Raw genomic sequence first — 53,443 nt, 5'->3', positions numbered from 1 at the left:
CTCAACTAATTAAAGTTGAGGTTTAAAAGGTGGTGCCTCCAGGAATCGAACCAGGGACACAAGGATTTTCAGTCCTTTGCTCTACCAACTGAGCTAAGGCACCAGTTTTAATGCGGATGCAAATATAAAACCATTATTTAATTCTACAAAACAAAACTTGAAATATTCTTATCACTATCTTTGACTCCAAATTTTGACATGAATTTAGTTATTGACATAGGGAATACACTGGTTAAACTAGCAATATTTGATCAAGATCAACTGCTAGAAAACACGTCATCTTCTTCAGAAAATGTATTAAAACATGTAAATGATCTTATTGAAGCCTATCCTAAACTCAGTAATGGCATTATATCTTCAACAGCTCAAGCTCCGGAAGACTTAAAAAACAAATTGACTTCACAGTTAAATCTTGTTGATTTTACTCATCAAAGTAAAGTTAATTTTAAAAATAATTACACGACCCCTGAAACCCTAGGTTTAGATAGAATAGCTCTTATGGCTGCAGCTTCGGAAATTTATCCTAATGCTGATGTTTTGGTCATAGATGCAGGCACTTGTATTACTTATGATTTTTTGGACAAAAAAAATACTTACCAAGGAGGTGCTATTTCTCCAGGTTTACTAATGCGTTTTAAAGCGATGCATACGTTTACAGAAAAATTACCGTTGATAACGAAGTCTTGGCAAAACACATGTTTTATCGGTAAATCTACTCATGAAGCTATGCAAATTGGAGTTTTCAAGTCAGTTTGCTATGAAATCGATGGTTATATTGAAGATTATCTTGCTGATTATGAAGATTTAACAGTTGTTTTAACAGGAGGGGATTATTATTTGTTGTCAGCATCTATAAAAAATAGCATATTTGCCACTTCGAATTTTTTATTAAAAGGTTTAAATAAAATTTTACAACTCAATTCAAATTAATGCTCATTAGATTTATTCTTTTTACTTCGGCACTACTTTTAACGACTTCTTCTGCTTTAGCACAAGAAAATTCATCCTCACCTTATTCTTTTCTTGGAATTGGGACTAAAGCCTTTAGAGGAACTGTAGAAAACAGATCTATGGGTGGATTAGGAATGTTGGGGGATAGTATTCATTTGAATTTAAAAAATCCAGCAGCCTACTCAGATCTGAAGTTAACAACTTTTACCGCTGGAGCTACAACCAATTCAGTCGAATTGGAGTCTGCTTCTGGTTCTGATGACTTAGATTATTTGACTTTGGATTACATTGCTATTGGGCTTCCTTTTAATAATCTTGGTGTAGGTTTTGGAGTCAAACCTAGAAGTGCCGTGGGTTATGAGTTAGAAGAAAGGACCACGACAACTGTATCACGTCTAAACGGAAGAGGTGGGTTAAATACGGTTCACTTTTCTGTAGGATTCGAGCCCTTTAAAAATTTTAGATTAGGAGGAACTATCAATTATAATTTTGGAGATATTGAGAATAAAAGTCTTATTTTTAGAGACCAGATTCAGTTTGCTTCGAGAGAACTTAATTTTGTCGACATCAATGGATTGTCTTACAATGTTGGTGCTCTCTATAAGTTTAATTTAAATGAAAAATTGACTATTGATACGTCTTTGAGGTACGAAACAGGTTCAAGCTTAAGTGTAAATAGTAGAAGAGAACTCGCTACTATTCAAATTGGCCAAAACGACACTGAAATTGTTGTAGATGAATTTGATGTCGAGCCTAGAGATTCTGAAATAAAATTACCAGAAATGTTAGCTTTTGGAGCTGGAATAGGGGAAGATAAAAAATGGTTTGTAGGTTTGGAGTACGAACATTACCAAGCTGGAGATTTTTCTTCACTTTCCTACAATTTTGGTCCTGAGGTAGCTCAAATTGACGCAGATGTTTTCCGTCTTGGAGGATATTTTATTCCTAGGTACAACGATCCCGTAAGTTACTTTAAACGAGTGGTTTATAGGGCAGGTCTTAGAATGGAGCAAACAGGTCTAGAATATCGAGGTGAAGGTATTGATGAGTTTGGCATATCATTTGGACTAGGTTTACCTGCAGGTCGGGTGTTTACCAATACTAATTTGGGAGTAGAGTATTTTGAAAGAGGAACAACTAATAATAATTTAATACAAGAAAAATTCATTAGTGTATTTTTGAGTTTCTCTTTCAACGATAAATGGTTCATTAAATCTAAATATAATTAAACACTTTAAAATTATGAAGTTTAAAATCGCTTTTACACTTTTTGGAGCATTCTTCGCTTTAAGTATAGCAAATGCTCAAGATTGTAATGTCACACTTAGCTTATTTAATGAGAGCGCAAAAGTCAAAAATTTTGACGATGCCTATCCTAAATATAAGGATCTCTTAGAAAATTGTGCTGATTTAAACATTCTTATCTATCAACGTGGAGGAAAAATGCTTGAAGATATGATAGATCTAGCAGAAACTGATGATGAGAAAACGCAGTTTATTCAGGAATACATTGCTAATCAAAAAATGCGATTAGAGAAATTCCCTAATGGTACCAAAGAAGGAGATATGCTAGCTGATATAGCAATGATCCAGTATAAAAATGAAATTGGGACTTTAGAGGAAAGACTTGAAGCTTTTGAAGATGTTGTTGAAATCGATAAGGACAATTTTTCTTCACCAGTAGCAATCTATGCCTACTTTAGAATCGCCAATGACTTAAACGATACTGGAGAAAGAGATATCCAATTTTTATTTGATAAGTACGACGAGGTCATTGACTTGATTGAAACTCAAGAAAATGACAAAGCAACTGAAGCAAAACCCTTAATAGAGAAACAAGAAGCGCAAGAAGAATTGACATCTAGAGAATCTAGGATTTTAAAAAATTCTGAAATCTATTTAAGAAATTACACTAAAATTAAAGGAAGTGTAAACTCTTTGTTAGGGTCTAAAGCAGATTGCGATAACCTAATCCCACTTTACAAGAAAGACTTTGAAGAAAAGAAAAACGATGTAGATTGGTTAAAAAATGCCAATGCGAGACTTTCCGCAAAAGACTGTACAGAAGATCCTTTATTTTTCAAAGTTTCAGAAGCTCTTCATCAAAAAGAGCCATCAGCAAATTCTGCTTATTCTTTGGGACAACTTGCAGAAGCCGATGGAAATAGATCAAAAGCACTAGAATATTTGAATGAAGCTGCCGAATTAGCTACAGATAAATTTAGAAAATCTAGAATTTACTATAGAATTGCCAATAATTATAAAGCACAAGGAAGTTTTTCTCAAGCTAGGAGTTATTACAGAAAAGCTTTAGACAACAAGCCTTCAATGGGGATCGCCTATTTAAAGATAGCGGATATGTATGCTAAAAGTGCAAATAACTGTGGTGAATCTGTTTTTGACAAAAGATCAGTTTACTGGTTGGCTGCAGATTATGCTTCAAGAGCTGGTCGTGTAGATCCATCTTTAAGTTCTACAGCTACTGCCACTGCAGCAAGCTATAAGGGAAGAGCTCCACAAAAATCAGACATCTTCCAAGAAGATGCAGCAGGTAAGAAAATATCTTTTTCTAACTGTTGGATACGTGAAAGTGTGGTTGTACCAACCCTCTAAAATGGCAAAAAAAGAATCACTCATTTACAAAAGCATTGCTGTATGTATTTTTACAGCAATGCTTTTTGCGTGTGAGGGAAACCTTAGAGATGTAAAGGAGATGGAAAAAGATTTTCTAGAACCTCAATCCAAGGTATATGACCTTAACCTTTTCTATACAGACAGTGGCTTTGTAAAAGCTAATTTGAGAAGTCCAGAAATGCTAGACTTCTCTAATAGGGAATTCCCTTTTAGAGAATTTCCTCAAGGTATTGAGCTCGATTTTTTTGAAGAAGACTCTAGTAAAAATACGGTAACTTCAGACTATGCTATTCAATATTTGGAAACTGGACTTATCGACTTAAGACAAAACGTAAGTATTGTGACCTCCGATAGTACAATTATGAGAAGCCCTCAACTTTATTGGGATCAAAAACGAGAATGGCTTTTCACAGATTACAATTACGAATTGCAACTTTCCAATGGAGCTAGAAACCAAGGAGAAGGCTTTGATTCCGATCAGAAATTTAATACCTTCAACTCAAGAACTAACACAGGTATCCAATATATCCAAGACCAATGAAATTTTTCAAATATTTTGAATTTGCCTATATCGCTTTCGCCATTTTTTTTATCATAGAAGCCATAAGGACTTGGGCAGATAGCGAAGGTAGAGCTTATCTATATCTATTTTTTTCTGCCCTTGCGGTGTTTATGTTTTTTTTCAAAAGACGTTTTAGAAATAAAATTGAACAAAAAAATAAACGATAATGAGTACAGAAGTCCTCATTATCGTTTTATGCTTGTTACTTTCGGCCTTTTTTTCTGGTATGGAAATCGCTTTTGTGTCTGCCAATAAGGTGCATATCGAACTTCAAAAGAACCAAAGCAACCTCATTGCCAGTGTGCTTAAAACCTTAACGAAAAAACCTTCCAAATTTATCGCTACAATGCTGGTAGGCAACAATATCGCTTTAGTGGTATATGGTTTTTTTATGGGCGATCTCATTATGAATTGGTTTGAAACTCTCCGGCCTTTACAAAATGAATTTTTTAGTTATCTTATTGTTGAAGCCAGTTTGTTTACGCAAACCTTAATTTCTACACTCGTCATTCTCTTTACAGCAGAATTTTTACCGAAGGTCTTTTTTCAGATTTATGCCAATGTATTACTCAAGGTATTCAGCGTTCCTGCATTTATTTTTTATTACTTATTCAGTTTTATTTCCAGTTTTGTGATCTGGGTATCTGATTTTATTCTAAAGAAAATTTTCAAAATTGAAGGGGATAAAGTGCAGCTCAACTTCAGTAAAGTAGAACTTGGTGATTACATCAACGAACAAATGGAAACCGTTGAGTTCAATCAGGATATAGATTCTGAAATACAAATATTTCAAAATGCTTTACAATTCTCCGAAGTTAAAGCTCGCGAAGTCATGATTCCACGTAATGAGATTGTGGCTGTCGATATTTCGGATGGCATTCAAGACTTAGTCCAAATTTTCACAAAAACCGGTTTGTCTAAATTACTAGTCTATAAAGAAAGCAACGACGACATTGTAGGCTATATCCATTCTTTTGAAATGTTTAGGAATCCACAAGACATCAAAAGTATCCTGATGCCAGTTGTTTTTGTGCCTGAAACGATGTTGGTTAAAGAAATCCTTAATATCCTTATTAAAAAACGAAAGAGTATTGCTGTGGTTGTTGATGAATATGGAGGAACAAGTGGTATGATGACAGTAGAAGATATTGTAGAAGAGCTGTTTGGTGAGATTGAAGACGAGCACGATTCTGTGGTTTTGGTAGAAGAGAAAATAAGAGGCAATTTTTATAAATTCTCAGCACGGTTAGATGTTGATTACATCAATGAAAAATATAAAGTAAATCTTCCAGAAAGTGAAAATTATGAAACTTTGGGTGGAATGATCGTAAATACGACTGAAGAAATCCCAGAGGTAGGTGAAGAAGTAGAGATAGATCAATTTAAAATAAAAATTCTGGAAGCTTCTAGCAAAAAGATAGAGTTGGTTTCTATTAAGCTTGACACCTCAGAATAGACCTATAGCTAGGTTATACTCTATGGTTTTATTTCAATTTTAATTCAAATTTATCACTTAAAAGAGTTTCAAATATTTTAAACGACAAAATTCTATATATGGGCTAATTATCTTATTTTCGCTCACTAGATTTCTTAAAATATCTTAAAATGGCAATACTCAGTAAAATTAGAGAACGAACAGTTTTTCTTATTGTAATTATAGCTTTAGCTTTATTTGCTTTTGTACTTACAGATTTATTCAAAAATGGAGGATTTTCTTCAGACAAAGCAACTAGCAGTGTTGGTGTAATTGGTGATGAAGAAATAGGTAGAGAAGAATTTGCTGCTGAAGTAGAAAATATCGTGCAACAAAGCCAAGGGCGAGTAAGCACATTGCAAGCGGCAAACCAAGCTTGGGAAAACAACTTACGCAGAACGTTGTTAGAACAAGAGTTTGAAAGCTTAGGTCTAGAAGTAGGTGCAGACCAGATCACAGATGCTATGTCTCAACAATTAGCTGGAGACCCAAGGTTTTCTAACGATGCTGGGTTTTTTGATGAAGCAAAATTAAAGCAGTTCATAGCTGAGTTGAAGATAACGTCTCCACAACAATATCAACAATGGGTTAACTTCGAGCAATCTATGGAAGTGAATGCTAAGTCACAACTTTATTTTAATATGGTGAAGGCAGGAGTACAAATTACCTTATTGGAAGGCAAACAAATTTATCACCAAGAAAATGACAACCTTACTTTTGAATTCGTAAAAGTTCCTTTTGATAAGGGTGAAGAAGTTGAAGTCACAAAAACTGATATTCAAAATTATATCAACGTCCACAAAGAAAGATTTCAGCAAGATGCTAAGCGTAATTTGGAGTATGTGTATTTTGAAGAAACACCTTCAGAAGAAGATAACTCTTTCGTTTTAGACGAGGTCACAAAACTTACGACTGACGAGAAGGTAGAAGAAGCGGAAGGCTTATCTAATTTTAATACTACAGATGATCTTCAAGAGTTTATTGCTGTTCATTCAGAGACGCCATACACTGATAACTATACCTTCGAGTATAACATGAAAGGTGAATTTGCCCAAGCTATTTTAGAGTTGGAGGTGAACGATGTTTATGGCCCTTATTATGAAAATGAAAGCTATAAAATCTCAAAACTCGTAGAGCGTACTCAAAAAGCAGATTCTGTAAAAACGAGCCATATTTTAGTTACTTATAATGGTTCTCGAGTAGATGCTTCAGTAACTAGAACAAAAGAGGAAGCCAAATTTCTAGCAGATAGTTTAACGGCTGTGGTGAGTAAAAGCTCCAGCAAGTTTGCTGAGTTGGCTGGTGAATTTTCTTCAGATCGCCAAAGTGCAGAAAATGGAGGTCAACTTAATTGGATCATTTACGGAGCTCTTGTTCCAGAATTCAATGATTATGTATTCGATGAAGCTAAAGTCAATAGTTATGGACTTGTAGAAACCGATTTTGGATTTCACGTTATTTATCTTGAAGACAGGACCTCTCTTAAAGATGCTTTAAAAGTAGCTACAGTCACTAAAAGAGTCGAGCCTTCAGAAAAAACACTAAACGAACTATACCGATCGTCTAGCAAATTTGAATTATCAGCAAAAGATAATGACTTTAGAAAAGAGGCTGATAGTACCGGTCTTACTGTAAAGCCTGTTAATGGAATTAATAAATTGGATGAAAGTATTCCAGGTGTAGGTCGTCAACGCTCTATCGTAAAGTGGGCTTTTGAGGGAGAAACTAAGACAGGAGATATTAAGAGTTTTGATACAGGAAGCGGATACATTGTGGCAAGAGTGACTAAAACTTCTAAGAAAGGCTTACAGTCAACAGAAGAAGCCTCTGCCATTGTTACCCCGATTTTAAGAAAACAAAAACAAGCTGAACAAATTAAATCCCAAATAGAAGGGAAAGACTTGAATGCTGTTGCTATATCATTTGGTGTAATCAAACAAAAAGCATCTTCGGTTAACATCAGCAATCCATTTATTCCTGGAGGTGGGACAGAGCCCAAAATAGTAGGTGCTGCTTTTGCTATGAGCGTCAATGATATTTCTAAACCTTTACAGGGAAAAACGGGGGTATATGTTATAAAACTTCTGGAGAAGAATGGTGCACAAGCTCTACCATCTTATAGAGCTGTTGCTAAAGAAGAAACAGAGAAAAGAACACGCTCTTTATTAAACCCTAGAACAAGCCCTATTATCGAAGCTTTAAAGAACAGTAAAGAGATAGAGGATAATCGTCATTTGGTGTACTAATCACTAGGTATTTACTACTAACTTACAAAACCCCTTTTAGTCCTTACTAAAAGGGGTTTTGTTTATAAAGCCATATCTGAATAGTTCAAAATAGTAGGATAGCCTTTAGATTTAAAATAGGATTTCGGATTGCTTTTACTTACGGCCATAACGAAATCTCCTCCCCAAGCTCCAAGACTTTTTATGCTACCCCGAAAATCAGCAAATAAGCGGTTTTGAACAGGCTCTAATTGAAGAATTTCAGATAGGAGAGATTCGTGACGGTCTATTAGGCTTTGAAAATGCTCTAAAGATTTAACCGCCAACATTTCTGAGGTGATCTCATCAGTTTTTGAAATGTAATCCGCGAGTTGTAATGGTTTGCTTTTCCTATAATTAAAGATAGCACTTCGGCTATTTTGTTTTTGACCTAAATGCACAAAATACACATGAGATTTTATCGCTTCTGGGATTTTTGCAAAGTCTACTGTTGGTAGATGGTTTTCGAGCTGGTATATTAAAGCTGAACCAGACTCAGCACAAGCAACATCATAACCGCTACCTCCAAAAGTTTTAGCTAATAATTTATAGGGATTTACATTCGTCCACTTTGCAATATTAGCTATTAAAGTAGACGATGTTCCCAAGCCCCAATCTCTAGGAAACTCAAGATGAGTTTCGAACCGATAGTTTTGAGTAAAGACTTTAGGATTCAATTGAAAAGCTTCATATAAGATCTGAAAAAGCCGAGTCTCTATATCAGATTCAGATGTTTTGTTTTGTTTTGTTATGGATAAAAGATCAAATTCAATATCTAGCCAAACTTCGTTTTGTTGAGTGTAGCTTATCCATCGTGAAAATTGGCTTGACGAAGGAGAGACTTTTAAGTGTTGCCCAAATTTGCAAGGTATCGCCAAGGCTTTAGCTCCATCGAGTACTAAATATTCTCCTGTAATAAGAAGCTTGCCGTGGCTGTAAAACGTTTGTGTGTCCATTAGGAACGTAGTCTTTCTAGTAAGGAAATCACTTCAGAATGTGTCACTGTATGTGTTTTGAAATACTCCACAGCTTGCATTCGCTCACCTTTGTTAGCTTCAAATTGATTTAAAATATTCATCAAGTGCATTTTCATATGCCCTTTTTGTATACCAGTAGTCACTAAAGAATCGATGGCGGCAAAGTTTTGAGCAAGACCTGCAACTGCTGTAATTCGCATCAGTTTTTCCGCGCTTGGATTTCCCAACATGGCTAAGGAAAGCTTAACTAAAGGGTGTAAGCTGGTAAGGCCTCCAATGGTCCCTAAAGCAAGAGGAATTTCTATCCAAAATTTAAAAACACCATGCTTAGCTTCTATATGGGTTAAGCTCGAGTAACTCCCTTCTTTAGCTGCATATGCATGAACGCCTGCCTCCACAGCTCTAAAGTCATTTCCCGTAGCTAAAACCAAGGCATCAACACCGTTCATAATTCCTTTATTATGAGTGACTGCCCGGTAAGGTTCTATTTTGGCGATTTTAATAGCTTGTGAGAATTTTTTAACAAAATGATTAGCTTTTTCTTGTGTTTCGCCAAGGTCTGAAATCAGGCAAGAGACTTCAGCTCTTACTAAACATTCTGGAACATAATTAGACAGAATGCACATAATCACCTCTGGAAACTCGTTTTGAGTTTTAAAAGCTTCATAAGTCGAGGCTTCTGTTTCAAGAGTTTGTCCAAATTGCTCTAAACAAGAATTAATAAAGTTGGCTCCCATAGCATCCTTAGTTTCGAAGGTGCAATACAGCTGAAAGTAATTATCTAGCTGTTGAGTTTTGTCTATAAGTTGAATGTCTTTGATACCACCCCCGCGTTTCACCATGTTTTTGGTAATGCCAGTTGTTGCCGAGAAAAATAAAGGCTTTATCTGTGTAAAAAAATGCTTAAGTTCTTCCGTGTCTCCTTTGAAATCAAAATGAACATGGCCTACCTTAGTTGTGCCAAGTACTTCAGTTTTGAATCCGCCTTTGTCTTGCCAAAACTTTGCAGCTTTACTAGCAGCTGCGATTACAGAGCTTTCTTCTATAGCCATTGGGAGAGCGTAAAGCTCACCATCAATATCAAAATTAGGAGCAATGCCAAGTGGTAAATAGTAATTTGAAATGGTGTTTTCGGTAAATTCGTCATGTAATCTCTGTAACAATTTGTCAGAATTCCAATACTGTTGAATCACTGTTTTAGCCTTTGGGTAATTTGATAAGTAATGATCTGTAACCCATTTCACTTTTTCTCCTTTGGTCAACTTGGAAAAGCCAGATATCTTAGACATTTTTATACTTTAGAATTGATTGACAAAGATACACATCATAAAATATAAGTGGCTTTAAGCCCGCAAAAAACTGATTCTAAAAAGAGCCAAAGTCATCATTAGTTTAGCAGTGACATATAATAACTTATAGTATTTAGAGTTTAATTGAAAAAGTAATCGATTTTAAATGTTTTTTTAGTAAAATTGATCTCCAAAATATAGTCTATGAAAAGTCCACGTGCTTTTATTTATTTTCTCTACGTCTTTCTCACCTATTCTTCAACTCTTTTATACGCCCAAAATAAAGAAATAACTTTAGAGGAGATCTGGGGTGGCGAGTTTAGCCAAGAAAGAATGCAGTCTCTTCAGTCTCTTAAGGATGGTAAATCGTATATAGTTCAAGATTACGATGGAGCTAGTCAAGATATGAAAGTCGAGATATATAGTTATAAGACTGGTGAAAAAACAGGAACTCTCGTAAGTAGTAAATCTATTCCAGAGTTGGATATGTTCCAGACTTTTCAATTAAGTACCGATGAAACTCAGCTTATCTTAGGAACTGAGGTGGAATCTATTTTTAGGAGATCATCACAAGGTATTTATTATGTCTACGACTTGTCTTCAAAATCATTATCCAAAATTGATGAAGTCAAAATTCAGTCTCCTACTTTTTCTCCAAAAGGAGGTAAAGTCGCCTATGTGAAAAACAACAATATTTATTCTTACTTCATTTCTACTGGAGAAACCACTCAAATCACCTCCGATGGAAAGAAAAATGAAGTGATCAACGGGGTTACAGATTGGGTTTATGAAGAAGAATTTGCTTTTGTACGGGCTTTTGAGTGGAGTCCAAACGGAAATCAAATGGCATTCCTAAGATTCGATGAGAGTGACGTTGCAGAATTTTCTATGGATCTATACGGAACTTATGGACAGAGTTTATACCCATCTCAAGACGTATTTAAATATCCAAAAGCGGGGGAAGACAACGCAAAAGTGAGTTTACATCTTTTTGATTTTGAAGAAAACTCTATTTCTAAAATTGATTTAGGAGAGTATGAATACTTACCAAGGTTGAAATGGACAGCCGACGAAAATCTTTTTAGTGTACAAAGTCTTAATAGATACCAAAATGAGTTGAAGGTCTACCTCGTTGACACTAAAACTAATGAAGCCAAGTTAACCCTCACCGAAAAAGATCCTGCTTATGTGGATGTTACCGATGATTTAACTTTTTTGAATAACAACAGTTTTATCTGGACGACTGAAAAAGATGGATGGAAGCATATTTACCATTACGCACAGGATGGAAGTTTAATTAATCAAGTGACCAGCGGAGCTTGGGAAGTGACAAATTTTTATGGTTTCGATGATAGATCTGGTAGAATTTATTTCCAAAGTACTGAAAATGGTAGTGTCAATCGGGATGTTTACTCCGTACTGGCCAACGGTAAAAATAAATTGAGATTAACGACTAAGACAGGAACCAATAGCGCTGACTTTAGTGCAGACTTCGCTTACTACGTGAATACGTTTACAAATACTGCAACTCCCGCTGTTTATACCTTACACAAAGCTAGTAACGGAGAGCTGTCAAGAGAGATAAAAGACAATAAAGCTTTATTGAATACAATAGAGGCTTACAACTTATCTGATAAAGAATTATCTACGATTGAAGTCAATGGAAATGAACTTAATATGTGGATGATTAAGCCTCCTAATTTCAACTCAGAAAATGAATATCCCATATTGATGTTTCAATATTCTGGACCTGGCTCACAATCTGTATCTAACAGCTTTTTTGGCACCAATGATTACTGGTATCAAATGCTTGCTCAGCAAGGGTATATAGTTGCTTGTGTTGATGGGAGAGGTACAGGTTATAAAGGGAGAGATTTCAAAAAAGTAACACAAAAAGAACTTGGTAAATATGAACTTGAAGACCAAATTTCTGCTGCAAAATTACTTGGTGAAAAACCATTTATAAATAAAGACAGGATTGGCATCTGGGGCTGGAGTTATGGAGGATTCATGTCTTCTAATGCCATCTTCCAAGCGAACGACGTTTTTAAAGCCGCTATCGCCGTAGCACCCGTAACTAGCTGGAGGTTTTATGATACGGTCTATACAGAACGCTATATGACAACACCTCAGGAAAACGCTGCTGGATATGATGAGAATTCGCCAATTACTCATGTGGATGAATTCAATTCTGGCAATTACTTATTAGTTCACGGTAGTGCAGATGATAATGTACATGTGCAAAATACCATGCAACTGATTGAGGCATTAGTACAAGCAAATAAACAGTTTGAATGGAGAATATACCCAGACAAAAATCATGGGATTTACGGAGGTAATACACGTCTTCACCTTTATACCTTAATGACAAATTTTATTAAAGAAAAGCTCTAACCTATATGGAAACCACAATTAAACCAGCTTATCAAAAAGAATTATTTGGACACCCAGCAGGTCTTTATATTTTATTTTTTACAGAACTATGGGAACGCTTTTCCTACTATGGAATGCGTGCCATACTTACTCTTTATATGCTAGCGAAAGTCAGTTCAGATAATCCTGGTTTAGGTTGGGAAGAAGGCAAAGCTTTGGCCACTTATGGCTGGTATACAATGCTCGTTTATGTGGTGTCTATTCCTGGAGGAATTATCGCTGATAAAATTTTAGGTCAAAAAATGTCGGTGATGATTGGAGGATGGTTACTCGTCGCAGGCCATGGAGTCTTATCTATTGAACAAGATTGGGCGTTTTTCAGTGGCTTACTCCTTATTGTGCTTGGTGTGGGTATGCTAAAACCCAATATATCTACTATGGTAGGTGGTCTCTATAAAGAAGGAGATGCTAGAAGAGACAAAGGCTTTTCCATTTTCTATATAGGTATAAACGTCGGGGCTGCTATTGCTGCTATTTTAGTAGGATTGGTTGCTAAAGAATATGGATGGCATTATGGTTTCGGCCTAGCCGCTATCGGTATGGTGATAGGCCAGTTGGTTTATATTTATGGACAAAAATATTTGACTCATGTTGGAAATAAACCTGACCCAAATTCTACCGAAGAAGCTTCCGTCTCTATTAAAGAGATTTTTCAAAGAATGCTGTCTACTAAAAAATCCTTAGTTGTTTTAATTTTGCTATTGGCTATTTCTTTTGTAATCCCTCTCCAATTTATGGAAAGCGAAGTGACGGCTTATATCGTTTTCTTTATTTTTCTATCTGTTGTAGTTGGGTTTATGATGACCGTTTATGAAGATCTTAATGGTAATGTAGAGAAAGATAGGTTCATTGTCTTACTTCTATCTTTTTTGATCGTCATTGTTTTCTGGGGAGCTTTTGAACAAGCAGGGGGCTTATTAAATATTTATGCTCAACAAAAAACAGATAGATTTTTACCTGTTTTTGACTACACAGTTCCTGCTGCGTTTTTTCAATCTTTAAATCCTACTTACATCATTTTATTTGGTATTCCAGTTGCTGTATTCTGGGCTTGGATGAAAAGGCGTGGAAAGGAAGCCTCTTCTATATTTAAGATGGCTATTGGTGTTATTATTATGGGACTCGGCTTCGTCTTTATGGTATTTGCTACCTTAGATTATGAAGCCAATGGTGAAGCGGCAATCTATTGGCTTATTTTTGCGTATTTACTTCACACTATTGGAGAGCTTTCTGCCTCTCCAGTAGCGCTTTCTTTTATCACAAAGTTAGCTCCGTTACGTTATGGAGCGCTTATGATGGGGTTATACTTTGCTGCAACTGGTTTAGGAAACAAAGTTGCTGGAATTATAGGTGAATCCTCTCAAGCTGAAAGCATAACTGTTGTACTTAAAGCAGATCAAGATCAGCTGATGCGTTTTGTTCCGAATCATGAAACAGATAGCATTTTTCAAAAAAACAAAGCGTTTACACTAGAAACCCAACTTTATAAAAATGCCTCTGATGAAGTTATTTTTGAAGAAGTAAATACAGATGAAAACATAAATTCACTATTTGCTTTTAAAGAAGAAGGATCAAAATTAGAGTTAATGGATAGGATAGAGCCTTATGAAGCCTCTGTAGATGATAAGTTATTGACTTACTTAAAATTTGACTATAAAGAGGGTCGTTATTTAGGTAGAGTGGATGTGGATCAATTCCAAACAGACCTTGAGTTTAAAACTTTTATGGGGATTATTATCTTTACAGTAGCCTTTGGGGTTTTAGTTATTTTACTATTAAAACCATTAAAACGTTTAACCCATGGTGCTGAAGAAAAAGAAGTGGAAGGTCTAGAAGGCGAAGGCTTTGAAATAGCAGATGATGAAATTAAATAAAAAGTTATGAAGTACTGGTCCACAACTATAATGCTCTTTTTTATTACCTCGCTCTCCGCCCAAGTGGAGTGGATGAGTATGAACGAGGCTTTACAAGCTCAAAAGGATGAGCCTAAGAAGATTTTTGCAGACTTTTATACAGACTGGTGCGGGCCTTGTAAAGCCATGGATAAAAATACGTTTGCTCATCCAGAGGTCGCAAAGTATATCAATATGCATTACTATCCTGTAAAATTTAATGCTGAAGGCACCGAGAAAGTCTTTTATAAAGATTTTGAATATACCAATCCTAACTTTAAACCCAACCTTAAAGGAAGGCGTAATGCACAGCATTTTTTCGCTAATGCGCTAAAGGTGTCTGCTTATCCAACGGTGGTCTTTTTCGATGAGGAAGCCAATGTAATCTCACCAGTTGTAGGCTACAAAACCCCTGAGCAATTAGAGCTTTATCTGAAAATGATAGCAACTGGCGCTTACAAAGAGTTAACCACTCAGGAAGCTTGGAAAAATTACCAATCAAAATTCGAAAGTACATTTTAACACTAATCTTTAGGAAATATATAAGCTCCATCTTCCCAAGTGGAATGAAAGTGAATACCCACTAGTTGCGCAGAATTTCTCCAACGTTCAATATCAGTCTTATAGTTACTTCCATCTGCAATCACTTGTTTAGGCCTTAAATCTTGCAGTAATCTATCAAAATTGAGATCTGGCGAATCTTTCAAAAGGATATAGGTGGGTTCAAAATTTTCTTTGGGATATGCAGGAATACTGTCTAAAATGAATAAAATTTCAGAAGGATTTATTTTATAACTAGATTTAAATTCTGAAAAACCAATGTGTTTGATACCTTTCAAAGTTTTGTAATTCTTAAGGTGATAAGTCAATTCGAGGGACTCTATGTCTTGAGGCTGATCAGAAAATAAGGTCAAATGCGACCCTATCAAAATCCCTAGTTGAGAGTCTCTATAGGTTTGAAATATAACGATTTCTTTCTGCTGAATTTGATCTCGGTTTTCCATATAAATAAAGAGAAGCAAAACCACTAGTGATAAATTCAGAATAAAATAGCTTCTTAACTTTTGCTTTGAATCCCATAGAATTAAGCTAAAAAACAACACTAAGCTGGATATCAAGATAGCCTTTGTAAAGTAGATGTCATTAATAATTAAGCTTTCTTGGGAAGCTATCCAGTCGACTACCCAAAGGAGTGCATCTAGTGAGCTAGCGTATAGGGTTACAAGAGTTTCTGGTAGTAAGTTGAAGAGGCTTAAAGCGATAATAATGATACCTCCGCCTAAGAGTATGCCTAATCCTGGAAGGATAATGAGATTACTCACTAAAAATAACCCAGGGAATTGATGAAAGTAATATAAACTGAGGGGAAGTACGCCAAGTTGAGCAGTAATAGTCACACAGGAGATATCCCAAACTTTTCGGTCCAAATAATAACGAGGGCTGTAAAGTTTAGATAGTCTTGGTTGAAGAATAACAATGCTGATAACAGCCATGTAACTTAATTGAAAACCAACCTGAAAGAGGAGATAAGGATTAATCATAATCAAGAAAACAGCCGACAAAGCCAAGGTGTTAATGGCACTTGTTTTCCGTCTATAGTTGAGGGCTATGCTTAAAAAAGAAAACATGACCGCTGCTCTCAACACCGAAGGTGTATAGCCGGCAAGTGTGGCAAAACCCCAAATACCAATAAGAACCAGACTATTTCTTAATACTCTACCGTAGCGAAAACTTAAAAGACCTTTGGTGACAAATTGTAAAATGATAAGGATAATACCCACATGTAATCCAGAGACAGCTAAGATATGAACCACACCAGCTTTAGAAAATTGGTCATAGGTTTCTGGATCTATATCTTGTTTTTGGCCAAGCAAAAGAGCCTGTATGATATCCAATTGAGCTTTGCTGAAGTCATGCTTCTGGAGCGAAATTTGAATGGTTGATCTTATTTTTTCACCAAAAGCTAAAAAGCTAAATCCTACTTCTTTTTCGATAAGTAAGGAATTGTATTTTGCAGATATAAAATGACTCATCTGCTGTGTAGCCATGTAGTTTTTATAATTAAATTGTTGAGGATTTTGAGGATTCTTAAAGAGTTGCATTTGTCCAAAACCTGAAACCACAGCGTTTGCAGGTAAATTTGAACCAAGACGCTTAAAAATTTGTAATAAGACTTTCCCCTCATAGGGCTTAGAATTAATGGACTGTATCTGGAGCTCAAACGTGTCCTTAAAAGCATTGGATTTTAAAGCTTTAATTATACGACCTTGGAATATAACAGGATTTTGTAAAGTAGAGTCAATAGTTATAAATCTACTATAATGAGAATCTTGATGCTTAGGAAGGTGTATTTTGGTATTAAGAAACCCGATTGACATTAAAAACAAAAGAGAAAAAGCAGTGAACATCAATTTTGTTCCAGGAAATCGTTTTACCACAAAAAAACTTATCAAAAAGAGAAGAAATATGACTAGGTTGAGAGTGATATAAAGAGAAAAATCTTGTCCAATTTCAAAAAATCCAATCCAACTTCCCAACAAGAAAACCGTGCATATCTGCAAAACTGGAAGATTGGAGTACTTCATCTTTTAAAATTCTGAACTTAATTCATCACTCGCATGCTTTTTACATAATTTTTTTTCCAGAACGGATTGTTGATAGAGGAAATCATAACTCCTCTGGAGCTAGAGGAATGAATAAAATCAATCGTTTGTGGTGTTTTTTTGACTACTAATCCTACATGGTTAATTCTCCTCCTGTTTTTGGAAATTTTAAAAAAAACGAGGTCTCCAACGTCTACCTGCCTTAGCTTTAATTTTTTTCCCGTCTTGGACATGTCCCTAGAAGTTCTTGGTAACTCTACTCCATATTGCATAAACGAGAGCTGTATTAATCCTGAGCAGTCCATTCCAGAAGAAGTTGTTCCTCCATATTTATAGGGAGTCCCGAGGTATCTTTTAGAATAATCAACAACGTTTTGGATAGTACTAGACCTTTTAAGTTCAGCTTGTTGAGCTCGTTTTGAACTACCACAAGAACTTAAGACCGCTATAAAAATTAAAGATGATAAAAGATTGTATTTAATTTTTATAAAAGCAGAACTACCAGAATTTCCAAAACTTCTTTTTTGAAGGTGTTTCGCCATAAGCGTAACCATAACCATAGGCATAACCATAAGTATAACCATATTTATAAGCACTAATTCCTGATTCAGGCAAACCATTTATTATAAGGCCAATGTTTATTAATTTTTTATCTTTATAAAATTCATTAATATGAGGCATCAACCTAATATCGGTAAGGCCTGCTCTTGTTACGTATAAGGTAGAATTAGCAAATTTGGAAATCAAAGCGGTATCGGTTACCAAAATAGTTGGAGCAGTGTCTATAATTACATAATTATATTCCGCTTTTGCAGCATTAATCATTTCTTCGAAGCGCTCGCTCATGAGTAACTCAGCTGGGTTGGGTGGGATTTGGCCAGAGAGTACTATATCCAATTTGGAATCTTTCATTTTATTCTTAAAAATCAAATCTTTAAATTTTACAGAATCATCATGCAAGAAATTTGTAACACCAATATGATCTTTTTTAAGGTCTAAATAAGTGTGTAATTGTGGATTTCTTAAGTCACATCCTATCAACAGAACTTTTTTACTAGTGAAGTCCAAGGCATTTGCTAAATTGATAGAAACGAAAGTTTTGCCCTCGGCTTTAGTTGTTGATGTTACCATAATCACTTGGCCTTCGGGAAGTTTTTTATGATCGCTTTTCTTAGGGTTAAGGTAGTTTAAATTAGTCCTTAAAATTCTGAAAGATTCTGCAACAGCGCTTCTTTCGTTAGATTCGATAATAGTATTTTCTTCTTTTTTTCGCATTGGGATTTCTGCCACAATAGGAATGTTGGGTAGATAAAATTTTATCTGATCTTTAGATTTTAACTTGGTATCCAGCAAGAATGCTAAAAACAGAATACCAAACGGAATTAAAAAACCAATAACTCCACCAGCTAGCAAAATCACTCTTGATTTAGGGCTTATTGGCGAATCAGAGGTATAGGCAAAATCTACAACCTTAATCACTGGCGCAGTAATAGCATTAGACAAAGCAGCTTCTTCTCTTTTCTGAAGCAGAAATAAATATAGTTTTTCTTTAATAGCCTGTTGGCGTCGAATAATCCTAAACTGCTTTTCTTGCTCTGGTAGTTGTCCAAAATTCCTGTCAAAAACCTGCTCTCTATTTTGAATATTATCTAAAGTAATATTCAGGCTTTTGATATACCCATCTATCGTATTAAGTATGTTGTCTCGCAAACGTTTCATTATGCGATTAGCTTCAATAATCAGGGGATTGTTTTTTGTTGAAGACACCATAAGCTTTTGCCTTTCAATAATTTTTTGGTTGTAGGATTCTGTAAAGGTATTGAGGTTTGAGTTGTCTATTCCAATATTCGCAGGTAACAATTCAAATTCATCCTGATTAAGAATGACTTCCTTAAAACTTTCGGTTAACTCAATTTGGGTTAAAACTTCGTAACGTTTAAGCTCGGCCTGATTGCTTTTAGTTATAATTTCCCCTGCGCTAGTCTCTAGGGTTATTAAGTCGTTTACTTTCTTAAAATCTACCAAACCACTTTCTACGGTGTCTAATTCATTTACTAAGAAAGCAAGTCTTTCAATAACAAACTCCTCAGTCCTCTTAGCAACCAAACGTTTGTCTGAAACACCATCTTCGTTAAATTCGCTAACTAAAGTATTAAGCACATCTTCGTTCTTTTGTGGATTTTGACCCGATATCGAAATATCCAGAATTTCACTGCCTTCTCCTAGCATTTCAATCTTGAGACTTCCCGCAAAACTGGCTTCTAGACTTTCCTTGCTTCTTCTAGAGAAACTAAAAGGAGAATCTATAATTGATTTAAGATCTCCATCAAAATTGGGATTAAAATCAATCACAAACCTTTTGTCTTCTACATCAACAGTTTCCCCTGGATTGAAGGTTTTTTTGAAATTAGTTTCCGGATTATAAAGCTCAAATTTTGTTAGACTTGTGAAGGTCACTTCATAACTCCCAGGCATATTCTTGAAGTCTTCCTCATTTGACCATTCCACTAGAAAAGGGACCTCATTTTTCCAAATCTCTGACGCTTTTAGGTTTCCAGACTGAAAATAAGTAATTTCTAAGTTTAAATTATTAATGACCTTTTGAGCTATTCTTCTCGACTTAATAAGTTCCATTTCGTTCTCAAGGTTTATTCTACTCCAGTCAAAAAGTGGTGCACTACCTTGTAGCCCTGATAAATCCAAGCCTCCTTCATCTTTTAAAATTTTTATTTGGGTAGCCGTTTTATAAATTCTAGTTGTATACCTTAAATAAATAAAGGAAACACTCAAACAAATAAATACCGACACCACGAACCAAGGCCAATATTTTAAATATTGGAATACGATTTGTTTAATATCTACTTCACTTTTTAGTTCTTCTTGGACTGAAGTTGATTGATTTGAATTTATATTTTCAGACATAGTTATCAACGAGTAATTAATAGGGTTAGAGTAGTAAGAAATGAAATCACAGAAATCACTGTGCCAATATTACTTATGAAACCAGCAGAAGCGATTTGTGGCTTATTAGGTTCAACATAAATAATGTCGTTTGGTTTTACATAGGCATATTCTGTATTCATCCAATCAGTTTTGGTCATATCTATACGTTTTACAACTCGTTCTCCTTCAAGTTGCCTTATGATTAAAATATTTTCACGTTTTCCTCGTATAGTAAGACCCCCAGCTATACCAATCGCCTGTTGTAAAGTAATATTTTCTTCAGTTGTTTCGTATGTTCCTGGACTTTTTACTTCTCCTTCAAACGTGAATTTAAAGTTAATTATTCTTACCCGGACAGTTGGATTTGTAATAAACTCCTTTAACAATTTTTCTAGATATAATTCTAATTCTTGAGTATTTTTCCCTTTTACTTCAATTTTGCCTAATTGGGGAAAGTTTATTTTACCATCGCTATTTACCAAATACCCCATCAATTTTAGCATTTCAACGTTTTGGACTGCCTGTCCGCTATTTCCTCCAGTGTTAAATTTATAGGGCGCTACACTTTCAGTATTTAATGCGGCAACTTCAATATTTAAAATATCGTTTATCTGGACATCTGTATGTGAATAGACATCAGAAACTGGTTCTAGTTCTTGACGATCAATATCTTGATAATAGACAATTTCTTTAGGCGAAGTACAGCCGATGATTAAAAAAGGAATAAAAAAGGTGGTTAATTTTTTCATTTTGAAATGTTAGCAAATTTTTACAAATTACACTCTTTTTTTTAACATAAAACTCAAGTATGGTTTAAAATAGAAAATATTATATCATTAACTTTTATGCTCCAATTTGTTGTTTGATGATTTTAATGATTAAATTTGTTTAGAAAACTTTAACTAACTTTCTAAAATAACATTCATCAATTTATGAATATCTTAAAACTATTAAAGCAAAGAGCCTTAGTTATACTTAAAGGTCTCGTGAAGAATTACGTACCGAGAAGTATCATCTTCTCTATCGATACCATAATAGTCTTTCTTGCTGCCCAATCAACTTTCTTCCTTATTTCTACCATTTCAAAACCTGAACCGCAATATTTCAACTTTAGCCTTAATCTTTGGGCTATCTTCGGCATACAGATCATTATTTTTCTATTACTAAAATCTTATGCTGGTATTATAAGATATACAGGATTCAGGGATGCCATTAAGCAATTGCAAACTACTATTTTGGCTGTTATATGTATTATTGTTATTAATCAAATATGTTTCCAAACCTTAGGAAAAAAAATTATAATAGAAGCAGGTGCAATCGTATATGGTTTTATAGCCTTTTCAACCTTGTTTTTTTTCAGGGTATTAGTTAAACGCCTTTATCAACTTATTCATTCAGATTCAACATCTTCTCGTGCTTTGATTTTAGGGACAAGTCTTACCGATGTTGCTATTGCTGAAAGTATTATTGCAGACACTCAAAAGAAATTTAATGTAGTAGGTTTTATGAACGAATCTGGTGAACTCAAACGAACCAGGATTTTAACCTTACCAATAGTCACAATTAATCAACTACAGCATAAGAACATAAGGGGCGCAACTTGTATTATTATTTCTAGTCAGAAATTAAGGGAATTATCCACAAATCAGCCAGAATTTCTAGATAAATTACTTGTACTTAACTTCAAGATTTTTAAACTTCCAGAACTTCAAGATTGGGACGGTGAAAACATCTCGGCTGAAATCAAAAAAATAAATTTGGAAGATTTACTCCAGAGGACACCCATTAAACTTCAAAAGAAGAAACTTAACTCTATTTATAGGGATAAAACCATCTTGGTTACGGGTGCAGCGGGGTCTATAGGGAGTGATATTGTAAAGCAGCTCATTCCTTTTAAGCCTAAAAAGATCTTGATGCTAGATCAAGCTGAAACTCCGCTTCACTTGATGAGTTTATTTATGGATAAAAAATTTCCAGAAATTCACTATGAAAAATTGATTGCCAATGTTCGTAATAAAAAACGCTTAGAATTTATTTTCGACCAGCACCAACCTGATGTGGTTTTTCACGGTGCAGCCTATAAGCATGTACCAATGATGGAGGCCAATCCTATTGAAGCACTTGATGTTAATTTCGTTGGTACTAAAAATCTAGTCGACTTAGCTTTAAAAAATAGAGTTGACAGATTCGTTTTTGTTTCTACAGATAAAGCGGTGAATCCCACAAATATTATGGGTGCTTCTAAGCGTAGTGCGGAAATTTATGTACAATCCGTTGCAAGATTAGAGACCACTGAGACTAGATTTATTACCACAAGATTTGGTAATGTACTAGGTTCCAATGGATCAGTAATTCCCCATTTTAAAAAACAAATAGAAGAATTTGGTCCTATTACGGTGACACATCCAGACATTACACGCTATTTTATGACGATAGATGAAGCGTGTCAACTAGTTCTAGAAGCAGGTGCCATGGGGTACGGAGGTGAAATTTATGTTTTCGATATGGGTAAGCCCGTCAAAATTGTAGACCTAGCTAAACAGATGATAAGACTTTCTGGTTTTATACCAGATGAAGACATCAAAATTGTTTACACAGGCTTAAGACCAGGTGAGAAGCTTTACGAAGAATTACTTGCGGATAAAGAAAATACTAAAGCTACGCATCACCAAAAAATATTGATTGCAAAGACAAGTTTTGCATTTGATAAATCCAAATTAATTTTATTAGAGAATCTTGTGAATCAAATTGCCAATAATGATGAATTCAAGTCTATTGAAATTCTCAAAAAATTGGTTCCAGAATTTATACCCTTAACAGAGGAACAGCGTCAAAAAAATGCTGTACAATTAAATTTCTAAAACATAACTGACTTCCGTATTTACCCAAGTCAAAAAATCTTCATCTTCTTTTGAAAAGGCATTTTTGGTGTGAGAATCGATATCGATTTGACCAATATTTTGTCCGCTAACAAAAAGAGGGATCACCACTTCAGATTTTACATAGATACTACAAGCGATATAATTATCTTGAGCAGTAACATCGTCTACCACAAATTTTTGGTTGGATTCTGCAACTTGGCCACAGATTCCTTTTCCGAAAGGAATTATAATATGGTCTGTAGGTTCTCCAGCATAAGCTTTTAAAATAAGCTCTCTTTTATCCCCATTTTTGAAATAAAATCCAACCCAATCGTAAGTTGTAACGTCTTTTTGGAGAATGCTGCAAACCTCCATCAATCTTTGATCGATGCCTAGGTTGTTTTGTTTTAAAATATCTTTTATACGGGGTTTTAAGCTTTCAAGGGTCATGAACTATATTTTAAGCAAAAGTATTTAATAATAGAGCAACACAGAAGAACGCTTTTCTATAAATTTGTTAAATATTAGCGAATGATTCTTTCTCAATTAAGTTTCAATAAGGGGTTTTGCTACAAATACAATAATTTGGAAATTTTTAGAAAAAATAAAGCTGTTATTAAGTTCCTAGGCGTTTTTTTTGGTACCTATATCCTTCTTACTATAGCCTATCAATTGTATCTAGATCACGCTCCAGATCAACCTTATTTTCCTGAAATTATCACCCATATGGTCGCTTTACAAACCGAAAGTTTGATTAGCTTATTTGGATATGAAACCAAAAGTATTCCCAGTCATTACGATCCTTCTATGCGTATTGGTATAAACGGAGGTTACTTGGTTAGAGTTGTAGAAGGTTGTAATGCTGTGAGTGTTATCATCCTTTTCTTAGCCTTCATTTTAGCATTTAAAAAGGACTTCAGGTCTACAGTTCTATTTATTTTTGCTGGGAGTGTTATTATTTATTCGCTTAATGTCCTTCGTATAGCCTTGCTTACAATTGGAATTTATGAGATACCAGAATATCAAGAATTTATGCACGGGACTTTATTTCCAGCTTTTATCTATGGATTGGTATTCTTGCTTTGGATCGTATGGATTAAAAATTACAAACCTAAAGTAAAACCTGTAAATGAATAAAGTCTTAAAAATTGGCTTGATTGGTTTTTTGCTTTTAGGGCTTGTGCTAATTCGTTTCTATGAGCATGAGCTCTTTTTAGATCCCTTATTGGAATTTTACAGCTCAGAGTCTAGTTACGCTCAAGCGCCAGAATTTGATGTCATGCAAGTACTTGGCTCAACAAGCTGGAGGTATTTACTCAATTCTATGATCTCTATAGCAATTATTGGGTTTGTTTTTCCTTATAGAAAAACTATACTATTTTCAATTGCATTTTATGTCTTGGCTTATTTGATTTTGACGTTCTTGTTTTGGTTATTAGTAAGTGATATGGAAAGAGAAAACTTTCTTACTATTTTTTACATCAGGCGTTTTTTAATTCAACCTATATTTGTACTAGTTTTGTTACCAGCCTTTTACTATCAAAAGTATACTGTTAAAGAAAAAGATTAATTCATAAAAATAACTACTTTTGAAGTGTGATATCATTTATCTCTAAAATAGGATCAATTTCTTTAGCCCTTATGGTGCTGGTCTCCACGATTTCATTTACCGTCGATGCTCATTACTGTGGTAATATTTTAGTAGATAAAGCTATTTTATCCAAAGCAAAAACCTGCGAAATGCACCAACAAATGCCTTCGGAAGACGAGGATAGTTGTTGCGATAACGAGGTTGAAACTATAGAGGGACAAGACATCCTCCAATTTTCTAAAGCTGAATTTGATTTGGATATTCCTTTAGAATTTACTGTTTTCAGTCTAATTTACTTCTGTGATTTAGATATTTTTGAAAAGCAAATTGATAAATTTCAATTTTACACCCCCCCCCAACATTCGTTAGACCTTCAGTTGCTTAAGCAGGTTTTTCTTATTTGATTATTAAAACTTATTGCATTTACTTTAACTGAATCAACTTCAGAAAAAAGTAAAACATGTTGTACTTGTTTTAATATCAAATTCTTATGCTGAATACCATTATAAAATTCTTTTTGAATCAACGGCTATTGTCGTTTATTCTACTTTCCATGATTGTCCTAGGAGGATTAATAGTCTCTCCCTTTCAATGGAATCTTTCTTTTTTACCAAAAAATCCTATCCCTGTAGATGCGATCCCCAACACGGGTGCAAATCAACAGATTGTCTTTACAGAATGGCCAGGGCGATCTCCTCAAGATATTGAAGATCAAATTGGTTATCCTCTTACCACATATCTACTTGGTCTGCCAGGCGTAGAGACGGTGAGAAGCTCTTCTATGTTTGGATTTTCTAGTATCTATATCATCTTCGAAGAGGATACTGAATTCTATTGGTCTAGATCTAGAATTGTAGAAAAACTAAGTGCCGTCCCAAAAGATTTACTTCCTCCAGATGTCAAACCCACTTTAGGTCCAGATGCTACTGCTTTAGGGCAAGTGTATTGGTATACTATTGAGGGGCGAGATAAAGATAATAATCCAACAGGAGGGTGGAGTTTACAAGAGCTCAGGAGTATTCAAGATTATTTTGTAAAATACAGCCTGAGTAGTGCCAAAGGAATTTCTGAAGTTGCTTCCATAGGGGGGTATGTAAAAGAGTACCAAATCAATGTGAATCCGGGGGCTTTAAGATCTTACGGTATTTCACTCATGCAAGTCGCTAATGCTGTAAAGTCTAGCAATCAAGATGTAGGAGCCAAAACTTTAGAGATCAATCAGGTTGAATATATCATCCGAAGCCTAGGAGATCTCGAAAGCTTAAAAGATATTGAAAATACGATGGTGGATGAGGTAAATAATGTTCCTGTCTACATAAAAGATATTGCGAACGTTAACCTTGGACCAGCCCAGCGAAGAGGGATTCTGGACAAAGCGGGAGCTGAGGTTGTTGGAGGTGTGGTTGTTGCTAGAGATGGGTACAACCCCATGGAAGCCATTCAAAACATCAAAGATAAAATTGATGAAGTCTCCCCTGGCTTGCCAACTAAAATCTTGAAAGACGGTACAGAAAGCAAACTCAAAATCATTCCGTTTTACGATCGTTCAGAATTAATCAACGAAACCATTGGCACTTTAGAGGAAGCCATCAGTTTACAGTTGATTATCGCCATATTGGTAATTATTATTATAATCTTCAATCTGAGGGCGTCTTTGGTGATCTCATCCGTCTTACCCATATCAGTCTTGCTGGTTTTTATAGCGATGAAGATTTTTGATATACAAGCCAATATAGTCGCCCTTTCGGGAATTGCTATTGCCATAGGAACCATGATCGATCTTGCTGTAATCCTAACAGAAAATGTGATCAAAAAATTTGAAGACCATCCAAGTCGTGATCTGCTTAAAAACATCTTCGATGGTTCTTCGGAAGTGAGTTCTGCCATTTTAACTGCTGTGCTGACTACCATTGTGAGTTTTGTTCCTGTGTTTAGTCTAGAAGCCGCAGAAGGAAAACTCTTTATCCCTTTGGCTTACACTAAAACTTTTGCCCTTACTTCGGCTTTTTTGGTGACTGTATTGATTTTACCGAGTTTGATGTATTTTATTTTTAAAATAAAATTGAACAGATCAAAACTGTCTTGGTCTTTAAACATCCTTCTTGTTTTATTGGGAGTCTGGGCTTTTTTTTACTCGTTTTGGTTAGGGATTTTTATCAGTGTCTATGCCCTGAGTTTTTGGGTGTCCAAACATGCTCATCGTGATTTGAAAGCGCTGAAATACATGCATTATTTTGTCATCATCTTTGGATTTTTGACAGGCTTAGCTAAGCTTTGGTCTCCACTAGGTCCAGCAAACTCTGTAGTTAGTAATTTTCTTTTTGTAGGGGTTTTACTAGGAATCATTTTAGGCTTTTATCTCATTTTACAAAAATACTACTTAGAGATTTTGAATTTTTTTATGGCCAGAATGAAAGGCTTCCTAGCTTTAGTAGCTCTGTTCTTGCTGGTAGCCGTTTTAATGTGGCAAGGATTTACAAGTGTATTTGGATGGTCTCAACACCTTTCCAATTCCATTGGGTTTTCTGTTGAAAAAACCCAAGTTTGGAGAGGCTTAGAGAGAACCTTTCCTGGCATTGGAAAAGAGTTTATGCCCAGTCTCGACGAAGGAAGTTTTATCCTGATGCCGACCAGCATGGCACATTCTGGAATTTCTTTTAACACAGAAAAACTTCAACAAATGGATGTGTTGGTAAGTCGGATTCCAGAGGTAAAAACCGTTGTTGGTAAGTTAGGTCGAGTCGAGTCGGCCATAGATCCTGCTCCTATTTCTATGTTCGAAAATCTCATCACCTATAAGTCAGAGTTTGCATTGAATGAAAATGGTAAACGAGTTGCTTATCGTGTGAATGAAAATGGGCACTATAAAATTTCTGAAACCCTATACACATTGAAGTTTCCAGAATTAACTTCATTGTATTTTGATACTGAAACTTATAGATTCTTAGATCCAGATGGCGAACTTTTGCCAGACAAGGTAAACGATGATTTATTCTACGAGATTGATACTCATTTTCAACGGTACTTAATTCAAGATGAAGAGGGACGTTATTTTAGGAACTGGAGAAAGCACATTCAATCTAAAGATGATATTTGGGATGAAATTTCGAAAGTGACTAAAATCCCTGGTGTGACTTCTGCTCCTCAACTCCAGCCTATAGAAACAAGGCAAATTATGTTACAAACGGGGATGCGGGCTCCCATGGGAATAAAGGTGTCTGGACCAGATTTGAAAACGATTGAAGCTTTTGGACTTCGATTAGAAGAGATCTTAAAACAAGTTGAAACCGTCAAAACGGAAGCCGTTTTTGCCGATAGAATTGTTGGTAAACCTTACTTAAACATCGTCCTAAAGCGTCAAAACCTGGCAAAATATGGACTGAGTGTAGATGAGGTTCAAAACTTTATTTCCGTAGCTGTTGGAGGGATGCCACTTATAGAATTGATTGATGGCAGAGAGCGCTATGGAGTGAGGGTAAGATATCCACGGGAATTGAGAAATTCACCAGAGACCCTCAAAACAATGTTGATTTCTACATCCAATGGGACTCAAATCCCGATGGGGGAGATTGTAGATATTGAGTATGCTAGAGGTCCTCAAAATATAAAAAGTGAAAATACATTTTTAACGGGCTATGTTCTTTTTGATAAAGCTGAGGGAATTGCAGAAGTCACTGCAGTTGAGGATTCTAAGGCTCTTATCACTTCTGAAATAGAAAATGGAAACTTGATTGTCCCTTCTGGAATCAGTTATCGCTTTGCAGGAAATTTTGAAAATCAAGTGCGGTCAGAAAAACGTTTATCCATTATTTTACCACTGGTGCTGCTGGTCATTTTCTTAATCCTTTATTTCCAGTTCAAATCAGTGAGTATAAGTGCTATGATATTTTCTTCCATAGCGCTAGCCTTCAGTGGAGGTTTTATTTTAATCTGGTGCTATGGGCAAGGCTGGTTTTTGAATTTCAGTGTCTTTGGAGAAAACTTAAGGGATGTTTTTCAGTTGAAGACTATCAACTCGAGCGTTGCCGTATGGGTGGGATTCATTGCTCTCTTCGGTATTGCCACAGATGATGCCGTATTGATGGCCACATATTTAAAACAATCACTAAAAGATAATCCAACGAAAACAATTTCAGAATTGAAAACCGCCGTTATGGAAGGTGGACAAAAGCGAATTCGTCCAGCCGTCATGACTTCCATTACGACTATTATCGCTCTGCTACCTGTGTTATCTTCTACAGGAAAAGGATCGGATATCATGGTACCTATGGCGATTCCTGCTTTTGGCGGAATGTTGATGGCAAGTTTAACCTACTTTTTGTTGCCTATTTTATTCTACCTTTTTTATAAGAAAACGATGATCACCACTCAATCTTAAACTCATGAAATCTATTTTACACCCCTTTAATCACCATTTTAAGAGCACTCATAGGAGGACTGCAGTCTGTTTTTTTATAAGTATTTTGATGTTCAGCTGGTCGTCTTTTAGTCAAAGTCTCAAAGATTTACAACACCGAGCGGCTGAAAACAATTTGGAATTGAAATCACAATTCAAACGTTTTGAAGCACAGCTTGAAGGTATCACACAAGCCAAATCTTGGCAAGACCCCAACTTGAGTTTTGGGTATTTTATAAGTCCAATAGAAACTCGAGCTGGCCCTCAGATTGCAAGATTTTCGTTGACTCAAAAGTTGCCTTGGTTTGGAACCTATAAAGCGAAAGGCGACATTGCTGCCTTTAGAGCTGAAGCTGAATTTGAAAAGTTTCAAGATCAAAAATTGAAATTATTTCTAAATATTGCTCAGAAGTATTATGATCTTTTGGCCTTAAGGTATATCATAGAACTTGAAACGAAACAACTTGAGATTTTAGAAAATCTGAAAGCTATAGTAGAATCTAACTATAAAAATGATAAAGCCATGTTGGTTGATATTTTGAGAGTAGATCTGGAAATGGATAAGCAGTTGAGTACAATTCAAGTTTTAAAAGACCAAGACCAAGCTTTTGTCACCCAACTCAATCAACTGATGGATAGGCAGTTGAAAACTCCTGTCCAAATTTTAAATCCAAAGCAGATTCTGGAACAAAATGAATGGATTGAAATAGATTCTATGCTTAGAAATCACCCTCGACTTGAAGCGATTCGCAAATTGAAAGCCTCCAATGAGGCAGAAAGCGAGTTAGCTAAAAAAGAAGCGATGCCACAGTTTGGTTTAGGATTGGATTATGCTATTATCCAAGACCGAAATGTTCAAAATGCAGAGGCTGGTCAGGATGCGATTATGCCTATGTTATCAGTGAGCTTACCTATTTTTGGCAAGAAGAACAAATCTAGAAAAAAGGCAGTTTCTCTTCAAGGAGAATCTATTGAATTCCAATTGAAAAACGAAGAGTCTCGTTTGAAAACTGAAATACAAGTTGCTCTATATAAGCAAGATGAACTTTTTAGTTTACTTAGCTTATACGATAAGCAGCTATTGAGCTTAAAAGATATTCTTCAACTTTCTGAAACCGCATTAGCCAATGCCAGCATGGGAATAGAAGACGTTTTGCGCTTGCAAGAAGAGCGTTTACTCTATGAGAAACAACGAGCCAAAACTCTCGCTGATCTTCAAAAAACAGATGAAACTTTAATCTACTTAACCTCAAACTCAGGTTTATGAGCAGCGATGGCTTTTTAGAAAATTGTGGTAATGCCTCCAAAACACTGCTTTGGGCGTTTGTTTTTGTTGGCCTCCATAAACTTGGTTTTACAACTCGGAATTGTCATCTCTCTATTTTTAGGCTGGCATCTTGTTGCGGGTGAATAGGGTGGTGGAATTTTGTTTTTAGGAAAAGCTTTAAAATATTCGCTTTTATAAGCCTTCTATGGCTGTTGGTAGGAATCCAAGTCAAATGCATATTTAATTATTAACGAACATATTTCAATAATGAACACAAAATTTAAAATGTACGCAATCGCCGGACTGGTTTTAGTTCTTGGTATTTTCATTGGGTCTAGCCTATTTTCTTCTGAAGAGAATACGCAGGATCATAATCATACCGCAGAAACAGAATCTTCAGTTTGGACTTGCTCTATGCACCCACAAATCCGTAACGGTGAACCAGGCGATTGCCCTATCTGTGGTATGGACTTGATTCCTGCCAATACCTTGGAGGAAACGGTAGATCCAGATGCTATCCGAATGACTAAGTCTGCAAGGGCTCTGGCTCAAATAGAAACGACTCTAGTTAGCGATGGAAAAAAGACCTCTTCAACCTTAGACCTTTCTGGGCAGCTAGACATTAATGAAAAAAGCAAAACGAGTTTAATCGCAAATTTCGACGGTCGAATTGAGCAACTAAATATTAATTTTGAAGGGGAAACTGTTCAAAACAACCAAATTGTTGCAAAATTGTATTCTTCTACTATTCAAGTTTTAAAAGATGAATACGCTTTAGCGAAACGCACAGATAACGGAAGCTTAATGCAAAGTGTAGTTCAAAAAATTGAGAATCTAGAACTGAGTTTGCAAGATATTCAAAACAAGTCTAAGTCCGCAACAATACCATTAAGAGCTCAACAAACAGGAAATGTTACACAACTAATGGTAGCTCAGGGCGACCAAGTGAAAGCTGGACAAGCACTAATGGAAATCACAGATTTGTCCACGCTTTGGGCGATGTTTGATGTTTATGAGCAAGACTTAAATCTCATCAAAGTTGGTGATGAAATGAGCATGAATATAGGAGGAGCAACTGTAACTGGTAAAGTGGATTTTATTTCACCTATTTTCAATACAGAAGAGCGATCTGCCAAAGTAAGGGTTGTGGTACAAAACCCTAATTTGAGATGGAAGCCAGGCGTTTTTGTCACAGGAGTAGTCAGTACTAATGTTATAAACATAAAAAACGAAACTCCTTTATATGTTCCCAAATCTTCAGTGCTTTGGACAGGTAAACGCTCTATAGTTTACAAGCAATTGGAAAACGAAAACGGTATTTACTTTAAACTAACGACAGTTGAAATAGGAAAAACCTCAGAAGACACTATTGAAATTTTATCAGGATTGCAAGCAGGCGATGAGGTGGTTACTCAAGGGGCTTTTAGTATTGATTCTGAAGCACAGCTTGCCGGTAAGACGAGCATGATGGATCCAAAAACAGAAGAGTCACAGTCAAAGTCTTCTGTTGATGAAGAGAAAAACCTAAATCCGAAAGCGATTGCTCAGCTTCTAACCGATTATAGACAACTTAAAATTGCCTTATCTTCAGATAATTTTGAAGATGCTAAAACCAATTATAAAAAATTGGTGGCTTCCTTTTCTAAACTGAAGCTGAGAAAGCTTCAGAATATTGATAAAATTAAATCGATAGACGAACTAAGAGAGAAGTTCCTAGCTCTTTCAGAAGATATCATTGCGATAGCAAAAACTTTAAACCCAACGGATCAGTTGCTTTATGTACAGCGTTGCCCTATGGCTAATAATAATGAAGGAGCGTCTTGGCTAAGCTTTACCAAAGAGATAAAAAACCCCTATTATGGAGCTTCTATGTTGACCTGTGGAAGCACGATAGATTCGATACAATAAATTGGTATAACTTTGTATCAAAATTTAAAGATAGCATAATGACACACACCTATAAAGTGACTGGCATGACCTGCCAACATTGTAAAGCAAGCGTAAAAGAAGGGCTAGAACATCTAGAGCACGTTAAGTCCGCTTCTGTAAATCTAGAAGCTGAGGAAGCTGAAATTGACATGGAACAGCATATAGAAGTATCTACCCTTCAAGAAGCTATTTCAAAGAAATACCAGATCTCTAAAAAATCTGATTTCAAAGACACTTCGGATGCAAACCTTCAAGAACAGTCTAAGTTTCAACAACTTTTCCCCTTGTTTCTGATCTTTGGATATATCACAGCGGCTTCAGTACTATTGAATTTCTCTTCTTGGGAATTGGATTCGTTTATGTTTGATTTTATGGGCCTGTTTTACATTGTTTTTAGTTTTTTCAAGTTCTTGGATTATACAGGTTTTCCTGCTTCTTTTCAGATGTACGATCCTTTGGCCAAAGTTCTGCCAGCCTATGGTTGGATATATCCGTTTTTAGAAACGGCCTTAGGCTTGATGTTCTTGTTAAGATTCGAGATGGATATAGCTTTAGTAACAACAATTATCATTTTAGGAATAACAACCATAGGGGTAACCAAATCTCTGTTTTCTAAGAAAACTATTAAATGTGCGTGTTTGGGAACAGCACTCAACTTGCCAATGACAGAAGCCACCTTTATAGAAAACACCATTATGCTCGTAATGGCTGTATGGATGTTGGCGATTTAAAACGGTAGTTTCAATTGTTCTTCTTTCAATTTTGGGGTGACCTTTAGTGTTTTATCTGTGTTGAGGTTAGAAAGAGAAATACCCAGTAAACGGATAGAGTCTTTAACAGGCTCTTGAAAGAGTAAAGCCTTAGTTTCTTCCATGATCAAGGCTTTGGAGGAAATGAAAATTTTTAAGGTTTTACTTCGAGTTTGAATATTGAAATCGCTAGTTTTTAGTTTTAGGGTAATGGTTTTCCCAGCAACTCTGCTTCCCTTTAACCGTCTTTCAACTTCTTCAGCTATATCTTCGAGCTTTTCTAGCATATAAATCTCAGAAGAAATATTTTTTGAAAATGTTCTTTCGGCCCCTAAAGATTTTCGAATTCGAGTAGGCTTCACGTCACTTAAATGAACTCCACGAACTACATTAAAATAATGTAAACCACTTTTTCCAAAGTGGTCTTGTAAGTACTCCAAGGTTTTGAGTTTTAAATCGACTCCTGTAAAAATGCCTAAGCCATACATTTTTTCTTGAGTCACTTTTCCTACGCCGTGAAATTTTCTTATGTCTAGCGTCTCCAGGAAATCGATGACATCTTCTGGCGGAATAGTTTTTTGGCCATTTGGTTTATTGATGTCACTTGCGATTTTTGCGATAAATTTATTGATAGAAATGCCTGCCGAAGCATTAAGCCCAGTACTATCTTTTATCTTCTTTCGTATTTCCCTTGCTAAAATAGTGGCGCTGGGATAGTCAAATTTATTGACGGTTACATCCAAATAAGCTTCATCGAGAGACAGGGGCTCCACCAAATCGGTGTATTCAAAAAAGACTTTACGGATAATTTGTGAAATTTCTTTGTAGCGCTCAAACCGTGGTTTTACAAAAATAAGATGGGGACATAATCTAGTTGCTAGCCTGCCACTCATCGCGCTTTTCACCCCATATTTTCTAGCTTCGTAACTAGCAGCGGCTACAACCCCACGTTTGGAACTTCCCCCAACGGCAAGCGCTTTCCCAGATAAAGAGGGATCATCTAGCTGCTCTACAGAGGCATAAAAAGCATCCATGTCTACGTGTATAATCTTGCGAAGATGTTCCATAAAATCCATGGTCAAAAATACATAAAGCGAGGGAAAAGAATTCTTAATAAATGATCATAAAATTTTATTGATATTTGAGTTTTCTTGGTCACTAAACTCTGGAGATGTCAGGGCTCTGCCTCTCAAACCTTATCATCATTTATACTGTGGATATTGCAAGCTCAACGTTCTTTTTAACTCTGATTATCTTTCTATTGTTTATAATATTAGGAGGCAGCGCTCACACATCTCACTAACCATAGCAGAAAGAGTTTATAGAGGGGTGTTAGCCCTGAAATCTGTCAATTTAAATATTAAGGAGATCGCAGTGCTAACGCCCCTTTTTTAATTCTGATTATTTTTTTATTGTTTATAATATTAGGGGCATCGCCCACACATCTGAATAACATATAACAGAAATAGTCTGTAAAGGGGCGTTAGCCCTGAAATCTACCAATGTAAATTAAAATAGTCCTAATAAAGACTAATTATAGTTTTGCCGACAAAATGGACAGATTTAAAAGAAACCCTAAACAGTAGCTAATTTTAAAATTGGATTAAATTCCCTTAGGAATGGCATTAATGAGATGTTTGGTATAGTCCTTTTGAGGGTTTGCATAGACGGTATCTGCGTCGCCTTGCTCCACAATTTTGCCTTGGTGCATGACCAAAAGTTGATCTGCCATGTACTTGACCACCGCCAAATCATGAGAAATGAAAATATAGGTAAATCCAAAATCGGTTTTTAATTCATTGAGGAGGTTTAATACCTGCGCTTGGACAGAAATGTCTAAAGCAGAGACCGACTCATCGCAAATGATGAGTTTAGGTTGCACGGCAATGGTCCTGGCAATTCCAATCCGTTGTCGCTGCCCGCCGCTAAATTCATGCGGATACCTGTTAAATTGAGCTTCAGACAAGCCCACACGTTCCAGAAGTTCAATTGTTTTTTGTTTTCTACATTCAGCATTACCATATAATCCGTGGACTTTCATAGGTTCCATGATGGCTTTGCCAACCGAAAGTCTTGGGTTTAAGCTAGAAAATGGATCTTGAAAAATAAGTTGAATATCTTTTCTCAGTTGCCTTAAGGCTTCGCCTTTTAGGTGTGTAATAGGTTGACCTTGGTATAAAATTTCACCTTCGGTAGGATCATCAAGCCTAAGAATAGCATTGCCTAAAGTTGATTTTCCACAACCAGATTCACCAACAAGCCCCAAGGTTTCTCCCTGATAAATTCTAAAACTTACCCTATCGACAGCCTGTATTTTTTCGGTTTTTGAAAACCAACCTGAGTTGGAAAAAAAGATCTTGCTCACCTTCTTAACTTCTAGTAATGGTGGTTTTGAATAGATCCTTTCATGCCTTTGTTGTCTCTCTTCCGAAGTTTCTATTTTAGAATTTGGAATATCCTGCATATAGTCCTTAACTGTTGGTAAAGACTTGAGCCGTTCACGGGTAGATGGTTTCGAGGCCAAAAGCGCCTTGGTATATAAATGCTGAGGATTTTTGAAAATAGAAATCACATCGTTCTGCTCTACGATTTCTCCTTGATACATCACTGCAACCCGATCTGCTAGTTCTGAAACTAAAGCTAAATCATGAGAAATAAAGAGAATACCCATTTGAGTTTCTTGCTGGAGAGATTTCAACAAGGTTAAAATCTCCTTTTGGACAGTAACGTCTAGAGCTGTTGTAGGCTCGTCTGCGATTAATAGTATTGGTTTGCAGGCAATGGCCATAGCAATCATTACTCTTTGCTTTTGACCTCCACTTATTTGGTGAGGATAACTCTCAAAAATATCATTGATTCGGGGTAGTTTTACCTTTTCAAAGAGGCTTAAAACCTCTCGTTTTGCCTTGGATTTAGACAGCCTTTTATGCCGAATTAAAACTTCCGCTACTTGTTTCCCACACGTCATCGAAGGATTCAAAGAACTCATAGGTTCCTGGAAAATCATTGAAATATCATTTCCTCGAATACTCTGGAATTGCTGCTCTGTACATTTTGTTAAGTCCCTGTCTTGAAATAGAATCTCACCCTCAACCTGAGCTTTGGGTCCTAATAAACCTAAAATAGACAAGGTAGAAACTGATTTCCCAGAGCCGGATTCGCCTACAATACCTAAAATCTCATTGGGTTGTAATTGAAAGTTGATGTTTTTGATCACTCTTTCGTCACCAAAATTGACTTGAAGGTTTTTTACATTTAGCATTACACAGAAATCAGTTCATGATCTTCCAAGAGCTCTTCCTGGCGAAGCTTCAAAATTAATTGTGCTACGGCAATAACGTCTTTTTCACAATAAGTCACAATCCTATCCAAGTCTTTTTCTTTATAAAACACATCTCTAACTTGGCTGCCATCAATATCATCTTTTGGAGAAGGGATATTAAAAAGTTCGGTGAGTAATTTTAAGGAGGTATAGTGTTTATAATCTCCAAATTTCCATAACTCTAAAGTATCTAAATGAGGAATTTCCCAAGGTTTTTTTCCAAAAAGCTGAAGTTGACTTGGTAAAGCAATGCCGCGGATAAGCATTCTTCTAGCGATATAAGGAAAATCAAATTCCTTAGCATTATGCCCACACATCAGGTGATGAGGAAGGCTGAAATAGTTTTCAACAATTAGTTTGAAACGCTTTAATAAATCTGCCTCTTCACCATAAAAACTCGTGGTTCTGAATTTGCGCTCATTTCCTTTAAAATTAAAATAGCCAACAGAAATACATACGATCTTACCAAACTCAGCCCAGATGCCAGCTCGCTCGTAATACTCTTTGGGAGAATAATCCTCCTTTCTTTGGTAGTCCGTTTTGTCTGCAAAAAGCTTCTGCTTAGTTGGAGATAAGTCTTCGAAATCTGCGTGTTCTGGAACAGTTTCAATATCCAAAAACAAAATATGTTCTAAGTTGAGTTTGTCTAACATAATAAGGATTTGTTTTCTTTGTTAATTGAACTAATTTACTGAAATTTAAAAGAATACATTTTCAGGATAAAATGAAGTGGTAAAGACTTCCAAAGGCATTGTAATTATCTTAAAGTCAAAGTTATGTAATTCAAAAAATAAACTTACTTTTGCACTTTATTATTAATAACGGGAGTCGAGAACTCCAAAATTTAATTTATTATGCCAGTTAAAATAAGATTACAAAGACACGGAAAAAAAGGAAAACCTTTTTTCTGGATCGTCGCTGCAGATGCTCGTGCTAAAAGAGATGGTAAATACCTAGAGAAATTAGGGATTTATAATCCTGTCACTCAACCTGCAACTATTGAGCTTAATGTAGATTCATCTGTAAAATGGTTACGAAATGGTGCACAACCAACAGATACCGCAAAGCGTATTTTATCTTATAAAGGCGCTATGATGAAAAAGCACCTGTTAGCAGGTGTTGATAAAGGAGCGTTAACAGAGGAAGAAGCAGAGAAAAAATTTCAAGATTGGTTGTCTGAAAAAGGAGATAAAATTCTTACTGCTGAAGAAAAAGTAGCGAAAACTAAAGAAGCTGAAAGAGAAATAGCATTGGAAGCTGAAAGAGAAGTAAATGCTAAGCGTGAAGCTGAAGCAAAAGCTATTCAAGACGAGGAAGACGCTAAAGTTAAAGCAGAAGCTGAGGCTAAGGCCGCAGCAGAATCTGAAAAAGAAACTCCTGCTTCTGAAGATTCTAAAGAAGCTTAACATTTTTGAGATGACTAAAGATGAATGTTTTTATTTAGGTCAGATCGTAAGTAAATTTAGTTTTAAAGGTGAATTGCAAATCAAGTTAGATACCGATGAACCTGAACTTTATAAAAATTTGGAATCAATTTTTGTGGATTACCGCAATAAATTGATTCCTTTTTTTGTGGAAAAATCCAATCTTCAAAAGAGTAGTTTATTACGCGTAAAACTAGAGGAAGTCAACGAAGAAGCAGATGCTGATGACTTGCTGAAAAGAAACGTTTACTTGCCATTAACTAAGTTACCGAAACTTGGAGGTAATAAATTTTACTATCATGAAGTCATCGGTTATAAAGCGGTAGATGCCACTCATGGTGAGATTGGGACTATAAAGTTTATTAATGATCAAACCATGCAAGCCCTTTTCTTTATTGACTTTAATGATAAAGAAATTATTATTCCTGTGAATGACAGGTTTATTCAAAAAGTGGACAAGGATGAACATATCATTTACTTTCAAACTCCAGAGGGTTTAATAGATATGTATTTAGAAGATTAGTTTTTAATCTAAACTCTTTCGTTTAGCATCTAATTTTAAGAATACCAGTACCAAAATTAAAAACCCCCATAATCCAGATCCTCCATAACTAAAAAATGGAAGCGGTATACCAACTGTTGGAAATAGACCTATCACCATCGCAATGTTCACAAAAAAGTGAACAAAAATAACGGATAATACAGAATAGCCGTACACTCTGCTAAATTGACTTTTTTGGCGTTCTGCTAAATGAAATAGCCTAAGAATAAGTATAGTAAATAATATTACCACAGCACTTGTTCCTAAAAATCCCCACTCTTCACCTACTGTGCTGAAGATGTAATCTGTATGTTGTTCCGGTACAAAACGACCTTGGGTTTGTGATCCTTTTAGCCATCCTTTCCCCAGCCATCCTCCACTGCCTATGGCTACTTCGCTTTGGTAAAGATTAAAAGCAGAGCCTCGAATATCATTGGTTTCTCCTATAATAACATCGAACCTATCTTTTTGATGAGGAAGCAGTACAGAATTCAATATGAAATTGACAGAATATGAAAACCCCAAACTAAAGAGAAGAGTTAAGAAATAAATCCAAAACCTTGGTTTTCGTTTTCTGTTAAATAAGTAAATCATGATAAGAATCGCCACAAAAACGGGGGCAAAAATTCCAAATCCAAACTTGAGAGTAATCATGAAAATGGCCACAGATAGAAATCCCACACTCAAGTATGCTTGTGGAAGTCCCTCTCTATATAAAGGGATGATAAATGCCAAATAAATAAGTGCGCTACCAGCATCTGGCTGAAGCATGATGAGCGCTAGTGGGATTCCAATAATGGCGAAAGCTTTAAGTTGTGAAACAAACTTTGAAAGGTCATTATTGATTTCACTTATATACTTTGACAAAGCTAGCGCTACTGCTGTTTTTACAAACTCGGCTGGTTGTATACTAAAAGGTCCAAAGGAATACCAAGCCGTTTGGCCAGCAATAGTTTTACCAAAAATGAAGAGCCCTATGAGAGACAATGTGGCTACTATATAAATAATGCTTGCAAACCTTTCAAAAAATTTACTTTCTAGTGCTAGAACAATTATGGCTATCACTACCCCCAAAATAATCCATAGTAGCTGCTTTCCATAAATTTTAGAAATATCAAAAATGCTTTCATCTGGATTAACAAATGTAGTAGAGTATATATTTACCCATCCAAAGCTTATTAATATAATTACAATTAAAATGGTGAGCCAGTCAATCTGCAATAGAGTTTTAGGCATGCTTACTGGTTAATTTTAAAAAGTTCACCAGAATATGGTTTAGCGTACTCGTCTTCCAAAGTATGGTTGAGAATCCAGTTTTCAAGGTCTTTTCGTTCAATATTATCTTTCAGATATTTCTCTATCATTAAAGTAGATATTCTACCAGCATATCTAGATCCCCAATATCCATTTTCTACAAAAACAGCCAAGGCTATCTTGGGGTTATCTTTTGGAGCAAAGGCAATAAAAATCGAATGGTCCGTCAGTTGCATCCTTTTCCCATCGATTTTTACGTAATTTTCTGATGTTCCTGTTTTGCCACAAACTTCTATGCCGGGTACTCTAAGAAAGGTAGCTGTCCCGTAATTAAAAACATCATGCATCCCTTGAATAATCGGCTCAAAATGCTCTTTATCTATGGTGGTTACTTGTTTTGTAGTATACTTCTTATTGTCTACTGGCTTATCGTCTATTGATTTTATAATATGGGGTCTGTAGAACCAACCTTTATTAGCAATCGCTGCTGTTGCATTAGCAAGTTGAATAGGAGTAGTAAGCACTTCCCCTTGACCAATGGCGTTGGATAAAGTAGCGCTGGCGTACCAATTATAAGTAGGATATCTATAAACTTTGTTATAATAATCAGAGTCTGGTAGTAATCCTGCTCTTCCTACGGGTAAATCATAACCTAAATAATCGCCAAGGCCAAAACTAGCCATATGCCCTCGCCAGACGTCGATCCCTTTTTGAGGAGTGTCATATTTTTCGATAGTCCTTCTATAGATTTGTGCAAAATAGGCATTACAAGAATGTGCAATTCCAGTAACCATTTCTACTGGACTCGGGTGATGGTGACAGCCCATTCTTGCACCTCTTGCATAGGTATATCCTCCGTTGCACCTAAAACTTTCTTCTAGCCCAACAACATCTTCCTGTAAGGCTACGAGTCCTGTTAAAGCTTTAAATGGAGAGCCTGGCGCATAAATAGCCTGTAAGGCTCTATTATATAAGGGTTTATTAATGGTGTCGTAATAAAGTTTCGTGAAATTTTTCGATCGCTTTCTTCCTACCAAAATATCGGGATCATAAGAAGGGGCTGTAATTAAACTTAAAATTTCTCCAGTACTTGGTTCTATGGCTACAATACCACCTCGTTTACCTTTCATCAGTTTTTCTCCATAGGCTTGCAATTCAGCATCTATAGTAAGGTGGAGATCGCTTCCTTTTTTAGATAAAGTGTCAAATTTACCTTCCTTAAAGGGTTTGATGTTTTTATTGTGAATATCTCTTAGATAATGCTTAACGCCACGCTCACCTCTTAAAGCCTCTTCATACTGTTCTTCAACTCCTTGTTTTCCCTTTAGATCTCCCGATTGATAGTAGGAATTTTGTGAAATCTCTCTATCTCCAACCTCAGCGATATATCCTAAAATATTAGCACTGTGGTTAATAGTATAATCTCTTAACGACCTTTTCTGAATGTAAAACCCTTGGTATTTATGCATGCGTTCTTGGAGAACAGCATATTCTTTTTTGGTAAGCTGAGGTGTAATCACAGAAGACAATCTTGGTGAGTATCGCCACGCTTTTTCCAGCTGAATTTTGAGTCGCTGTGGAGTCAATTTTAATAAACTGGCAAGCTCTAAAGTGTCAAAGTTTTTTACTTCCTGTGGAACAGCAATGACATCATAAGCAGGTTGGTTACCTACCATCAGTTTTCCATTTCGGTCATAGATATATCCTCGTTGAGGATAATCGTATATTTTGCGTACGGAAATATTGGTCGACACCTCATCAAAACTCTCGTCTAAAACTTGCAAATAAAATAAACGGATTAAAAAAAGGAATGCGGCAAAACTAACTAAAATAATGGGGAGCAACTTTCTCATTTACTGTTCTTTCGGATTAAATTTAAGGTGATCATTATTAATAGTATACTGAAAATAGAAGAATAAATTGTTTTCTTTACAAAAAATAATAGATGATCCACACTAAAAATTTCTAAGCTGAAAAGTACAGTATGATGGACCAAAACCATAAGGCTTACATAACTGAACCTTTCTCTAAATGGGGCGTCATAAAATTTAAGGGTTTGGTAATCGTAACTCAATCCGAAGGCATTTCTCAAAAATAAAGGTCTTAAGTAAGCAATTGTGAGTGTTGCAGCTGCATGAATTCCACCGCTATCTTCAAAAATATCCATACTAATCCCTAAAACAAATGCAAGAAAGAGCTTTTGTACAGAATTGATATTGAAAGGAAGTAAGATGATAAGTAACTGGTAGATAATGGGATTGATGTAACCAAAAACATTAAATTCATCCAAGATTAAAACTTGAATTAATATAAGAAGGACAAATCTGATACTATTTATAAAATAGGTTTTCATCTATCGTGAATCTGGATTTAGTAGTTCTAGGGCTTCTGTTTTTCGACTGTTTTCTATAATATAGATATGCTTTAAGTTAGTCATATCATTAAAAAGTTTGACATCAATAAAATAATATCCTATGTTTTCGTCCAATTGAAAATTACTTATGATCCCGATAGGAACGTTTTCAGGAAAAACCAAAGAACGCCCTCCTGTGGTGATCGTATCTCCTAGCCTTACAGGTGCAGACCTTGGTACATCAATAAGACTTAAAATATTTGGATATTTTCCATCCCAAGTAAGTGTCCCAAAATGATAGGTTTTTTTAAGCTTTGCGTTAATAGACGTATTGGTATTCAGAATAGAAATAACCCTTGAGTATTTTGGACTTACATCTTGGATGATTCCTACGATACCTTGACTGGAAATAACACCTAAGTCTTCAGAGATACTATCCTTGGAGCCGCCTTCAATCAATAAAAAGTTATCGATTTTATCGTAATGGTTAGAGATCACTCTAGATCTGGTTATCTTATATAAACTATCCTCTATAAATTTAAGCTTAATTGGTAAGCTATCTTTTGCTGATGGGATGTTCAATAATTTTCGTCTCAAGTTTTCATTCTCCTCTTGAAGAATTTCGTTTTGAGCTTTCAAATCAAAATATTGATGAATATTTTCTGAAGAGCTCAAGACTGTTCCTGATATAAAATTAGCCGATGAAACCAGCTTGCTGTTATGGTAGGTATGGGATTTAAAGGTTAGCCCTAAAGCTATAGTCATAAGAATGATAAACACCAAACCCGTCTTATTTTTAATAAGAAAAATAATGATTTGCTGCATAACACGTTTTTATTTTAGAAGTACAGGCTTGTAGCGTTCTAAATCTTTTAAAGTGATACCTGTTCCTCTTACAATAGCCCTTAGTGGGTCTTCTGCTATGTAAACAGGTAAGTCTGTTTTTTGAGATAGGCGTTTATCCAAGCCTCTTAGCATAGACCCTCCACCAGCAAGGTATATACCAGTGTTATAAATATCTGCAGCTAATTCTGGAGGAGTCTGAGATAAGGTTTCCATCACAGCATCTTCTATTCTTAGTATAGATTTATCTAAGGCTTTTGCAATTTCTCTAAAAGAAATTTCCACTTGTTTTGGTTTACCGGTTAGTAAGTCCCGGCCTTGGACACTCATATCGTCAGGTGCAGTTTCGAGATCTTCGGTAGCAGAACCAATCTGGATCTTGATCTTTTCAGCAGTACGTTCTCCAATAAACAAGTTATGCTGTGTTCTCATAAAGTAAATGATATCATTAGTAAACACATCACCAGCAATTTTTACAGATTTATCACAAACAATACCGCCAAGCGCAATAACTGCTATTTCGGTAGTACCTCCACCTATATCAACAATCATATTTCCTTTGGGTTGCATAATGTCTACACCAATACCAATAGCTGCTGCCATAGGTTCGTGGATAAGATAAACTTCTTTGCCGTTTACTCGTTCTGCAGAATCTTTAACCGCTCTCATTTCTACCTCTGTAATTCCACTAGGAATACAAATGACCATACGTAGGGAAGGCGTGAATAAGCGTTTTTTGAGTGCAGGAATTTCTTTTATGAACATACTGATCATTTGCTCACTTGCATTAAAATCTGCAATAACCCCATCTTTAAGAGGACGAATGGTCTTGATGTTTTCGTGAGTTTTTCCCTGCATCATTGCGGCCTCTTTCCCAACCGCTATAATCTTTCCAGTAATCCGATTTATAGCTACGATAGAAGGGCTGTCGACAACGACTTTATCTTTGTGAATTATTAATGTGTTGGCAGTACCTAAGTCGATAGCAATATCTTCAGTTAGAAAGTCAAAAAATCCCATGTTATAATAAAATTAGAGGAGGATGAAGTTAGTGAATTAATGCTTAAAGTGACGCGTTCCTGTCATTACCATAGAAATATTATTTTCGTCACAATATGCTATGCTAAGTTTGTCTTTGATAGATCCTCCAGGTTGGATTACAGAAGTAATACCCACCTTGCCTGCTATCTCTACACAATCTGGAAAGGGAAAAAAAGCATCGCTTGCCATAACAGAATCTTTTAAGTCAAACTTAAAATTTAAAGCTTTTTCAATAGCGTGGTTAAGCGCATCTACTCGAGAGGTTTGGCCAGTCCCACTTGCTAGCAATTGCTTGTCTTTTGCCAATACAATAGTGTTGGACTTGGTATGCTTACAAATCTTTGAAGCAAACAACAGATCGTCAACTTGAGAGTCTGTTGGGGATGTTTTTGTTACTGTTTTTATTTCTTCTTCGTTATCTGTTTTGAGGTCCCTGTCTTGAACTAAAACACCATTAAGACAAGTTCTCACAATCTCATCTTCAAATTGGAATACTTTTTGGACAAGTATAATTCTGTTTTTCTTTTTGGTAAGTATTTTCAAAGCTTCATCACTATAACTTGGAGCAATGACAACTTCACAAAATAGGCTGTTAATTTCTTCTGATGTTGCTTTATCAATTTCTGTATTTGAAATTAAAACTCCTCCAAAAGCAGAGACTGGATCTCCAGCTAATGCGTCTACATAGGCTTTATAAATACTATCGCGTTGAGCAAGGCCACAAGCATTATTATGCTTTAAAATAGCGAAAGTTGGAGCATCATTAGTGAACTCTGCCATCAAATTGACCGCAGCGTCTACATCTAACAAGTTGTTGTAAGATAATTCCTTGCCGTGAAGTTTATTAAATGCCTCATCAAAGTCACCAAAGAAAAACCCTTGTTGGTGAGGGTTTTCTCCATATCGTAATTCTACTCCTTTCTCAAAACTTTGTTTATGAGAAGGAAGTTGTTCTGTAGTGTTAAAGTAATTAAAAATGGCGGTATCGTAATGAGAAGAAATCTGGAAAGCCTTTGCCGCAAAATTCTTTCGTTCTTTAAGGCTTACTTTTCCTTTCGAGTTTTTAAGAACTCCCAGAAGGCTTTCATAATCTGATTTTGAAGAGACACAAAGCACATCTTTAAAATTTTTGGCAGCAGCTCTTATTAAAGAGATGCCTCCTATATCAATTTTTTCAATACTATCTTGTTCATTCGCCCCAGAAGCTACGGTATCCTCAAAAGGATATAAATCAACAATAACCAAGTCAATTTGTGGAATATCATAAGATTTTAATTCCTCTTGGTCTTGCTCGTTATCACTTCGATTTAGGATTCCTCCAAAAACTTTTGGGTGTAGGGTTTTAACTCGACCTCCTAAGATTGAGGGGTAGGATGTAATATCTTCTACGGGAGTAACCTCTATATCTAAATCTTTGATGAATTTTTCAGTCCCTCCAGTAGAGTAAATTTGTACTCCTAGATCATTTAAGGTTTGTACAATAGGCCCTAAGCCTTCTTTGTGAAACACTGAGATTAAAGCGGATTTTATTTCTTTTTCTTGGGCCATTTAAGATACGTTTTGTTAACGTTCCAAATGTAGAACATTGCCAATGAATATTTAAACGATGAACACCAAATAATCAGGAAATATAAAGCCCAGCTTTTGCTGGGCTTTATATTTCCTGATTTTGGACACTATTATTTTAAACGATCATCCCCGCAGCGACAGTTTCCTTGGTAGACTCATCCACTAGTATTATGCTTCCTGTGCTTCGGTTATCTCTATAACTATCAATCATCAATCGATGAGAAGTTTTAAGTTTTACTCTAGCAATATCATTCATTGTTAAATCCTTATCCTCTTCATTTCGTTTGAATGTATTGACATCCACTTTGTAAACTACCTCTTTAATGACAGCTTTTTGTTCGTTGGAGGTATGCATGATAGTGTATTTGGTTCTAGATTTTAAAGGAGCGTTATTTAGCCAACATAACATCACATCAAATTCTTGTAAAAGTTTTGGTTGATTGTTCTTTTTCACAATCATATTTCCTCTGCTTATATCAACATCATCTTCCAAGGTCATTGCTACAGACATAGGAGCAAAAGCTTCTTCAACTTCAGTTTCTCCGACGTTTATGGTTTTAATTTTAGACGTAAAACCAGAAGGTAATATAGTTACTTCTTCGTTCACTCTATAAATCCCACTAGCTATTCTTCCTGCATATCCTCTGTAATCCTCGAAGCCTTTGCGTTGAGGTCTAAGAACGGTTTGCACTGGAAATCTAGCATCAATTTTATTGATATCACTACTAATGTGTAGGGTTTCTAGCTCATGCAACATTGGCGAACCTTGAAACCAAGCCATATTTTCTGAGCGGTTGACCACATTATCACCATCTAATGCACTTATGGGTATGTAACGCACGTCTTTGATAAGTAGTTTTGAAGAGAACTCTTCAAATTCCTCCACAATGGAGTTGAAGGTCTCTTCAGAATAAGACACCAAGTCCATTTTATTTACACACACTATAATGTGAGGAATATTCAATAAAGAGGCTATAAAGGTGTGTCTTTTAGTTTGTTCAATAACTCCGTGTCTTGCATCAATAAGGACAACAGCAGCATTGGCAGTAGATGCGCCAGTCACCATGTTTCTTGTGTACTGGATGTGACCAGGTGTGTCTGCGATAATAAATTTACGCTTTGGTGTTGTAAAATATCTATAAGCAACATCAATAGTAATTCCCTGTTCCCGTTCATCTTTAAGTCCGTCGGTGAACATAGCAAGGTCTACACCTTCTATTCCTTTTTGTTTACTTGAATTTTTTACAGCGGCTAGTTGGTCTTCAAAAATGGATTTGGAATCGTAAAGCAGTCTTCCAATAAGTGTGCTTTTACCATCATCTACACTTCCAGCAGTAGTAAATCTTAGCAATTGGTTTTTATCTATTTTCATGATATGCATCAGTTTTTGTAATCAGAATTTTGGGTGTGTTAGAGAAATTATAGTCTAGAAATAGCCGTCTTTTTTTCGATCTTCCATCGCAGTTTCGGATCTTTTATCATCACTTCTATTTCCTCTTTCGGTTTCTCTCATCGTAGAAACCTCTTCGACGATTTTTTCCATAGTGTCTGCGTCAGACTCAATTCCCCCTGTAATGGTGATATCTCCTAGGGTTCTAAATCTTATTCTTTTAGATACTATTTCCTCATTGGGCTCTAGTTTTAAAAATTCAGAATTTGGAATCCAAGACCCATTTCTTTTCACTACGTCTCTCTGGTGAGCTAAATATAAAGAAGGGATTTCTATTTTTTCTTTGGTGAGGTAGTTCCAAACATCCATTTCTGTCCAGTTACTGATAGGAAAGGCTCTGAAGTGTTCTCCTTCAAAATATTTCCCATTGAGTAAATTCCACAGTTCAGGACGCTGATTTTTAGGATCCCACTGCCCAAACTCATCTCTGTGCGAGAAAAAACGCTCTTTTGCTCTTGCTTTCTCTTCATCTCTTCGGCCACCGCCAATAGCACAATCCACTTTATGCTCTTCTAGACTATCCAAGAGAGTTGTGATTTGTAAAGCATTTCTAGTTGCATTTTTACCTTTTTCTTCGGCAACACGTCCTTTATCTATAGATTCTTGGACAGAACCTACAATAAGATTGACACCTAGTTGTTTGGCAAGATCATCTCTAAATTGAATAGCTTCTGGGAAATTATGCCCAGTGTCTACATGCATTAAAGCAAAAGGAATCTTTGCAGGATGGAAGGCTTTTTTGGCCAAATGCGTTATAAGAATGGAATCCTTCCCTCCAGAAAATAAAATAACTGGATTTTGAAATTGGCCCCAAACTTCTCTTAAAATAAAGATGGCTTCTGATTCCAACTCTTCTAAATAATTTAAATAATAGGTGCTCATAGTTTTATATTCTTCGTGTTTCTTCTAAATAATCTATAATTTGCTTCACGCTCATTTCTACATTAATTTCTTCTGTAGAAATCTGAAGATCTGGGTTTTTAGGAGCTTCGTAGGGTGCGTCTATCCCCGTAAAGTTTTTTATTTCTCCAGCCCTTGCTTTTTTGTATAAGCCTTTTACGTCTCTATTCTCACATTCTTTTAAGGAGGTGTCTACATATATTTCAATAAGATTTTCCTGGCCCACAATTTCTTTAACTTGATCCCTGTCTGAAATCAATGGAGACACAAATGCAGCGATAGTTACCACTCCAGAGTCAACGAAGAGTTTTGCAACTTCAGCGATTCGCCTTAAATTTTCGTAGCGATCCTCTTTAGTAAATCCAAGCCCTTTATTAATTCCACTTCTTATGTTATCCCCATCTAAAGCATAGGTGTGGATTCCTTTATAAAATAATTCTTCTTCGACTTTATTTGCTATAGTCGATTTTCCAGAACCCGAAAGCCCGGTAAACCATAGCACAAAAGAATCGTGACCATTGACTTTATTTCTATGCGATCTTGTTATATCGTAGTCATGTATGACAATGTTTTTACTCATAATGTTGTTTTGACATGAAAATAACCGTTCAAAAGATTTTCTCTATTGTAAAGCATTTCTTCATTTGTATCTAGGCTTATAACTCGAAGGCCAACAGCTTTACAAATAGCTTGTCCTGCAGCGGTATCCCACTCCATTGTGGGTGCATATCGAGGATATACGTCTGCCTCTCCTTCTGCGACTAGGCAAAATTTAAGAGAACTTCCTTTGGAAACAATTTCTACTGGTTTGTGATGTGTGTCTTTCAGTTTCTCTACATAGTCCAAGGTGTCTTGATTCATGTGAGATCGGCTTCCAACCACTCTGATGGGGTTAGAACTCTGGCTCGGCTTCAAAGAGTTTGCTTTTTTCAGTAAAATATCTACATCAAACTCTCCTTGCGGAACTTCAACTTTATAGGAAGTTTGGGTTTCAACATCTCCTACATATAAAATGCGCTGCGCAGGAACATAAATAACTCCAAAAATTGATTTTTGTTCATCAATCAGAGCAATATTGACGGTAAATTCACCATTCTTTTTTACAAATTCCTTAGTCCCATCCAGTGGGTCCACAATCCAACAAGTTTTCCAAGACTTTCGGTTACTATAATCTATAGTTTTGTTTTCTTCACTAATAATTGGGATAGAAGTCGTCTCCAAATAAGACATGATCACTTTATTGGCTTCTTGATCTGCCAAAGTTAGCGGAGAATTATCTTCTTTATATTCTACTGCAAAATCGTGCTTGTAGATGTTCATAATAGCTTCACCTGCTTTTATAGAAGCCTCAATTGCCTTTAATTTATTTTTATGCATATAAGTAATTATTTTAACTTAAGTCTTGATATTCATTTGTTTATGCTTGTGCTAAAACATGAATTTCAAACAGTTATCTTTATTTTTTATAATAAATGACAAAAGTATACAATTTCTACCAATTTAGTAGACTATTCAAATTTGAATACAGAATTTTTTTTGTTAATTATTTTTATAAAGTAAAACTGTAATTATTAACTCTTTTTTTCGACACTTAAACTTGAAACTTTGATTCTTAAATTTATGCCTTTAAACAAAAAATTATGAAAACCCTCAATATCTTTTTTTTCGGTCTTTTTTTCTCTATTGTAGGAGTGGGGACTACTTTGAGTCAAAATATCCATCAGCATCAGCAATGGCAGGATTTACTTGAAACTTACGTGAATACTCAAGGAGATGTTGATTATAAGAATTTGAAACAAAATGAAAAGAAACTCGACGCTTACTTAGATCTTATTTCTAAAAACCCTCCTAAAGACTCTTGGACCAAAAATAAAAAGAAAGCTTACCTTATCAATGCGTATAATGCGTTTGCTGTAAAGTTGATTTTAGATCACTATCCCATAGAGAGCATTAAAAATATTGGAGGTTTTTTTAGCAGTCCTTTTACTACAGAATTTGCAAAAATCGGTGGTAAATTATATTCCCTAGATGATATTGAAAAAGGGATGCTTTTGGAAATGGGAGATCCCCGCGTTCATTTTGCGGTGAACTGCGCTTCAGAATCTTGTCCCAAATTGTTGAATGAAGCCTATGTAGCTGAAAAACTCGAAAAGCAACTCGATGCTTCAGCAAAAACCTTCGTAAATTCTGATAAAAATAAATTATCAAAAACTAAAGTAGAACTCTCTAAAATTTTTAAATGGTATGCTTCAGATTTTGAATCTGAATTTGGGTCAGTTATAAGATTTATAAATATCTATGCAGATGAAACTATCGACGAAGAAGCATTTATAAATTTTTTGTCATATTCTTGGGAACTGAATGAAAACTAGCTGGCATGATTAGTATCATTATTCCTGTTTATAATGAAGCTGAAGAGGTTATAAGCAACCTTATACAAATTCAGAATAGAATAAGTCCTTTTGGGTATGTTACGGAAATTCTCGTTGTGGACGGCGGAAGTAATGACGGAACTTTAGCTTTAATTAATCAGTTTGACGGTATCAAATGCTTGGAAAGTAAAAGAGGAAGATCAAGGCAAATGAACCATGGTGCTAAACAAGCTACTGCAGAAATCCTATATTTTCTGCATATCGATTCTTTTCCACCACAAGATTTTGATAGGTTAATTGAAGAATCTGTTCGAAATGGACACCAAGCTGGATGTTTTAAAATGAAATTTAGGAGTCGACATTCCTGGCTTCAATTTATAAGCTGGTTTACAAAATTCAATGCCAGGTTTTGTAGAGGTGGTGATCAGAGTTTGTTCGTTACAAAATCTCTTTTTGAAAAGGTAGGAGGCTACAATGAAGAGTTTCTAATATATGAAGATCATGAAATTTTAAAACCGATTTATGACTCCTCTGGTTTTGAGGTGATTCAACATTCGATTTCAACATCTGCAAGACGTTTTGAAGATAAGGGCATTTTGAAATTACAGATTCTCTTTTGGATAATTTATTTAAAAAAATGGAGTGGGGCTTCATCAGATGCGCTTTATAGCTTCTATATGAAGCACATTAACAACTAAAGTTGTTTATCTTAAGGATCCTGAATTATTTGATAAACTAGTTTTACATTTAAAACGTTGATAGTTTGGTGCAAAAATATATTCTACCGATTAAAGACTGGAAACTAATCTGGAAAAAATCAGTGTTGATGAAACAGTTAGAGTTGAGGCTCCAAAAACACGAGAGACTTTTAATTTTGCTATTCAATTGCAAACATTTTACGTAGAAAGCGTAATTTTTTGATTGGCTATTTATCAGTTGTTTTTACAAAAAACAATCAAGGTTAATAACTACTCTAACAGTATTATTTGACATTTTGAGAAGAACATTATTTTGAATATAAATCCTTTTACTCCTTCAAATAAGCATTAGGAATCGTGTTTTGTTTGCGTATTGGTTATTTTTTTGTGACATACTTGAAAGCTCAAGACAAATTAGTTTTTTTTTACAGGCTTAAATTCTGGTTTCTGTTTCAGAAGTTTAAGGTACCGAGGACATTAATCCTTTCAGTGCGTTGATATTTAGTGGTGTGCAGACGGAATATAAATTTATAAAAAGGTGGTAGTCAATCTGAGTTAATTTATACTAGTTAAGGTATTGTAAAAGAGGCAACCCCAATAGAACTCAATTTGATCCTGCTTTGAGACTAGATCATCTAAATCTGCCGATTTTATTTAAATTTTTTGTTGTGAAAGGCTTAACTTTGAAATTGAAGTCTGGAATGGGTTATCTTGTCAATCATCAACACAAAACTATTGTAGGGTCTGAGTCTTCTTTTTAATAAATTTCAGAAAAATTTAAGGATGTAAATTATAGAGCTAATATTGGGATCGGTTATAAAATAGAACGAGGCTTTACTATTGGATTTAGATATGATAGAAGTTTTATCGATATCAACAACGGAAATAACCCAGAGACAGGTCAACTCAATACCATTATATGATAGCTCAGTCTTCAATACTTTTTTAAATAATACTAAATACTCAAGAGTCTAAAAAACAGTACCTTTGCAAAAAATTTGAAAATGAAAGATCCTAAAAAAAATAAAACCAATCCAAAGACGTCTCCAAAAGATAAATTCAGTAAGAAAGAAGTTGCTCAGTCCAAAGTAGACAAGCAAATTAAGAATCCAAGTGCAGGCATGCGTCTTAACAAATACATTTCTAACTCAGGGGTTTGTTCTCGTCGTGATGCTGATATCTATATAAAATCTGGTAACGTAACGGTAAATGGAGAGGTGATTATAGAAATGGGACACCATGTGAAGTTAGAGGATGAAGTTAAGTTTGACGGACGTAGAATCAATCCAGAGCCTAAAGCATATGTTTTGCTCAATAAACCCAAGAGCTTTTATGTTACGGGTAGTTACGAAAAAGGGAAGCTTACCGCTTTAGACCTAGTCCAAAATGCCTCTAAGTCTAAACTTGCACCGGTTGGCAAATTAGACACCAGTGCTATGGGACTTATCCTCTTTACAAACGATGGTACGCTGGCTAAAAAACTCTCGGGTCATAAAAATGGAATTCGACAAATTTATCAAGTTGAATTAACTAAGCCTTTAAGAGAATCTGATTTAGAAGTGATTAAAGATGGTCCGTTTATCGAAGGTTCTAAAGTTAAAATTGAAGAAGCGGCTTTTGTCGACAATAGACCAAAAAATATAGTAGGACTTGAACTAAGGAGTCAACGTGCTCATATCGTCCAACGTATATTTAAAAAACTGGGTTATGAGATTGAAAAAATGGATCGCGTGATTTATGCAAATCTCGACAAGAAAAATTTACCTAGAGGTCATTATCGTCACCTTACCAGGCAAGAGGTTATCAATTTAGGAATGGTTTAAAACACTCTAATTGGCAATTTTTGTCATTATTTTAATGCTCAGAACTCTCTTGTCTTTTTGATTACTCTGCCCAAAATATAACAGCTCGCAAAGCAATTTATGATCACCAAATGGACAACATTGAATTTATGAAAAGGTAAAATGTTTCTAGTGTCTTGTCCGATATAGTTAACACAATAGCCTATAGGGCAATGTGAAAAAGATACGTACAAGCGATAGATATGAAAGCTATGGAGGTCAGTAGTTAATCACCTATAATTTTCTTCCGATTAATTTTATAGTCATGTTCTTTAGTTATTAGAGTATTGAAAATTCCTGCTTTGCTCTGCGCGCGGTTTATTTTACAACAAAACTCATAAAAATGTCTGTTAATACTGGATTCGCTTACCCATAAATATGTTTCTCTCATCTATGGTTTTACTTTATTTATTATGGTGTGCAATACTTCAAAGTTCTGCCTATTGTTGCTTGGTATTTGGGTAATGTTGAAAGCTTAGGCGAAAGGTCCGTATCCTCTCCAAAGGTCTGTCGTGATGAGCGCATCTCTTTAGAGGTGGTCCACGATATAATTGTAATGAAGTTGTCGAAAAGTCCATTATGCTTACCATATACAAAGTTTGACCTTACCCAGATCGGTAAGTTGTAAAGCTTTCGATGCTTTCTTTCTCTTTCTTGACGTTTCAGCTACGAAAGATTTCCACTTCCTTATAGCCCCAAGTAGAAACTCCACAACATGTACTATGCCATCCAAGTGTCAGCAGAAGCTGACTCTCGGTTTGTGCGGATATTATACTGTCGAGAAAAATCCATCTTAATTTGACAAGTGATAAGGTTATTTTTCAAAAACATACATTTGTTCTAAATCTTCAAACTAGAGAGATATTTCTTGCATTCGTGACTCGTTTTAAACCGATCGGAGAACTCTAGAAGATTTTGATCTTTAAGTGTGCTCAAATTTATTAATTTTAATGACCCTAGAGTTAAGTATTTGTTGACTGATCTCTTTAATTTTAAACAAATTAGGACCTTTAAATCTTA

The 53,443-nt window shown here is 35.6% G+C and carries 43 protein-coding genes and 1 tRNA gene; 23 read left to right on the top strand and 21 right to left on the bottom strand.

The features are described 5' to 3' along the window. Positions 1-30: 30 nt before the first annotated feature. Positions 31-103 (bottom strand) — tRNA-Phe (locus CXF67_RS12510). Positions 104-198: 95 nt separating this feature from the next. Between CXF67_RS12510 and CXF67_RS12505 the strand changes: the two genes are divergently transcribed. The 7 genes from CXF67_RS12505 to CXF67_RS12475 all read left to right on the top strand — a co-directional run bounded on the left by CXF67_RS12505 (position 199) and on the right by CXF67_RS12475 (position 7,867). Continuing rightward, entirely contained in the window at positions 199-930 is a 732-nt protein-coding gene (locus CXF67_RS12505; RefSeq protein WP_102089054.1) for a type III pantothenate kinase, read from the top strand. Further along, on the top strand, positions 930-2,180 hold the full coding sequence (locus CXF67_RS12500; RefSeq protein ID WP_102089053.1) for a BamG family beta-barrel-assembly machinery protein: 1,251 nt from the start codon (positions 930-932) through the stop codon (positions 2,178-2,180). Before CXF67_RS12505 ends, CXF67_RS12500 begins: the two co-directional genes overlap by 1 nt. A gap of 13 nt (positions 2,181-2,193) precedes the next feature. Next, on the top strand, positions 2,194-3,564 hold the full coding sequence (locus CXF67_RS12495) for a tetratricopeptide repeat protein (protein WP_102089052.1): 1,371 nt from the start codon (positions 2,194-2,196) through the stop codon (positions 3,562-3,564). A gap of 1 nt (position 3,565) precedes the next feature. Next, positions 3,566-4,126, top strand: coding sequence for an LPS export ABC transporter periplasmic protein LptC (gene lptC / locus CXF67_RS12490; RefSeq protein WP_102089051.1), 561 nt, complete (start codon positions 3,566-3,568; stop codon positions 4,124-4,126). Beyond that, complete coding sequence (locus CXF67_RS12485; RefSeq protein WP_015024613.1) at positions 4,123-4,314, top strand: hypothetical protein; 192 nt, start codon at positions 4,123-4,125, stop codon at positions 4,312-4,314. Before lptC ends, CXF67_RS12485 begins: the two co-directional genes overlap by 4 nt. Continuing rightward, positions 4,314-5,603, top strand: coding sequence for a hemolysin family protein (locus tag CXF67_RS12480; protein WP_102089050.1), 1,290 nt, complete (start codon positions 4,314-4,316; stop codon positions 5,601-5,603). The genes CXF67_RS12485 and CXF67_RS12480 overlap by 1 nt, the downstream gene beginning before the upstream one ends. 149 nt (positions 5,604-5,752) lie before the next feature. After that, positions 5,753-7,867 carry a peptidylprolyl isomerase gene (locus tag CXF67_RS12475; protein ID WP_102089049.1) on the top strand — a complete coding sequence of 705 codons (2,115 nt, stop codon included), beginning with the start codon at positions 5,753-5,755 and terminating at the stop codon, positions 7,865-7,867. 62 nt (positions 7,868-7,929) lie between these two features. Here CXF67_RS12475 and CXF67_RS12470 read toward each other — a convergent pair whose 3' ends face one another. Both CXF67_RS12470 and CXF67_RS12465 read right to left on the bottom strand, forming a co-directional pair. Continuing rightward, entirely contained in the window at positions 7,930-8,841 is a 912-nt protein-coding gene (locus CXF67_RS12470) for a GYDIA family GHMP kinase (protein WP_102089048.1), read from the bottom strand. Further along, positions 8,841-10,151, bottom strand: a complete 1,311-nt coding sequence (locus tag CXF67_RS12465) for a hydroxymethylglutaryl-CoA reductase, degradative (protein WP_102089047.1) — start codon at positions 10,149-10,151, stop codon at positions 8,841-8,843. The genes CXF67_RS12470 and CXF67_RS12465 overlap by 1 nt, the downstream gene beginning before the upstream one ends. Positions 10,152-10,355: 204 nt before the next feature. Between CXF67_RS12465 and CXF67_RS12460 the strand changes: the two genes are divergently transcribed. The 3 genes from CXF67_RS12460 to CXF67_RS12450 are packed head-to-tail and all read left to right on the top strand — an operon-like array spanning position 10,356 to position 14,998. Continuing rightward, positions 10,356-12,545, top strand: coding sequence for a S9 family peptidase (locus CXF67_RS12460; protein ID WP_102089046.1), 2,190 nt, complete (start codon positions 10,356-10,358; stop codon positions 12,543-12,545). Between the two features lie 5 nt (positions 12,546-12,550). Further along, entirely contained in the window at positions 12,551-14,458 is a 1,908-nt protein-coding gene (locus CXF67_RS12455; protein ID WP_102089045.1) for a peptide MFS transporter, read from the top strand. 6 nt (positions 14,459-14,464) lie between these two features. Further along, on the top strand, positions 14,465-14,998 hold the full coding sequence (locus CXF67_RS12450; RefSeq protein ID WP_102089044.1) for a thioredoxin family protein: 534 nt from the start codon (positions 14,465-14,467) through the stop codon (positions 14,996-14,998). A gap of 2 nt (positions 14,999-15,000) precedes the next feature. Here CXF67_RS12450 and CXF67_RS12445 read toward each other — a convergent pair whose 3' ends face one another. Genes CXF67_RS12445 through CXF67_RS12430 form a run of 4 tightly spaced genes read right to left on the bottom strand, consistent with a single transcriptional unit; the run spans position 15,001 to position 20,771 of the window. Beyond that, positions 15,001-17,061 carry a ComEC/Rec2 family competence protein gene (locus tag CXF67_RS12445; RefSeq protein WP_102089043.1) on the bottom strand — a complete coding sequence of 687 codons (2,061 nt, stop codon included), beginning with the start codon at positions 17,059-17,061 and terminating at the stop codon, positions 15,001-15,003. A 17-nt stretch (positions 17,062-17,078) separates the two neighbouring features. Next, positions 17,079-17,621 carry a C40 family peptidase gene (locus tag CXF67_RS12440; RefSeq protein WP_102089042.1) on the bottom strand — a complete coding sequence of 181 codons (543 nt, stop codon included), beginning with the start codon at positions 17,619-17,621 and terminating at the stop codon, positions 17,079-17,081. Beyond that, positions 17,578-20,001 (bottom strand): GumC family protein, encoded by a 2,424-nt coding sequence (locus tag CXF67_RS12435; protein ID WP_102089041.1) that lies wholly within the window; start codon positions 19,999-20,001, stop codon positions 17,578-17,580. The genes CXF67_RS12440 and CXF67_RS12435 overlap by 44 nt, the downstream gene beginning before the upstream one ends. A 5-nt stretch (positions 20,002-20,006) precedes the next feature. Next, entirely contained in the window at positions 20,007-20,771 is a 765-nt protein-coding gene (locus tag CXF67_RS12430; protein WP_102089040.1) for a polysaccharide biosynthesis/export family protein, read from the bottom strand. Positions 20,772-20,954: 183 nt separating this feature from the next. On the opposite strand from CXF67_RS12430, the gene CXF67_RS12425 reads away from it, so the two are divergent. Beyond that, complete coding sequence (locus CXF67_RS12425) at positions 20,955-22,883, top strand: polysaccharide biosynthesis protein (RefSeq protein WP_102089039.1); 1,929 nt, start codon at positions 20,955-20,957, stop codon at positions 22,881-22,883. On the opposite strand, the gene CXF67_RS12420 is transcribed toward CXF67_RS12425, so the two are convergent. Next, positions 22,872-23,333, bottom strand: coding sequence for a GAF domain-containing protein (locus CXF67_RS12420; protein ID WP_102089038.1), 462 nt, complete (start codon positions 23,331-23,333; stop codon positions 22,872-22,874). The two genes, CXF67_RS12425 and CXF67_RS12420, sit on opposite strands and share 12 nt — an antisense overlap. Positions 23,334-23,414: 81 nt before the next feature. On the opposite strand from CXF67_RS12420, the gene xrtF reads away from it, so the two are divergent. The 7 genes from xrtF to CXF67_RS12385 all read left to right on the top strand — a co-directional run bounded on the left by xrtF (position 23,415) and on the right by CXF67_RS12385 (position 32,797). Next, positions 23,415-24,020, top strand: a complete 606-nt coding sequence (xrtF, locus tag CXF67_RS12415; protein WP_257984685.1) for an exosortase family protein XrtF — start codon at positions 23,415-23,417, stop codon at positions 24,018-24,020. Further along, positions 24,013-24,453, top strand: a complete 441-nt coding sequence (locus tag CXF67_RS12410) for an exosortase F system-associated membrane protein (protein ID WP_102089037.1) — start codon at positions 24,013-24,015, stop codon at positions 24,451-24,453. The genes xrtF and CXF67_RS12410 overlap by 8 nt, the downstream gene beginning before the upstream one ends. A 26-nt stretch (positions 24,454-24,479) precedes the next feature. Beyond that, positions 24,480-24,878, top strand: a complete 399-nt coding sequence (locus CXF67_RS12405) for an HYC_CC_PP family protein (RefSeq protein WP_102089036.1) — start codon at positions 24,480-24,482, stop codon at positions 24,876-24,878. 86 nt (positions 24,879-24,964) lie between these two features. After that, positions 24,965-28,852, top strand: a complete 3,888-nt coding sequence (locus CXF67_RS12400; protein WP_102089035.1) for an efflux RND transporter permease subunit — start codon at positions 24,965-24,967, stop codon at positions 28,850-28,852. Between the two features lie 4 nt (positions 28,853-28,856). After that, the gene (locus CXF67_RS12395) at positions 28,857-30,137 is read left to right on the top strand and encodes a TolC family protein (RefSeq protein WP_257984684.1); all 1,281 of its coding nucleotides are present in this window, start codon (positions 28,857-28,859) and stop codon (positions 30,135-30,137) included. A gap of 267 nt (positions 30,138-30,404) precedes the next feature. After that, positions 30,405-32,045, top strand: coding sequence for an efflux RND transporter periplasmic adaptor subunit (locus tag CXF67_RS12390; protein ID WP_102089033.1), 1,641 nt, complete (start codon positions 30,405-30,407; stop codon positions 32,043-32,045). 38 nt (positions 32,046-32,083) lie between these two features. Beyond that, the gene (locus CXF67_RS12385) at positions 32,084-32,797 is read left to right on the top strand and encodes a heavy metal translocating P-type ATPase (protein ID WP_102089032.1); all 714 of its coding nucleotides are present in this window, start codon (positions 32,084-32,086) and stop codon (positions 32,795-32,797) included. Here the strand turns inward: CXF67_RS12385 and dinB are convergent. The 3 genes from dinB to CXF67_RS12370 form a co-directional block, all read right to left on the bottom strand. Further along, positions 32,794-33,891, bottom strand: a complete 1,098-nt coding sequence (dinB, locus tag CXF67_RS12380) for a DNA polymerase IV (RefSeq protein ID WP_102089031.1) — start codon at positions 33,889-33,891, stop codon at positions 32,794-32,796. The genes CXF67_RS12385 and dinB overlap by 4 nt on opposite strands. Positions 33,892-34,418: 527 nt before the next feature. Continuing rightward, positions 34,419-36,077, bottom strand: a complete 1,659-nt coding sequence (locus CXF67_RS12375) for an ABC transporter ATP-binding protein (RefSeq protein ID WP_102089030.1) — start codon at positions 36,075-36,077, stop codon at positions 34,419-34,421. Further along, the gene (locus CXF67_RS12370) at positions 36,077-36,790 is read right to left on the bottom strand and encodes a 3'-5' exonuclease (protein WP_102089029.1); all 714 of its coding nucleotides are present in this window, start codon (positions 36,788-36,790) and stop codon (positions 36,077-36,079) included. The genes CXF67_RS12375 and CXF67_RS12370 overlap by 1 nt, the downstream gene beginning before the upstream one ends. A gap of 201 nt (positions 36,791-36,991) precedes the next feature. Between CXF67_RS12370 and CXF67_RS12365 the strand changes: the two genes are divergently transcribed. Together CXF67_RS12365 and rimM are read left to right on the top strand one after the other, a co-directional pair. Beyond that, entirely contained in the window at positions 36,992-37,543 is a 552-nt protein-coding gene (locus tag CXF67_RS12365) for a 30S ribosomal protein S16 (protein ID WP_102089028.1), read from the top strand. Positions 37,544-37,553: 10 nt separating this feature from the next. Continuing rightward, complete coding sequence (rimM, locus tag CXF67_RS12360) at positions 37,554-38,084, top strand: ribosome maturation factor RimM (protein WP_015024643.1); 531 nt, start codon at positions 37,554-37,556, stop codon at positions 38,082-38,084. Positions 38,085-38,087: 3 nt separating this feature from the next. On the opposite strand, the gene rodA is transcribed toward rimM, so the two are convergent. The 10 genes from rodA to cysQ all read right to left on the bottom strand — a co-directional run bounded on the left by rodA (position 38,088) and on the right by cysQ (position 48,889). Beyond that, a complete protein-coding gene (gene rodA / locus CXF67_RS12355) occupies positions 38,088-39,338 on the bottom strand; it encodes a rod shape-determining protein RodA (protein ID WP_102089027.1) in 1,251 nt (416 codons plus the stop codon). A 2-nt stretch (positions 39,339-39,340) separates the two neighbouring features. Continuing rightward, on the bottom strand, positions 39,341-41,209 hold the full coding sequence (gene mrdA / locus CXF67_RS12350; RefSeq protein WP_102089026.1) for a penicillin-binding protein 2: 1,869 nt from the start codon (positions 41,207-41,209) through the stop codon (positions 39,341-39,343). Continuing rightward, positions 41,206-41,709, bottom strand: a complete 504-nt coding sequence (locus CXF67_RS12345) for a rod shape-determining protein MreD (RefSeq protein WP_102089025.1) — start codon at positions 41,707-41,709, stop codon at positions 41,206-41,208. Before CXF67_RS12345 ends, mrdA begins: the two co-directional genes overlap by 4 nt. Next, positions 41,710-42,534, bottom strand: coding sequence for a rod shape-determining protein MreC (gene mreC, locus CXF67_RS12340; RefSeq protein ID WP_102089024.1), 825 nt, complete (start codon positions 42,532-42,534; stop codon positions 41,710-41,712). A 9-nt stretch (positions 42,535-42,543) separates the two neighbouring features. Next, positions 42,544-43,572 (bottom strand): rod shape-determining protein, encoded by a 1,029-nt coding sequence (locus CXF67_RS12335; protein ID WP_015024648.1) that lies wholly within the window; start codon positions 43,570-43,572, stop codon positions 42,544-42,546. 36 nt (positions 43,573-43,608) lie between these two features. Further along, positions 43,609-45,141, bottom strand: coding sequence for a bifunctional phosphoribosylaminoimidazolecarboxamide formyltransferase/IMP cyclohydrolase (purH, locus tag CXF67_RS12330; RefSeq protein ID WP_102089023.1), 1,533 nt, complete (start codon positions 45,139-45,141; stop codon positions 43,609-43,611). A 136-nt stretch (positions 45,142-45,277) separates the two neighbouring features. Continuing rightward, the gene (locus CXF67_RS12325; RefSeq protein ID WP_102089022.1) at positions 45,278-46,534 is read right to left on the bottom strand and encodes a sulfate adenylyltransferase subunit 1; all 1,257 of its coding nucleotides are present in this window, start codon (positions 46,532-46,534) and stop codon (positions 45,278-45,280) included. A gap of 54 nt (positions 46,535-46,588) precedes the next feature. After that, the gene (gene cysD, locus CXF67_RS12320; RefSeq protein WP_102089021.1) at positions 46,589-47,494 is read right to left on the bottom strand and encodes a sulfate adenylyltransferase subunit CysD; all 906 of its coding nucleotides are present in this window, start codon (positions 47,492-47,494) and stop codon (positions 46,589-46,591) included. A gap of 4 nt (positions 47,495-47,498) precedes the next feature. Beyond that, positions 47,499-48,092, bottom strand: coding sequence for an adenylyl-sulfate kinase (gene cysC, locus CXF67_RS12315; RefSeq protein ID WP_102089020.1), 594 nt, complete (start codon positions 48,090-48,092; stop codon positions 47,499-47,501). Then, positions 48,089-48,889, bottom strand: coding sequence for a 3'(2'),5'-bisphosphate nucleotidase CysQ (gene cysQ, locus CXF67_RS12310; protein WP_102089019.1), 801 nt, complete (start codon positions 48,887-48,889; stop codon positions 48,089-48,091). The genes cysC and cysQ overlap by 4 nt, the downstream gene beginning before the upstream one ends. A gap of 263 nt (positions 48,890-49,152) precedes the next feature. Here cysQ and CXF67_RS12305 point away from each other — a divergent pair, with 263 nt between their 5' ends. From CXF67_RS12305 to CXF67_RS12295, 3 genes are all read left to right on the top strand, one after another. Then, complete coding sequence (locus CXF67_RS12305) at positions 49,153-49,884, top strand: DUF547 domain-containing protein (RefSeq protein ID WP_102089018.1); 732 nt, start codon at positions 49,153-49,155, stop codon at positions 49,882-49,884. Between the two features lie 5 nt (positions 49,885-49,889). Beyond that, positions 49,890-50,582: a TIGR04283 family arsenosugar biosynthesis glycosyltransferase gene (locus CXF67_RS12300; RefSeq protein WP_102089017.1), complete on the top strand. Its 693-nt coding sequence runs from the start codon at positions 49,890-49,892 to the stop codon at positions 50,580-50,582. Between the two features lie 1,004 nt (positions 50,583-51,586). Continuing rightward, on the top strand, positions 51,587-52,405 hold the full coding sequence (locus tag CXF67_RS12295; RefSeq protein WP_015024656.1) for a pseudouridine synthase: 819 nt from the start codon (positions 51,587-51,589) through the stop codon (positions 52,403-52,405). The last annotated feature ends 1,038 nt before the right edge of the window (positions 52,406-53,443 follow it).

It is taken from the genome of Psychroflexus sp. MES1-P1E, assembly GCF_002836055.1.
GTDB lineage: Bacteria > Bacteroidota > Bacteroidia > Flavobacteriales > Flavobacteriaceae > Psychroflexus.
The sequence above is the reverse complement of the archived record's forward strand: the minus strand, read 5'-3'. Positions and strand labels throughout refer to the sequence as shown.

Coding starts and splice junctions, on each gene's coding strand:
- CXF67_RS12450 (WP_102089044.1), top strand. CDS start 14,465: ATGAAGTACTGGTCCACAACTATAATGCTCTTTTTTATTACCTCGCTC.
- CXF67_RS12460 (WP_102089046.1), top strand. CDS start 10,356: ATGAAAAGTCCACGTGCTTTTATTTATTTTCTCTACGTCTTTCTCACC.
- CXF67_RS12370 (WP_102089029.1), bottom strand. CDS start 36,790: ATGTTAGACAAACTCAACTTAGAACATATTTTGTTTTTGGATATTGAA.
- CXF67_RS12385 (WP_102089032.1), top strand. CDS start 32,084: ATGACACACACCTATAAAGTGACTGGCATGACCTGCCAACATTGTAAA.
- CXF67_RS12395 (WP_257984684.1), top strand. CDS start 28,857: ATGAAATCTATTTTACACCCCTTTAATCACCATTTTAAGAGCACTCAT.
- CXF67_RS12400 (WP_102089035.1), top strand. CDS start 24,965: ATGCTGAATACCATTATAAAATTCTTTTTGAATCAACGGCTATTGTCG.
- CXF67_RS12305 (WP_102089018.1), top strand. CDS start 49,153: ATGAAAACCCTCAATATCTTTTTTTTCGGTCTTTTTTTCTCTATTGTA.
- purH (WP_102089023.1), bottom strand. CDS start 45,141: ATGGCCCAAGAAAAAGAAATAAAATCCGCTTTAATCTCAGTGTTTCAC.
- cysC (WP_102089020.1), bottom strand. CDS start 48,092: ATGAGTAAAAACATTGTCATACATGACTACGATATAACAAGATCGCAT.
- CXF67_RS12420 (WP_102089038.1), bottom strand. CDS start 23,333: ATGACCCTTGAAAGCTTAAAACCCCGTATAAAAGATATTTTAAAACAA.
- rimM (WP_015024643.1), top strand. CDS start 37,554: ATGACTAAAGATGAATGTTTTTATTTAGGTCAGATCGTAAGTAAATTT.
- CXF67_RS12300 (WP_102089017.1), top strand. CDS start 49,890: ATGATTAGTATCATTATTCCTGTTTATAATGAAGCTGAAGAGGTTATA.
- CXF67_RS12445 (WP_102089043.1), bottom strand. CDS start 17,061: ATGAAGTACTCCAATCTTCCAGTTTTGCAGATATGCACGGTTTTCTTG.
- CXF67_RS12480 (WP_102089050.1), top strand. CDS start 4,314: ATGAGTACAGAAGTCCTCATTATCGTTTTATGCTTGTTACTTTCGGCC.
- cysQ (WP_102089019.1), bottom strand. CDS start 48,889: ATGCATAAAAATAAATTAAAGGCAATTGAGGCTTCTATAAAAGCAGGT.
- lptC (WP_102089051.1), top strand. CDS start 3,566: ATGGCAAAAAAAGAATCACTCATTTACAAAAGCATTGCTGTATGTATT.
- CXF67_RS12345 (WP_102089025.1), bottom strand. CDS start 41,709: ATGAAAACCTATTTTATAAATAGTATCAGATTTGTCCTTCTTATATTA.
- CXF67_RS12425 (WP_102089039.1), top strand. CDS start 20,955: ATGAATATCTTAAAACTATTAAAGCAAAGAGCCTTAGTTATACTTAAA.
- mreC (WP_102089024.1), bottom strand. CDS start 42,534: ATGCAGCAAATCATTATTTTTCTTATTAAAAATAAGACGGGTTTGGTG.
- rodA (WP_102089027.1), bottom strand. CDS start 39,338: ATGCCTAAAACTCTATTGCAGATTGACTGGCTCACCATTTTAATTGTA.
- CXF67_RS12295 (WP_015024656.1), top strand. CDS start 51,587: ATGAAAGATCCTAAAAAAAATAAAACCAATCCAAAGACGTCTCCAAAA.
- CXF67_RS12500 (WP_102089053.1), top strand. CDS start 930: ATGCTCATTAGATTTATTCTTTTTACTTCGGCACTACTTTTAACGACT.
- CXF67_RS12365 (WP_102089028.1), top strand. CDS start 36,992: ATGCCAGTTAAAATAAGATTACAAAGACACGGAAAAAAAGGAAAACCT.
- cysD (WP_102089021.1), bottom strand. CDS start 47,494: ATGAGCACCTATTATTTAAATTATTTAGAAGAGTTGGAATCAGAAGCC.
- CXF67_RS12375 (WP_102089030.1), bottom strand. CDS start 36,077: ATGCTAAATGTAAAAAACCTTCAAGTCAATTTTGGTGACGAAAGAGTG.
- CXF67_RS12430 (WP_102089040.1), bottom strand. CDS start 20,771: ATGAAAAAATTAACCACCTTTTTTATTCCTTTTTTAATCATCGGCTGT.
- CXF67_RS12390 (WP_102089033.1), top strand. CDS start 30,405: ATGAACACAAAATTTAAAATGTACGCAATCGCCGGACTGGTTTTAGTT.
- CXF67_RS12495 (WP_102089052.1), top strand. CDS start 2,194: ATGAAGTTTAAAATCGCTTTTACACTTTTTGGAGCATTCTTCGCTTTA.
- mrdA (WP_102089026.1), bottom strand. CDS start 41,209: ATGAGAAAGTTGCTCCCCATTATTTTAGTTAGTTTTGCCGCATTCCTT.
- CXF67_RS12325 (WP_102089022.1), bottom strand. CDS start 46,534: ATGAAAATAGATAAAAACCAATTGCTAAGATTTACTACTGCTGGAAGT.
- xrtF (WP_257984685.1), top strand. CDS start 23,415: ATGATTCTTTCTCAATTAAGTTTCAATAAGGGGTTTTGCTACAAATAC.
- dinB (WP_102089031.1), bottom strand. CDS start 33,891: ATGGATTTTATGGAACATCTTCGCAAGATTATACACGTAGACATGGAT.
- CXF67_RS12455 (WP_102089045.1), top strand. CDS start 12,551: ATGGAAACCACAATTAAACCAGCTTATCAAAAAGAATTATTTGGACAC.
- CXF67_RS12465 (WP_102089047.1), bottom strand. CDS start 10,151: ATGTCTAAGATATCTGGCTTTTCCAAGTTGACCAAAGGAGAAAAAGTG.
- CXF67_RS12470 (WP_102089048.1), bottom strand. CDS start 8,841: ATGGACACACAAACGTTTTACAGCCACGGCAAGCTTCTTATTACAGGA.
- CXF67_RS12485 (WP_015024613.1), top strand. CDS start 4,123: ATGAAATTTTTCAAATATTTTGAATTTGCCTATATCGCTTTCGCCATT.
- CXF67_RS12410 (WP_102089037.1), top strand. CDS start 24,013: ATGAATAAAGTCTTAAAAATTGGCTTGATTGGTTTTTTGCTTTTAGGG.
- CXF67_RS12475 (WP_102089049.1), top strand. CDS start 5,753: ATGGCAATACTCAGTAAAATTAGAGAACGAACAGTTTTTCTTATTGTA.
- CXF67_RS12435 (WP_102089041.1), bottom strand. CDS start 20,001: ATGTCTGAAAATATAAATTCAAATCAATCAACTTCAGTCCAAGAAGAA.
- CXF67_RS12335 (WP_015024648.1), bottom strand. CDS start 43,572: ATGGGATTTTTTGACTTTCTAACTGAAGATATTGCTATCGACTTAGGT.
- CXF67_RS12505 (WP_102089054.1), top strand. CDS start 199: ATGAATTTAGTTATTGACATAGGGAATACACTGGTTAAACTAGCAATA.
- CXF67_RS12440 (WP_102089042.1), bottom strand. CDS start 17,621: ATGGCGAAACACCTTCAAAAAAGAAGTTTTGGAAATTCTGGTAGTTCT.